This window comes from Candidatus Villigracilis sp., assembly GCF_057083605.1.
The window spans coordinates 1-57,671 of the sequence record NZ_JBXMTI010000014.1; the positions used below are offsets into that span (position 1 = coordinate 1).

At 48.1% G+C, this 57,671-nt stretch carries 55 protein-coding genes and 1 pseudogene (1 of these 56 running past the window's edge); 21 read left to right on the forward strand and 35 right to left on the reverse strand.

Annotated features, from left to right (window positions below; genetic code table 11):
* Nucleotides 1–384: 384 nt before the first annotated feature.
* The 22 genes from AC14M5_RS02410 to AC14M5_RS02515 all read right to left on the reverse strand — a co-directional run bounded on the left by AC14M5_RS02410 (nt 385) and on the right by AC14M5_RS02515 (nt 24,649).
* Nucleotides 385–1,497, reverse strand: a complete 1,113-nt coding sequence (locus tag AC14M5_RS02410) for a glycoside hydrolase family protein (protein WP_484028029.1) — start codon at nt 1,495–1,497, stop codon at nt 385–387.
* 33 nt (nt 1,498–1,530) lie between these two features.
* Nucleotides 1,531–2,373 carry a formylglycine-generating enzyme family protein gene (locus AC14M5_RS02415; RefSeq protein WP_484028030.1) on the reverse strand — a complete coding sequence of 281 codons (843 nt, stop codon included), beginning with the start codon at nt 2,371–2,373 and terminating at the stop codon, nt 1,531–1,533.
* Between the two features lie 4 nt (nt 2,374–2,377).
* Nucleotides 2,378–3,955 carry an alpha/beta hydrolase family protein gene (locus tag AC14M5_RS02420; protein ID WP_484028031.1) on the reverse strand — a complete coding sequence of 526 codons (1,578 nt, stop codon included), beginning with the start codon at nt 3,953–3,955 and terminating at the stop codon, nt 2,378–2,380.
* 79 nt (nt 3,956–4,034) lie between these two features.
* Complete coding sequence (locus tag AC14M5_RS02425; RefSeq protein WP_484028032.1) at nt 4,035–6,728, reverse strand: winged helix-turn-helix domain-containing protein; 2,694 nt, start codon at nt 6,726–6,728, stop codon at nt 4,035–4,037.
* A 310-nt stretch (nt 6,729–7,038) separates the two neighbouring features.
* Nucleotides 7,039–8,427 (reverse strand): NADP-dependent phosphogluconate dehydrogenase, encoded by a 1,389-nt coding sequence (gene gndA, locus AC14M5_RS02430; protein WP_484028033.1) that lies wholly within the window; start codon nt 8,425–8,427, stop codon nt 7,039–7,041.
* 159 nt (nt 8,428–8,586) lie between these two features.
* Nucleotides 8,587–9,081 (reverse strand): gluconokinase, encoded by a 495-nt coding sequence (locus tag AC14M5_RS02435; RefSeq protein ID WP_484028034.1) that lies wholly within the window; start codon nt 9,079–9,081, stop codon nt 8,587–8,589.
* Nucleotides 9,078–9,992 (reverse strand): hypothetical protein, encoded by a 915-nt coding sequence (locus AC14M5_RS02440; RefSeq protein WP_484028035.1) that lies wholly within the window; start codon nt 9,990–9,992, stop codon nt 9,078–9,080. The genes AC14M5_RS02435 and AC14M5_RS02440 overlap by 4 nt, the downstream gene beginning before the upstream one ends.
* Nucleotides 9,989–10,483 (reverse strand): hypothetical protein, encoded by a 495-nt coding sequence (locus tag AC14M5_RS02445; protein ID WP_484028036.1) that lies wholly within the window; start codon nt 10,481–10,483, stop codon nt 9,989–9,991. The genes AC14M5_RS02440 and AC14M5_RS02445 overlap by 4 nt, the downstream gene beginning before the upstream one ends.
* 7 nt (nt 10,484–10,490) lie before the next feature.
* Entirely contained in the window at nt 10,491–11,753 is a 1,263-nt protein-coding gene (locus AC14M5_RS02450; protein ID WP_484028037.1) for a lactate racemase domain-containing protein, read from the reverse strand.
* A gap of 43 nt (nt 11,754–11,796) precedes the next feature.
* Nucleotides 11,797–12,639, reverse strand: a complete 843-nt coding sequence (locus tag AC14M5_RS02455) for an SDR family oxidoreductase (RefSeq protein ID WP_484028038.1) — start codon at nt 12,637–12,639, stop codon at nt 11,797–11,799.
* A gap of 1 nt (nt 12,640) precedes the next feature.
* A complete protein-coding gene (locus AC14M5_RS02460) occupies nt 12,641–13,807 on the reverse strand; it encodes a tagaturonate epimerase family protein (RefSeq protein WP_484028039.1) in 1,167 nt (388 codons plus the stop codon).
* Between the two features lie 139 nt (nt 13,808–13,946).
* Nucleotides 13,947–14,498 carry a VOC family protein gene (locus tag AC14M5_RS02465; RefSeq protein ID WP_484028040.1) on the reverse strand — a complete coding sequence of 184 codons (552 nt, stop codon included), beginning with the start codon at nt 14,496–14,498 and terminating at the stop codon, nt 13,947–13,949.
* Nucleotides 14,405–15,583 (reverse strand): extracellular solute-binding protein, encoded by a 1,179-nt coding sequence (locus AC14M5_RS02470; protein WP_484028041.1) that lies wholly within the window; start codon nt 15,581–15,583, stop codon nt 14,405–14,407. The genes AC14M5_RS02465 and AC14M5_RS02470 overlap by 94 nt, the downstream gene beginning before the upstream one ends.
* Nucleotides 15,583–16,554, reverse strand: a complete 972-nt coding sequence (locus tag AC14M5_RS02475) for an alpha-ketoacid dehydrogenase subunit beta (RefSeq protein WP_484028042.1) — start codon at nt 16,552–16,554, stop codon at nt 15,583–15,585. Before AC14M5_RS02475 ends, AC14M5_RS02470 begins: the two co-directional genes overlap by 1 nt.
* 11 nt (nt 16,555–16,565) lie before the next feature.
* Nucleotides 16,566–17,522 carry a thiamine pyrophosphate-dependent dehydrogenase E1 component subunit alpha gene (locus tag AC14M5_RS02480; RefSeq protein WP_484028043.1) on the reverse strand — a complete coding sequence of 319 codons (957 nt, stop codon included), beginning with the start codon at nt 17,520–17,522 and terminating at the stop codon, nt 16,566–16,568.
* Between the two features lie 27 nt (nt 17,523–17,549).
* On the reverse strand, nt 17,550–18,644 hold the full coding sequence (locus tag AC14M5_RS02485) for a Gfo/Idh/MocA family protein (RefSeq protein ID WP_484028044.1): 1,095 nt from the start codon (nt 18,642–18,644) through the stop codon (nt 17,550–17,552).
* 8 nt (nt 18,645–18,652) lie between these two features.
* Complete coding sequence (locus AC14M5_RS02490; protein ID WP_484028045.1) at nt 18,653–19,681, reverse strand: carbohydrate ABC transporter permease; 1,029 nt, start codon at nt 19,679–19,681, stop codon at nt 18,653–18,655.
* A gap of 44 nt (nt 19,682–19,725) precedes the next feature.
* Complete coding sequence (locus tag AC14M5_RS02495) at nt 19,726–20,862, reverse strand: carbohydrate ABC transporter permease (RefSeq protein WP_484028046.1); 1,137 nt, start codon at nt 20,860–20,862, stop codon at nt 19,726–19,728.
* An 86-nt stretch (nt 20,863–20,948) separates the two neighbouring features.
* A complete protein-coding gene (locus AC14M5_RS02500; protein ID WP_484028047.1) occupies nt 20,949–22,511 on the reverse strand; it encodes an ABC transporter substrate-binding protein in 1,563 nt (520 codons plus the stop codon).
* A gap of 247 nt (nt 22,512–22,758) precedes the next feature.
* Entirely contained in the window at nt 22,759–23,106 is a 348-nt protein-coding gene (locus AC14M5_RS02505; RefSeq protein WP_484028048.1) for a cupin domain-containing protein, read from the reverse strand.
* The gene (locus tag AC14M5_RS02510; protein WP_484028049.1) at nt 23,106–23,882 is read right to left on the reverse strand and encodes an SDR family NAD(P)-dependent oxidoreductase; all 777 of its coding nucleotides are present in this window, start codon (nt 23,880–23,882) and stop codon (nt 23,106–23,108) included. The genes AC14M5_RS02505 and AC14M5_RS02510 overlap by 1 nt, the downstream gene beginning before the upstream one ends.
* A complete protein-coding gene (locus AC14M5_RS02515; protein ID WP_484028050.1) occupies nt 23,879–24,649 on the reverse strand; it encodes a FadR/GntR family transcriptional regulator in 771 nt (256 codons plus the stop codon). The genes AC14M5_RS02510 and AC14M5_RS02515 overlap by 4 nt, the downstream gene beginning before the upstream one ends.
* A gap of 123 nt (nt 24,650–24,772) precedes the next feature.
* Between AC14M5_RS02515 and AC14M5_RS02520 the strand changes: the two genes are divergently transcribed.
* Nucleotides 24,773–26,428 carry a fucose isomerase gene (locus AC14M5_RS02520; protein WP_484028051.1) on the forward strand — a complete coding sequence of 552 codons (1,656 nt, stop codon included), beginning with the start codon at nt 24,773–24,775 and terminating at the stop codon, nt 26,426–26,428.
* 16 nt (nt 26,429–26,444) lie between these two features.
* On the opposite strand, the pseudogene AC14M5_RS02525 reads toward AC14M5_RS02520, so the two are convergent.
* The 5 genes and pseudogenes from AC14M5_RS02525 to AC14M5_RS02545 form a co-directional block, all read right to left on the reverse strand.
* A pseudogene (locus AC14M5_RS02525) lies at nt 26,445–26,693 on the reverse strand (magnesium chelatase subunit ChlI family protein); the annotation flags it as partial.
* A gap of 18 nt (nt 26,694–26,711) precedes the next feature.
* Nucleotides 26,712–26,936, reverse strand: a complete 225-nt coding sequence (locus tag AC14M5_RS02530; protein ID WP_484028052.1) for an ATP-binding protein — start codon at nt 26,934–26,936, stop codon at nt 26,712–26,714.
* Nucleotides 26,933–27,361 (reverse strand): hypothetical protein, encoded by a 429-nt coding sequence (locus AC14M5_RS02535; protein ID WP_484028053.1) that lies wholly within the window; start codon nt 27,359–27,361, stop codon nt 26,933–26,935. The genes AC14M5_RS02530 and AC14M5_RS02535 overlap by 4 nt, the downstream gene beginning before the upstream one ends.
* Nucleotides 27,336–27,689, reverse strand: a complete 354-nt coding sequence (locus AC14M5_RS02540) for a hypothetical protein (RefSeq protein WP_484028054.1) — start codon at nt 27,687–27,689, stop codon at nt 27,336–27,338. The genes AC14M5_RS02535 and AC14M5_RS02540 overlap by 26 nt, the downstream gene beginning before the upstream one ends.
* 171 nt (nt 27,690–27,860) lie before the next feature.
* Nucleotides 27,861–28,271, reverse strand: coding sequence for a Zn-ribbon domain-containing OB-fold protein (locus AC14M5_RS02545; protein WP_484028055.1), 411 nt, complete (start codon nt 28,269–28,271; stop codon nt 27,861–27,863).
* A gap of 208 nt (nt 28,272–28,479) precedes the next feature.
* Between AC14M5_RS02545 and AC14M5_RS02550 the strand changes: the two genes are divergently transcribed.
* From AC14M5_RS02550 to AC14M5_RS02575, 6 genes are all read left to right on the forward strand, one after another.
* Nucleotides 28,480–29,700: a glycosyltransferase family 4 protein gene (locus AC14M5_RS02550; RefSeq protein ID WP_484028056.1), complete on the forward strand. Its 1,221-nt coding sequence runs from the start codon at nt 28,480–28,482 to the stop codon at nt 29,698–29,700.
* 90 nt (nt 29,701–29,790) lie between these two features.
* Complete coding sequence (locus tag AC14M5_RS02555) at nt 29,791–30,666, forward strand: SDR family oxidoreductase (protein ID WP_484028057.1); 876 nt, start codon at nt 29,791–29,793, stop codon at nt 30,664–30,666.
* A gap of 4 nt (nt 30,667–30,670) precedes the next feature.
* Nucleotides 30,671–31,393, forward strand: a complete 723-nt coding sequence (locus AC14M5_RS02560; RefSeq protein WP_484028058.1) for a hypothetical protein — start codon at nt 30,671–30,673, stop codon at nt 31,391–31,393.
* 261 nt (nt 31,394–31,654) lie between these two features.
* Nucleotides 31,655–32,368: a BAR domain-containing protein gene (locus AC14M5_RS02565; protein ID WP_484028059.1), complete on the forward strand. Its 714-nt coding sequence runs from the start codon at nt 31,655–31,657 to the stop codon at nt 32,366–32,368.
* 171 nt (nt 32,369–32,539) lie between these two features.
* The gene (locus AC14M5_RS02570) at nt 32,540–33,565 is read left to right on the forward strand and encodes a glycosyltransferase family 4 protein (RefSeq protein ID WP_484028060.1); all 1,026 of its coding nucleotides are present in this window, start codon (nt 32,540–32,542) and stop codon (nt 33,563–33,565) included.
* Nucleotides 33,566–33,608: 43 nt separating this feature from the next.
* Nucleotides 33,609–35,804: an alginate lyase family protein gene (locus AC14M5_RS02575; protein ID WP_484028061.1), complete on the forward strand. Its 2,196-nt coding sequence runs from the start codon at nt 33,609–33,611 to the stop codon at nt 35,802–35,804.
* A gap of 123 nt (nt 35,805–35,927) precedes the next feature.
* Here the strand turns inward: AC14M5_RS02575 and AC14M5_RS02580 are convergent, their stop codons facing one another.
* Both AC14M5_RS02580 and AC14M5_RS02585 read right to left on the reverse strand, forming a co-directional pair.
* The gene (locus tag AC14M5_RS02580) at nt 35,928–36,266 is read right to left on the reverse strand and encodes a DUF6249 domain-containing protein (protein ID WP_484028062.1); all 339 of its coding nucleotides are present in this window, start codon (nt 36,264–36,266) and stop codon (nt 35,928–35,930) included.
* Between the two features lie 53 nt (nt 36,267–36,319).
* Nucleotides 36,320–37,618: a DUF4097 family beta strand repeat-containing protein gene (locus AC14M5_RS02585; protein WP_484028063.1), complete on the reverse strand. Its 1,299-nt coding sequence runs from the start codon at nt 37,616–37,618 to the stop codon at nt 36,320–36,322.
* 249 nt (nt 37,619–37,867) lie between these two features.
* Here AC14M5_RS02585 and AC14M5_RS02590 point away from each other — a divergent pair, with 249 nt between their 5' ends.
* Both AC14M5_RS02590 and AC14M5_RS02595 read left to right on the forward strand, forming a co-directional pair.
* Nucleotides 37,868–38,440, forward strand: a complete 573-nt coding sequence (locus tag AC14M5_RS02590) for an RNA polymerase sigma factor (RefSeq protein ID WP_484028064.1) — start codon at nt 37,868–37,870, stop codon at nt 38,438–38,440.
* Nucleotides 38,425–38,808: a hypothetical protein gene (locus AC14M5_RS02595; RefSeq protein ID WP_484028065.1), complete on the forward strand. Its 384-nt coding sequence runs from the start codon at nt 38,425–38,427 to the stop codon at nt 38,806–38,808. The genes AC14M5_RS02590 and AC14M5_RS02595 overlap by 16 nt, the downstream gene beginning before the upstream one ends.
* A 43-nt stretch (nt 38,809–38,851) precedes the next feature.
* On the opposite strand, the gene AC14M5_RS02600 is transcribed toward AC14M5_RS02595, so the two are convergent.
* The 6 genes from AC14M5_RS02600 to AC14M5_RS02625 form a co-directional block, all read right to left on the reverse strand.
* Entirely contained in the window at nt 38,852–40,012 is a 1,161-nt protein-coding gene (locus AC14M5_RS02600) for a thiolase C-terminal domain-containing protein (protein ID WP_484028066.1), read from the reverse strand.
* A 163-nt stretch (nt 40,013–40,175) separates the two neighbouring features.
* Nucleotides 40,176–41,255 carry a hydroxymethylglutaryl-CoA synthase gene (locus tag AC14M5_RS02605; RefSeq protein ID WP_484028067.1) on the reverse strand — a complete coding sequence of 360 codons (1,080 nt, stop codon included), beginning with the start codon at nt 41,253–41,255 and terminating at the stop codon, nt 40,176–40,178.
* Between the two features lie 70 nt (nt 41,256–41,325).
* Nucleotides 41,326–42,891 carry a hypothetical protein gene (locus tag AC14M5_RS02610; protein WP_484028068.1) on the reverse strand — a complete coding sequence of 522 codons (1,566 nt, stop codon included), beginning with the start codon at nt 42,889–42,891 and terminating at the stop codon, nt 41,326–41,328.
* 306 nt (nt 42,892–43,197) lie between these two features.
* Nucleotides 43,198–43,422: a hypothetical protein gene (locus AC14M5_RS02615; RefSeq protein WP_484028069.1), complete on the reverse strand. Its 225-nt coding sequence runs from the start codon at nt 43,420–43,422 to the stop codon at nt 43,198–43,200.
* Nucleotides 43,423–43,428: 6 nt separating this feature from the next.
* Nucleotides 43,429–43,914 carry an organomercurial lyase gene (gene merB, locus AC14M5_RS02620; RefSeq protein ID WP_484028070.1) on the reverse strand — a complete coding sequence of 162 codons (486 nt, stop codon included), beginning with the start codon at nt 43,912–43,914 and terminating at the stop codon, nt 43,429–43,431.
* Nucleotides 43,915–43,986: 72 nt separating this feature from the next.
* Nucleotides 43,987–45,279 carry a hydroxymethylglutaryl-CoA reductase, degradative gene (locus AC14M5_RS02625; RefSeq protein WP_484028071.1) on the reverse strand — a complete coding sequence of 431 codons (1,293 nt, stop codon included), beginning with the start codon at nt 45,277–45,279 and terminating at the stop codon, nt 43,987–43,989.
* A gap of 259 nt (nt 45,280–45,538) precedes the next feature.
* Between AC14M5_RS02625 and AC14M5_RS02630 the strand changes: the two genes are divergently transcribed.
* The 12 genes from AC14M5_RS02630 to trpE all read left to right on the forward strand — a co-directional run.
* Complete coding sequence (locus tag AC14M5_RS02630) at nt 45,539–47,215, forward strand: sensor histidine kinase (RefSeq protein WP_484028072.1); 1,677 nt, start codon at nt 45,539–45,541, stop codon at nt 47,213–47,215.
* Between the two features lie 474 nt (nt 47,216–47,689).
* A complete protein-coding gene (gene dnaA / locus AC14M5_RS02635) occupies nt 47,690–49,027 on the forward strand; it encodes a chromosomal replication initiator protein DnaA (RefSeq protein WP_484028073.1) in 1,338 nt (445 codons plus the stop codon).
* 202 nt (nt 49,028–49,229) lie between these two features.
* Nucleotides 49,230–50,798: a P-loop ATPase, Sll1717 family gene (locus AC14M5_RS02640; protein WP_484028074.1), complete on the forward strand. Its 1,569-nt coding sequence runs from the start codon at nt 49,230–49,232 to the stop codon at nt 50,796–50,798.
* A gap of 94 nt (nt 50,799–50,892) precedes the next feature.
* Nucleotides 50,893–52,020: an acyltransferase family protein gene (locus tag AC14M5_RS02645; protein ID WP_484028075.1), complete on the forward strand. Its 1,128-nt coding sequence runs from the start codon at nt 50,893–50,895 to the stop codon at nt 52,018–52,020.
* 33 nt (nt 52,021–52,053) lie between these two features.
* Nucleotides 52,054–52,296, forward strand: a complete 243-nt coding sequence (locus tag AC14M5_RS02650; RefSeq protein WP_484028076.1) for a FitA-like ribbon-helix-helix domain-containing protein — start codon at nt 52,054–52,056, stop codon at nt 52,294–52,296.
* A 270-nt stretch (nt 52,297–52,566) separates the two neighbouring features.
* Entirely contained in the window at nt 52,567–53,193 is a 627-nt protein-coding gene (locus tag AC14M5_RS02655) for a hypothetical protein (protein WP_484028077.1), read from the forward strand.
* A gap of 172 nt (nt 53,194–53,365) precedes the next feature.
* Entirely contained in the window at nt 53,366–53,797 is a 432-nt protein-coding gene (locus AC14M5_RS02660; RefSeq protein WP_484028078.1) for a hypothetical protein, read from the forward strand.
* Between the two features lie 10 nt (nt 53,798–53,807).
* Complete coding sequence (locus AC14M5_RS02665) at nt 53,808–54,203, forward strand: heavy metal-responsive transcriptional regulator (RefSeq protein WP_484028079.1); 396 nt, start codon at nt 53,808–53,810, stop codon at nt 54,201–54,203.
* A 226-nt stretch (nt 54,204–54,429) separates the two neighbouring features.
* Nucleotides 54,430–55,287 carry a hypothetical protein gene (locus AC14M5_RS02670; protein WP_484028080.1) on the forward strand — a complete coding sequence of 286 codons (858 nt, stop codon included), beginning with the start codon at nt 54,430–54,432 and terminating at the stop codon, nt 55,285–55,287.
* The gene (locus AC14M5_RS02675; RefSeq protein WP_484028081.1) at nt 55,277–55,780 is read left to right on the forward strand and encodes an HNH endonuclease; all 504 of its coding nucleotides are present in this window, start codon (nt 55,277–55,279) and stop codon (nt 55,778–55,780) included. Before AC14M5_RS02670 ends, AC14M5_RS02675 begins: the two co-directional genes overlap by 11 nt.
* A gap of 15 nt (nt 55,781–55,795) precedes the next feature.
* A complete protein-coding gene (locus AC14M5_RS02680) occupies nt 55,796–56,368 on the forward strand; it encodes a PDDEXK family nuclease (RefSeq protein ID WP_484028082.1) in 573 nt (190 codons plus the stop codon).
* 586 nt (nt 56,369–56,954) lie between these two features.
* Nucleotides 56,955–57,671, forward strand: partial view of an anthranilate synthase component I gene (trpE, locus tag AC14M5_RS02685; protein ID WP_484028083.1) — the 5' portion only. Its footprint extends 735 nt past the window's final position; the window shows 717 of its 1,452 coding nt (coding positions 1–717); the start codon lies at nt 56,955–56,957; the stop codon falls past the right edge of the window.

Sequence of the window (57,671 nt, forward strand, 5' to 3'; positions counted from 1 at the left end):
GCCAAAGTGTTGTGCGGAACACCAAAAACCAGACGCCTTTCAGCGTTTCTGTCCCACTTTTCAAAAATTATTTTTGAAAAGTGACTTTTTCGACAGTCTCAACGGTTTGCCTTAGTTAGCGTCAGCCATGCTTACATTTGCAGAAGTTATTGCCAGGTCGGGGAGCGATGATGAGTTTGTGGATACAAATTCTGCACTTTGAACAGGCAAATTGACAAGACCATGCACGACAGCCAATGGAATCGAGTAAACCGCCGCCTATGATCGCAAACCTTTTATTTATAGGAATCCTCCTATCGAAATAGATTGGACACCCTTTAGCAGTAAGCAAACTTGCCATCCAAAAGAGATGAGGTGGTTTCATTATTTTATCCGCTTGTCTTGCTACGGTATTATTTCGCCTTCATGAGTGGCGAGATAAATTTGGGTGGTTTGACTGATATCTCCTTCTACAAACAAATAGATCGCATCATCTTTTAGAACCGCATTGGTGAACCAAAATTGATGGGCGCCCTTAATATCGCTGGGTTTGAAGATGGGATTACCAGCGTAACGTTCCCAGTGAATTCCATCCTGACTGGTGGCAAACCCAAGTTTCATATTTGAGCCGTTTCTATCGCTCGTGCCGCGATAGATCATCAGCCAGCCATCCGCTGTTTGAAAGACACGCGGTTGATGTGCCCATGCAGCATCCCATGCATCTTTCTCGCTAGGCTGAAACACAGGGTCACTATCAATAAACGGTTTATCAGTTGTAGCTGGATCGTTGTACTTCGCCCATGTAACGCCGTCAGTTGAAGTTGCCATGCCAATCATCTGAATCCCTGAATCACCGACGCCGCTGTAATACATGACATAACCATTATCTGTTTTCAAAACGTGCGGCGCAAGTACCTGCTTCTCATCCCACTCACCATCTGCGCCCGGTTCGAGAATAGGTTGCGGATCTGGCAGCCACTCTGTTAATGCCGGACCTGCCACGCACTGAGTGATTCGTCCGATCACGCTGGAGGATGGATAAGAACTCGAATCCCAGGTATAAAAAAACAATGCCCAACAGCCATCTGCCCAAAGCACACTGGATGCATACATGGCGATCTTGGCATACGGCACATCTTTCGTTTCGATGATTGGGTCATCGCCCTGCTTTGTCCAGGTGAAACCATCAGTCGAAGTGACATAACCTACCTCTGACTCAGCCGGAAAACCGCGAAAGCCATTGCGGAACATATGGAACATGCCATCGTGATAGATGACTGCGCCCGGATCCGTGAAGCGGTCATCCCAAGTTCCGGGCTGACCTTTGGAAACAATAGGTTTATCACCATACACGGTAAAGAATGGAACGGGTGTTGCTGTTATCTGAGGTGTGGAGGTCACCTGAGAAGTGGGTGTTATCGGAATTTCGGTGGGAATTATTGTTGGAACTGGTGTAACTGGCGCGGCACAAGCTGAAAGTAGCAGTAGAATAAGAACTAGAAATAATATTCGGCGCATGTTTATTGCTCCTTTGATGAAGATATATTTTCTTTACTGATTCGCATCCATGGCACATCGGAATCCAATACCCAGATTAGGCTCCGAAGGATGTGTACCGCGATAAGTGGAACGAACGAGGTCGTCATTGAGATTCCACGAACCACCTCGCAACACATGGGTCCGTCCAGTGGATGGACCAAGTGGGTTCGATTCTGGTGAATTTCTGTAATAGTCAGGGGAAAACCAATCATTAACCCATTCCCAAACATTGCCCGCCATATCCAAGGCACCATATGGACTGGCACCATTGGGGTATATCTCAACTTCTGTAGTATCTCCAATGACATCCTTGTGGTTCAACAAGTTCTTATCTGGCATGGCATTGCCCCAGGGATAGACAAGTCCATCTGTACCACGAGCTGCTTTTTCCCATTCAGCTTCAGTTGGCAATCTGCGACCTGCCCATTCACAATAGGTCTTTGCCCTATTCCAATCGACAAAAATTACTGGATAATCGTTGTATTTAGCTTCGCCGTAATAATTGGGTCGCGTTAAAGATTCTTTTGAACCCGGCACATCACATTTCCGATCATTTACACATAACGCATACATACCATTAGTGACTTCAGTCTGGTCGATCCAGAAAGCAGCAAGTGATACCGCGTGTATGGGGTTTTCATTATCATCGCCGTTTTCGCTCCCCATTGTAAATTTGCCAGCAGGAACATAGAGAAGCTTCATGCCATCTTTTTCACTAACCTTGACCGAATCAGTATCGGGGGTTGATGTTGCAGATATTCTCGTTGGAGCAATTGATGGAACCACTGTGACAGGTGCGGCACACGCAGATAGGACTAACAAGAAAGCCAAAGCTAACCATGAAATCTTTGGCATTTTGTTATTCCTTCGACATATTGGTTTCAAGCCATTTCGCCAACGCCGAATAGAATAACACCCGCGGCGAATAGGGAATCTCACTAAACAAGCCATGCGGTGACTCATTCAGATTGTGATCGCCATTCGGGAAAATCTCATAAGAAAAATTATTATTCCCTGAGTCGATCAGGGCTTGCAGGTTTTCCGCGCTAAATGTGACAGGCACATTCTTATCCACGCTTCCCCACAACCACAAGCCAGATTGCTTGAGTTCAGCGATCATCGGAATGGGGTCAAAGCCGCCTGGTTTTAAGTCACGGAGTTGTTGCGTGATTTTGGCGTCATCGTAACTGGTGGCTGTGTCGCCATCATTAGTGTAAGAACTGAACACGTCTTCTTGAAATGTCGATTCAACCGGACCTGAAAGAATCACGATGTGTGAGATCGTATCCGATTGCGACGCGGCAAGGGGGATGACCCAGCCCGCCTGACTGAATCCGATCAACCCAATGCGTTTCGCATCAATTTCGGGGCGCGAAGCCAGATACGTGACTCCGGCAATGGCATCCTTCGCATGTTTCTGCAAATTGGAAGTGTTTGCCGACTCCTGATACACACCCTCTGAATCGCCTACACCACGCTTGTCATAATTCAAAATGGCAAATCCTTGACTGATCATGTAATGTGCCATCACCTTGTTGCCAAAGTTATCGCGCATGCCTTGTTCGGAACCGTGCATCATCATAAACGCTGGCATTGGAGCATTTGATTCAGGCAAAGATAGACGTCCCATTAGTTTGATTCCATCGGCGCTCGTAAAGGGAACATCTTCGTATGTATATGGAACACGCCCGGCAAATTGACCTGACGTTGTGGATGGTGTGGTGCCATTGACATCGTCCCACCACATCAAACCGGTTGCATTGCCTTGAGCGTCGGTTATGAATTGAATACGCCCGGCAAAGGGAGCGCCAACCACACGCAATGAACCGACAGCAAATGTGTAATCGTCAAAAGGATAAAGTCCTCGCAGGGCGCCGCTGTCGAAATCTGTCAGCATTAACGTTTGACTGAAGAATTGCAGGCCGCCAGAGGAATACTTGGGACTGACGATAATGCTCAACGCTCGACCCGATTCAAAACGATACAAGCCCTCATATTTCGCTAGAATTGATTCGTCCACCGACACAATCGGCGTGAAAGTGATGGTGCCCATTGTTCCATCCCAGTTAAGGTCACCGGAGAAAACACCATTCACAAAGGTGCCTGTAAATTTGAGTTTCTGGAATGGGTCACGAGTCCCGCCTGTAACGGCAAATTCAATGATTTCATTATTTTGCATAACCGCCAACTCCCAGGACTGAGTTCGAGGTTCAATGCTCAATTTCGCTTCCGGGTCAGCGAAGGTGACTTGAATGGAGGCAGTGGTGCCATCGGGCATTGTGGCTGCGCCGAGCCAGTCGCCAGTCAAAGTGTCACGAGCGGCAAAGGTGGAGATGGTTGGTGTTGGAGGGGCAGTTGTGGGCGATGTGGAAGTCGCTGTCGGGGTGGCACAGGCTGATAATACACAGAGCAGGAGAAAGGTTGTAAGGATGCGCATGTCTGTCAATATAATCCAGCGCTTCCGAAAAATCCCCATCCAATTGGGGGGACATATAGAAGACCCCTCCGTAGAGGGGTCAGATGAGATTTAGTTTTTTTGCCTGTGTGGCGGCTTGAGTGCGATTATGCACTCCCAACTTGCGAAAAATTTGCTTGGCATACCAGCGCACTGTGCTTACTGCCAGCACGAGCTTGACTGCGATCTCAGGGTTGGTATGACCCTGCGCAATCAATTGCAAAATGTTGAGTTCCTGCCGACTCAATGGTTCAAACAATTGCGAGCTCATATGTGGGGTTGAAATGTATACAAGAATCTTTTGTGCGAAACCGCGTGCGGCATGTCTGGGTGGCACGCGTCGCAAATATGGAATCAATGGCTGACCTTCATCGAGAAACGGTCGTATGCAATTTTCTGGCATGGCAATCTCCAGCGCCTGTAACAGCGAAGCCATGGCAAAATTTGGTTGATTCTTTGTGTGATGCAAAAACGCCTGCATCAATCGAATTTTGAGAATAGCGCTATTACGTCGCTGCCGTTCCGAATCCGTCAACCGCCATTCGAGCAGAAGTTCGATCCGCTCCCATTCCGATGATTGACTGGAGGCAATCAAGACCTGGCAGTATGGGAAAAAGGATTCGTCACTTAATATCAAACCAGGCTTGGATGAACTGAACGATTCCCAGTCCGACGCTTTGACCCAGCGCGCCACCGCTTCATTTTCCCCAGCCGAAAACTGCAACTGCGCCCGAACCCCTCGCACCATTTCGGCAGACTCCAACTCCTGCCGATGCAACGCAAGCCTTTCAGCATGTTCAAGCGTCTGCAAGGCTTGCGGATATTGCCCTTCCGCGTTTTGAATACAGGCAAGCGTTATATACCCACGGACAGTGGGATTCGGATACGCCCCCACATCCGCGTGTTCGATGGCTGTAGTGACATACTGCTTCGCTTGAGCAAGTTGGTTCCAAAAATAATTAATGCGACCCAAACGAAATTGCGGCAAAAAAGCAAGTCGTTCCATTGACTCGGCTTGTGCCAATCGCAGAGCTTCTTCGTTCAAATCATGCGCTCGCTGAAGTTGTCCACGCATCACAGCCAGGGCTGATTCATTCAACAATAGCGTAAACGTGATGAATGGATTGTCCGTCCGATATGCGCGCTTCCTCGTCGAATGCAGGAGGTTTTCCGCCTGATCGAAGCGCCCAGCCTCCAGAACGGCAGAAGAAAGCAGCGCAGAAATAATGGTCTGCAAATTCAAATTATCCTCGGGGACGAGCCGCAACGCCTGTTCATCTAACGCTATTGCTGAGGCGAAATCCTTGTTCTGGCGTGCAGTGACCGAACGAATCGCCAATACCTGAACATAGGCATTTTGCAACTCTGATGGAATTGGTCCATTCTCTTTTAGAGTGGCATCTTGAATGAGCGGCGTGATCAATGTTTCCAAACGATTGGTCCAGCGTTCAGCATGACTCAAATCCCCGCTCACAGCATATGACCAACCATACCACAGGCACAAACTCCAATCATTCCACACTTTATCCCTGGGAAGTTGATTCAAATATTTGATAATCGTGGAGATCTCGCCACGTTGCATCCATTGCTGGGATTGTGGGGCGACCAGGCAGGCGGCATATTCATAATCTTTGGCGGCGAGGGCGTGCTCAATGGCTGAAGGAATATCAGCATGTTCCGCAAACCAGTGACTGGCGTGTTGATGCAATTCTTTAACTGTGTCCTCAGAATATTCAGCCAGCAGGCGTTTACGCAAGAATTCAGCAAAGAGGTGATGATAACGAAACCACTCACGGGCATCGTCCAATGCAAGGATAAAGAGGTTATCAGCCTCCAGCGCTTCCAACAGGGTCTGGCTGTTGTTGCCGCCAGTGATGGCATCGCAAAGCGTGGCGCTCAAACGGTCAACCAGGGACGTTTGCAAGAGAAATTCCTTGCGCTCCTGTGGCAGTTGTCCAACCACCTCAGATATCAAATAACTGGCGATGTCGCGGTGACTTCCAGCAATTGACCAAACGCCCGATTCGTTTTGATGATTCTGAATGGATAAAGCTGCCAATTGCAAGCCAGCCACCCATCCTTCCGTTCGTGCTCCGAGAAGATGAATATTTTGCTGCGAAAGTTCAAGCTTCATCACACGTTGTAGAAATTCAGTCGTCTCATCCAGCGTAAATTGCAGGTCAGTTGTATGAAGTTCTGTTAGCTGATTACGCACACGCCAACGCGCCAGTGAAAGCGGCGGATCTTTCCGCGTGGTGATTAGCACCCGCAGAGGTGGGTGAACCTGTTCAATGATCGTCTCTACAAAATCATGAACAGCCCGGGATTCCAGGCAGTGATAATCCTCCAACACAAGGATGATAGGCTCGGCAAAGTCTGATAGATCACGGATCAAACTTGAAATTATTCTGTCCGTTGGGAATATTTCAGTACTGAAACTTTCAAGAGTCCGTTGGGCAGTCCACCCAATCGCAGAGTCGATTTTTTGCAATGCCGCCAGAAGATAAGCAACAAAGCGCGGCAGGGAATCATCTTCGACATCCAGAGATAGCCAAGCGTAACGCTGATTGATGGTCCGCAGCCAACTGATCACAAGAGTCGTCTTCCCATAACCCGCAGGAGCGGAGATCAACATCAATGCCGATGGGCGTTCCAGCCCTTCATCCAGAATCTTCATTACGCGCGGACGCATGACCACGTCAATGCGGGCGCGGGGGATATTGATTTTTGTGGAAATGATGGATGGATTCGCCATGCAGTCGAGTCGCCATTTGGAATTATATCGGAACGGCATCAAAAATCATGGGCGGCGAAGGTTATTGAAAGAGCCAGCAGGGCTTCCCTGCTGGCTCTTATGAATGATACAGGTATGTCGGAAAAAACGAAAAGTTAGAGTGGATGAATCTCCGCTTCGCTTAATAGTAGCTTGATTTCTTGAATTAAGGTAGGAACAACATCACGTTTCAGCCGCCTACGTGCCGCCTACGCTTTTGCGAAATTTATACCCGTATACATGATATATGCCGCGCTGGATTGATTTTGATTGTGCTATAAGGAATTTTCCCCTACCCCCACTTCGTGTGAAACACGCCCTCTTTGTCCACGCGGCGATAAGTATGTGCGCCAAAGAAATCACGCTGGGCTTGAATTAGATTCGCTGGCAGTCGTTCCAACCGGTATGCATCAAAATAAGCCAATGAAGTGGACGTGGCCATCATGGGAATCCCCAGATCGATCGCGGTCTTCATCACCTCACGCCATGCGAATTGACTTATCAATAGGATTTCCAGAAACACATCATTAACCAGCAGATTCGGCGATTCGGGTTCCGTTTCAAATGCCGAGACAATATCACCCAACAACGAAGCACGGATGATGCAGCCGGCCCGCCAGATGCATGCGATATCAGCGTAATTAAATCCAAAACTATATTCCCTGGAAGCTGATCTCAGCAATCCAAAGCCTTGTGCATACGATGTGATCTTACTGGCATACAAAGCCTGCTCCGCAAAATCAATTAATTGTTCCTTGTTGCCAGAAAATTTCGATGGGGCACTGCCAAATACTTTACTCGCGATGACACGCTCCGACTTCAAGCTTGAAAGCAATCTCATTTCCACAGCCGCATGGATCGTCGGGACGAGCGCACCCACATCCATTGAACTCTGGCTTGTCCACCTGCCCGTGCCTTTTTGCGCGGCTTCGTCCAAAATCAAGTCTACAAGCGGCTCACCTGTCTCTTCGTCCAATCGCCACAAAATCTTTGAAGTAATTTCAATCAGATAGGATTGCAGGTCGCCCTCATTCCAATCGGCGAAAATTTCCGCCAACTCTCCATTTGAAATCCCCACGCCGTGATGAAGCAAATCATAAACCTCGGCGACCAATTGCATGTCACCGTATTCAATCCCGTTATGCACCATCTTGACGTAATGCCCCGCGCCGCCCTTGCCCATCCATGCCACACACGAAGCTCCATCATCGGCTTTGGCTGAGATGGATACCAGCATGGGCTTGACTTGCTCCCAGGCAGACTCCACACCACCAGACATGAGACTGGACCCCCACAGCGCGCCGCTTTCTCCGCCCGAAACGCCCATGCCAACGAAGTGAATTCCCTCCTCTGACAGATTTCTGATGCGCCGCTCAGTATCCACGAAAAAGGAATTGCCCCCATCGATAATAATGTCGTCTTTTTCGAGATGCGATTTAACAGACACAATGGCTTTATCAACAGGTTTCCCTGCTGGAACCATTATCAAAATACAACGCGGCTTGTCCAAAGCGTGGACAAGTTCTTCCAGTGAATCGAAAATTTTGATGCTTTTTTCTTTGAAGAGGGATTTGTCGAATTTTAGGTTTAAGTCAAAACCAGCTACTGAATATCCGTTGCGTTCAAAGTTCAACGCCAAACTCTGCCCCATTACACCCAGACCAAGAATTCCAATGTTCAATGTATTACTCCAATATGCATGTCGCGCTGAGCGGAGCGTCCTTCGACTTCGGGCTTCGCAACCATCGCTCAGCCCTCCGCTCAGGACGAAAGCAACTCTGGCAAAGAGCGCAGTCGAAGCGCAGATTCTGTCAAGTACTTGTTAATTTACAAAACTTTCTCAGAGTGACATAGTAGAAATTATTTCCTGCACAATGTCCTGCATGGACATTGATATATCTATCGTCAATGCATTCGCTGGCTCTTCAAGCACCGCGAATTGACTTTGCAGCATGTGTGGCTTCATATAATGTTCCTTACGAGCCAACATCCGCGACCAGATCAGATCATAACTGCCTTTGAGATAAACGAGTCTTACGTCATTGTTGCCGTCCATTAATTGCTGACGGTAGCGCTCCTTGAGTGCGGAGCAAGCCAGCACACCAGGACGATCCTTCGTCAGATTAGACGAAATTAAATCATGAAGGGCAACCAGCCAAGAGGCGCGATCTGAATCGTCGAGCGGAATCCCGTTCGCCATTTTTTTGATATTGGCTGGCGGATGAAAATCATCGGCGTCGTAAAAATCCCATCCCAATTTTTCTGCAAGCGCTTTACCCACGCTGGACTTGCCGCACCCCGAAACGCCCATCACGATAAAAAAGCGAATCTTCATATGCCCTGCCGTTTTTCAAATTGATAAATGGACCATGAGTTGTAGAGGTGATGATACAAAATGTAGAAAGTGGGACCCATCGCCACAAGCGGATTGATGAAGGTCAGCGCGATCCAGATGACAAAGGAAAGATTCTTTTGCCCAAGCGACTGGCTGGCTTCCTGCCAATGACTGCGCCCGCCAAGCAGAGCACCCAGGCCAAAGTTGACGACACAAATGACCAGAGGGACCAATGCAATGATGATCAACGTGGAAAAGGAATCGGTGTTTTCATTACGCAGAAAATTCGACGCGTTGGCACTGATGATTAAAAGGTTAAGCAACCAGATGGGAAAAGAAAAGCGCTTTCCCTTGCGAATGAATTCCTGAGACTTTGCAGGCAGACGCGAAACGAGTTGAGCAAGGATCAACGGCACGAACATGACGATCAAAACTGGCTGCAAAACTTCCCAGATCGAGATTTGAACTTCCGCGCCAATCAAAAATGGGAGAGCAATTGGGACGATCAACGCGGTGGCGACATTGGTCAGGATCACAGCAGTGACAACATATTCCACTTCGCCCTTGATAAAACCGATGATGACGGGTGCTGCAATCGCAGTGGGGGCAATGGCAGTCATAAAAGCGGCAAGCGCTAGCGTTGAGCCAAATGGAGCAAGCAGAACATAACCAATGAACGCCGCCACTACATTGGCAAACAACACCCAGATCACACTTTTTTGAAACGATTGCGGCTTGAATTGAATATCCAGAAAGGCAAAGAATAACATGCTCATCAACAGATATTGGATCAGAAATGAAAACGCGTGAAACTGCGGCAGCAACGCGCCGACCAGCATGGTCAACAACAGGGAGAGTCCCTTGCCTTGCGTCTTTAGAAATAATTTAAGTTGGGAAAGTTTTTCAGTCATAAAATAAATTTTCGCCAGACCACACGATAAGCAGGGCGATATGATCTTTCATATTCAAGGGAATGATGCACAGCGGGATAATTCTGTGCCTGCATGGATTCTATAAACCCATCCATTTCAGCAGATGGAAAATGCTGTGTGCCTCTTGCTGTCTTCCAACAATCTTTCAAAACCTGTATATCGCCGCGATGTTCATTTGCTGTGCGGAGGAAGGCATTCAGCAGGCTTTGGGGACTCCCGCCTTCCATAACGAATGGTCGCAAGTGTATACGGACGATCTGTCCATCATCGGAGATGGGGTCAATCACAGGCTCATCAGGTCCCGCGCCCATTTCAGCAAGCTCACGCTCCATCCATTTGCGTGCGCCTTCGGAGTTGGAGATGGCATGCTCGCTGCCCAACGCTGCCTGATGGATCAACTTATATACATCCTGAATTTGCATGACGGGATAACGCAAAAAGTGCGCGCGCAGAACAGCTTCGATTGTCATTGCGAGTTTACTTCATCCGATAGAGAATCTCACCCGCTTTAGGCACGTACAAAATACCCTCATCCTCTTTGTCTTTCCATTCTTCCATGTTGACCTTCGCAGGATCAAGATAACCCAGATTGAGTCGCGCGCAATCTTCGGCGGATATTTTACTCGCAAGCGTCACACGCACATTTGGTTTTTCGATCCCACGCTTTGCGTCCATCACGCCCGAACCGCGCAGATGCGTACTGTGCGCCAGCACTCCAAGTGGAATATTTTTGAAGCGTTCCCAATCGTTCAGGAAATACGGCAGGATGTGATACCCAACTTCGTAAATATATTTTCTATGCACGTGACTGACCATATCCAGATGCGGCGCGTAAATGACTACTTCCCCGCCCAACGCAACCGCAGGCTCAAGCTTATACATGGCTTTTGCACCCGTCCATAATTCATCGTACATCGGAGGCGCACAGGATAAGACTCGTTGAAACGGTTTTTCACACCAGCGGATATGACGTTGCGCGGACAGTTCCGCCGCCTCATTCCAAGCCGACAAATGGTCGCCAACGAATAGCCCGCTCAACCCGTGGCCTTCGACTACCAACGCGATCAACGTCAGCGGAGTCTGCAACCGTTTCGCCGCCGCATGGATCATCGCGCGGACAGGTGTCTCTTTAATTCCAATCGTCCCCACAACCCCCGCCAACGCGCCGAGCCAATGCGTGGCGTTGATCATGTTCGCGCCAGAGATGCCAGGGAAGAGATACTTTGCTCCGCCAGAGAACCCCACCACTTCATGCGGGAAGGTGGGTCCCAGAATAATGATATGGTCGTGCTCCAACACGGTTTTGTTGATGCGGATTTCCACTTCATTCGGCAGGGATGAATGCCAGTTGTTCCCAGCAATTTGCTTGATCTCATCCTGCTCGATCACGCCAAGTGATGTCAATGCTGTGGGCGTATCCCAGGCATGATTTAGTAAACCAACTGTAGCGTATTGCGTGTTCCGTTCTTCGGCAGTAATGCCAACCAGTTTATTGAGACTCTCTTCACTCAACGGCGGATGCGTCCCCAGTGCGACCATGAAATCAAGTTGTTTTGCATCGCGCAACATATCCACAAGTGCACGGAACAAAAATGGCAACGGCAATGACCGCGTGTGATCAGGAATCAACACTAGCACACGCTGATTGTTGAATTGACCTTCAAGTGTGCTGAGCGTATTACGTATTTCGTCATCCGTTAAAAGTTGACCGTTAAGGGTTGTTGCCTTAGCTTGTAGCATAATTGTCCGTTTTCATTCGTGAATCCGTTACAGAGTCCGTTTATCAAACTCCGCTAAATGCCGAGAACCCGCCGTCAATCGGAATCACAGCCCCTGTCACAAAAGCGGAGGCGGGGGAGATCAGCCACATCGTCGCACCGAACAGGTCTTCGGGAGTCCCGAAGCGGTTCATCGGGGTGTGAGTCAAAATGGATTGGCCGCGCGGAGTCAATTCCCCCGATTCTTTATCCGTGAGCAGAAATCGATTCTGTTCCGTGAGAAAAAATCCAGGCGCGATGGCGTTGACACGAATCCGCGGTGAATAATTCTGCGCCATGTGGACAGCCAGCCATTGCGTGAAGTTGTTGATGGCCGCCTTCGCCGCCGAATAGGCAGGGAGGCGCGTGAGCGGACGAAAGGCATTCATCGAAGAGACATTGAGGATCACGCCTTCGCCACGTTCTGCCATGTTACGACCAAAGATCTGACACGGCAAAATCGTGCCAAGCAGATTCAAATCACCGACATGACGAAGTGCATCGAGCGGTAGATCGAAGAAGGACAGATCGGGTTTGGTTGTCGCAGACGGATGATTACCACCTGCTGCATTAATGAGAACGTCTACCTCACCAAATTCAGTTATGATGGCTTCGTTTGCCTTATGCAAAGTTTCATCCGACAACACGTCACCTTGAACATAAAAAGCCCGCCCTTTGTCTGTTGAATTCGTATTGATTTCTTCAACAACTTTTGCGCCTTGTTTCTGATTACGACTTAATATAACAACATTCGCATTGCACCCAACAAGCGTGCGAACCATTTCAACCGCGAGCACACCTGCTCCACCAGTGACCAGCACTGTGCGGCCCGTAAAATCGTACAATGATCGAAGTTCTTCCAGATTCATTCTATACCTTTAGCAAATTTAAATGTTTATCGAAGTGTGCTTTCAATGTGTCAAAATATGCATCATCATGCTTAACGAGCGCAGCCTTCAAATCTGCGCCATATTGCGTCAGCGCCGAACCAAACGTGACATGCAGCACTTCGCGCGCGTGAAAATCTTCCAATAATGAAGGCAGGTCATCCGTGTTTGGTAACAGATTCAACTCAGCAGAAACGTGATAGGTCTTCTTGTCGGTTTCATAACGTTCACGTCCGAGCGAGTAAATTTTCAAGAACAGGTCAGGTTCATGCTTCGCCAAAACACGCAACGCTTCAAGGTAACTCGTCCCTGCTGTCTTCACGTGAATACGTTCGCCCCAATGTTTCGCCACCAACGGATAGACACTAAATTTGTCCGAACCCGAATGCAAACTTAATTTATATGTTCCAAAATGCGTGGTCACGGCAGCGTGTTTGGCTAATTCGGTATCTAACGCATTCAAGTCGCCGATGTAATCCACTCCTTTTTCAAAACGACCGATAAAGCGTGGTGCAAGCGATGTGAACTTTACACCTTTGCGAGTCAATTCATTGGCAATATAAAAATGTTCGAGCGGAGTAGTGGGTGAGTCTGTTTCATCTACGGAGACTTCAAAATCGAACGCATCTTTCAAATCAGATAAATGACTGAACATGGATATGGCATGTCCGATGGCTCTGCCATACTTGACCGTTGCCCGCATCAGAGACTCAGCTTCAAATCGACCCCAAACTTGATTGCCATTCTGATCCAGATACAACGCTGACAGTTCATCCCAGTAAAGATTTGCAACCTTTTGCTTCACCACGTCAATGGAATCTGAATCTGCATTGTTATCTACATGTTCGCCAGGGTCAACAGTGAAGAAAGTATATCCTGCCGCGATAAATGGAGGAATGTCATCCACCGTTTTCAAGTGATCGGCATCTGCGCCCCAGGCGGACTCCCATTTGGCGGCATCAACCGCGCGTTTGGCATCGTCCATGACTTGCTGGGGAGTTCGTCCCGTGCGCGTATTCTCACGCACGGATTGTTGTGCAAAAACCGGTGCAAACTTTGTACCTTTGACTGATGCGATATGACCAGGCGTGGCCAGTCCAAGGCGATCACCGAAGCCGAAGGATGGGGAAAGACCAAGAGGAGAAGGCATGTTGGGCTCCGTTTTCAAAAATTTATGTCATTGCAAAGACTTGTCGTGACCTTTGTAATGATATAGTTTCAGTTGACAAATTATGTGAAATCAGCAGGCAGCTTTTTGCATCTGGCAAAATTGCGGCTGACAGGTTGTATTAAGGAGGAGGCTGGACTAATTCAAGGGTGATACCGTCTGGATCTGTAAAGTAAATGGTATAGCCGCCTTTATTTACCCCGGCTTCAATGGCAATCGGATTATCCGCTTTGAATTTGACGCCCAGGTCCTTAAGTCGTTTAAACTCGGCGTGAATATCATCCACCATGAAAGCCCAATGTCCCACACCAGTGCGATTGGTGTCAAGAGGAATATCCTCTCCGCGCGGGTGAATATATTCCACCAGTTCGATATGATGCCGCGACATCGGGATCGTTTCACTGGGCACGCGCAACTGAGCCACTTTAAGATGTGCATCTTTAAAGGCCACCAGTTTGTCGGTATATTCATTTTTCTGAACCTGATCGCGCACAAACTCCAGACCCAATACCTCGGTATACCATTTCACCGATTCTTCAATGTTACTGACTGTGAATGAAACGTGCCAGAATCCCCGAATCATCTTAGAACCTCGCGTACTTTTTTCTCCATCAGAAGCAAGGTTGCTTTGGCAGTATGTTTGCCTGTCATTGCTTCCTGCACCCCTGACCATAAAATATCTTCGATCAGGGGATATTTGGCAAACTTTGGCGGCACCATGGCGTATTGCACAACGGTCTCTTCTAAAACTGCCATTCTTTTTGCATCCCGTCCATTTTGTGTCAACTTTATCTTTTCAAATATGGATTTGCGCACTGGCGTATGTCCGCCCACACTTGCTTCGTGCCATTGGATTTCCGGACTGGTGAGATATTTTGCCAATGCCAGTCCGCCTCGCGGATCGCGTGCTGCTTTGGGAATGGCAAAGGAATGTCCGCCCGCATAAGACTTCCGAATCCCTGCGGGACCTTCGGGATACACTGCCACATCGAATTGATCAAAGACTTTACAGGTTTCACGCTTTTGATACAAACCATAGAAGCCAGGAAAATCGCCGACCATCAATACATCGCCATCGCGAAAGCGACCTGAAATTTCATCGTAGTACCAATTTTCAAGCAGGTCAGGCGGTGTGACACGATCTACAGCATGGACACGATGTAGAAAATTTAATGCCCATTCACCTGCTTCGCTATTGAAGATAGGGTTGAGTTCTGCGTCAAATAAATCTCCACCTGCCATGCCAAGTAATTCATAGAATGTGCCGAACAAGCCAGAATGACGGCCAGGAAATGCAAAACCATAGAAACCATCACGTTTATGTTTGACCATTAAATCTTCAGCCTCATCCCAGGTTTGTGGGGCATCGATCAGGTCTGCGCGATAAAATAGTATTCGGGCGTCAAAGTTTCGGGGAAGCTGCATCAGCTTCTCGTGAGTCTGATCCGTTCCTGTTGCGAAACGACACAACTCCAGAACACGCGGTACAAAGTCGCTTAGCTCATCTGCATCGACTAGTTCATCCAACGGACGCAAATGCTCCGCCTGCGACGGACAATATTTGGTGTGTGTGGAGATCATGTCGTAATGACCGTTCTCCGTGCCGAGATCCTTTGCCATGCGTTCGTTCAATTCAACATGCGGCAGACGCACGTCCACATGCAAGTGATAGCCTGTTTGCTCTTCAAAAGTAGGCAATAATTCCAGCAAGCCATCATATTGAGGACCACTAATCAAAGCAAGATGTAATTCCTTCATTAGAACATCGCCTCCACAGCTTCCACAATATCAGCAGGTTGGGGCAGAACAGCATTTTCGAGCGATTCAGCAACGGGGATCGGCACATGCTTCGCTCCCAGCCGCCGCGGAGGCATGATCAATGTATCTGGGGTCTGTTCATACATGCGGGCAATGATCTCTGCGCCTAATCCGCAATTGCTATGAGCTTCATGTACGACGAGTAAGCGACCTGTTCCCTTAACCGATTCAAGAATGGTGGCCATATCAAGAGGCTCGATCGTTCGCAAGTCGATGACTTCAGCTTCAATTCCCTTTTGTGAAAGAGTCTCGGCTGCTTCAAGTGCAAACAATAAAGTTCTTGAGTATGAAACAATGGTGATGTCTCGTCCGTCGCGTTTGATTTCCGCTTTTCCAATGGGAATGGAATAATCACCTTCGGGTACCTCACCTTTGGTATTGTACAGAAGTTTATGTTCGATAAAGATGACTGGATTTCCAGCGCGGATACTGCTCTTGAGAAGGCCTTTTGCATCCGCAGGTGTGGAAGGCGCCACGATTATGAGACCCGGCACTTGTGCGAGCCATGTCTCAAACGATTGCGAATGCTGTGCGCCGTTTCCGCGCCCGCCGCCTTGCTGTGCGCGCACGACCATTGGGATGGACACCGTTCCACCGGACATATAACGTAACTTGGCTGCTTGATTTACGATCTGGTCCGCGGCCACCAATGCAAAATCCATAAATAATAATTCCACCACAGGCCGCATGCCAACCATTGCCGCGCCGATGCCAACCCCCACAAAACTTGATTCGCTGATCGGGGTATCGCGCACACGCTCTGCGCCGAACTCATCGATCAGATCTTTGGTCACGCGAAAGATACCGCCATGATGGCCGATATCTTCGCCCATCAGAAATACACGCGGATCAACTTTCATTTCTTCACGAAGTGCTTCGTTCAACGCCTGGGCATAGGTTATGTTTGGCATAAATGATTCACCTAAATAAATACATCTGTAAACGCATCCGCTGGTTGTGGGGCAGGGCTGGATTCTGCAAATTGAAGCGCATCTGTGATAATCGCTTTAGCTTTGCTATCAAGTTTGGCTAGATATGAATCGGTACAGCCTAATTTGAGAAGACGCTTCCCACAACGGATGATCGGCTCATTCTCTTTGGCCTTTGCTACTTCTTCTTTTGTGCGATAGATTTCCGGGTCGCCCATCATGTGTCCCCACAGACGATAGGTCATCGCCTCGATATAAGTGGGACCGCCGCCTCCCCGTGCCTTAGCTGCTGCACTTTCAACGGCGTTATATACCGCTTCAACATCGTTTCCATCTATTTGCACTGACTCAAAACCAAAACTTGCTGCCCGCTTGTGAGTCTCCACGACAGAAGTTGTTTCGTGCGAAGGAGTCATCTCGGAATATAAGTTGTTCTCGCAAATCAGAATCAACGGCAGTTTCCAAATCACTGCAAGATTTAAAGATTCAAGAAACACACCCTGATTAACTGCGCCTTCTCCAAAATAAGCCAGCGCAACATTATCTTTTTTCTGCAGCTGCGAAGCGAGTGCCGCCCCGGCAGCATGCGGGACTCCGCCCGCGACGATCGCGTTCGCTCCGAGCAATCCCACGGAAGGATCGGTGAAATGCATTGAACCGCCCTTGCCTTTGGAACAGCCGGTAACTTTGCCTAGCATCTCGGCCATTGCCGCGCGTACATTTAAGCCTTTCGCAAGCGCTTGTCCATGACCTCGATATGTACAGGTCATGTAATCATCTGTTCGGACTGCCCAACAGCCGCCTACTGCTGTCGCTTCCTGACCAACACACGGGTGGAATGAGCCGCGAATTTTTCCCTGTTGATATAAACTGCGGATCGCTTCTTCAAATTTTCGAATCACAAGCATTTGCCGATAGGCATCTTGTAATTGCTCCGAAGTCAAAGGCATGGGGCTATTTCCTCACTTCAATAATATTTATGCGACGATCTCTGATGGACGCACACTGCGTGCTTCGTTCATTGAACGATAGGCAGCTTCCACTACGCGTAAAGTGCCGAGATTATCTTCAGCAGAAGTTAACGGCTCGCCGTTGGTTTGAATTGCTTCCATCAACGATGCCATTGGCCCATAAAAAGCGTCCGGAATCCATTTACCGGGCAAGGTGGCTGAAAAATTTCGTTCAGGATGGCTTCGGCCTGTAAAAGCAAGTGTGTCACTGCGGCCATCGGGATAATCATAATTAGTGCCAATCGTTCCTTCGATCACACCCTCATTGCCGAGCACACGGAAGTTCGAATAAAGCGCAGGTGACCAATCATAATGACAGATCGCGATCAGGATTTGCAGATCATTTGAGTAATCCCATGTTGTGATTGTTTTAGTCTCGCCTCTGGCTTTTTGTGCAGGGTGCTTGCTGTGACGACTAGTCACCAAAGTTGGGTTGCCAAAGAGATATCGCAGGGAATCGAGATAGTGAATGGAGTGGAACAATATTTCAAGGCGTGGTTGGCTGGCGATCCACGGCCACATTTCCCATGGAGTGTGAATGCTTACCTGTACTTGCACATCCAGAATATCCCCGAGCCAGCCTTCGCTCATGATCGCGTGTGTTGCTTGAATAATAGAACTCCAACGAAACTGCTGATGCACAGCCATTTTGATGCCTGCTTTTTGCGCGAGTGATGTCATTTTTACTGCGTTGGAATAAAGGATAGAAAAGGGCTTTTGACAAAGCAGATGTTTTCCTGAGGCGATCACTTTGGTAACGACATTCCATTGCTCTTCCGGCACAACGGCGACATCCACGATCTGTACCATCGGATCTGACAATAGTTCATCCAATGATCGATACAATTTCTTCAACTGATGGGTTCGCACCGTCTTTTCGGCCGCTTCCTGGTTACGGTCATATCCACCGATCAAATTAAAACCGTTGGCTTGATAGGATGGAATGTGACCATAATTCACGATCCCACCACATCCCGCAAAGGCGATGCCGTAGTCGATTTTTGGAGGCAGCTTGCGTTTAAGTGCCGATTGGATAAGCTGGGGAATGGAATCCATCGTCATTTGAAGCATTAACCTTTGACTGCCCCAATCAACAAACCGCGGGTGATATATCTTTCCAGGACAATAGCAATCACGATCACAGGGACGATCATGATCAGGATCAATACAGACATATTCCACCACTGTGGGCCGCGTGTGGCATTTTGTGCCGCAATGGTCAGCGGCAAAGTTTGCACCTTTGCGCTCGAGAGGAATAGGGCTAACAGATACTCATTCCAGGTAAAGACCAGTACAAATAGAAAAGTGGCAACCAAGCCTGGGATTGCCAGAGGCAAAACAATGGACCAAAAGATCCGATAGCGCGAAGCGCCATCAATCGATGCACATTCTTCCAATTCAATAGGGATTGTGCTCATGTAATCGCGCATCAACCAAATCACGATCGGCAGGTTGCTGGTCACGTAGGTGATGATCAGTGCCGCGTATGTATCTAACAGGTGCAACTGCTGAAATAAAATATAGATTGGGATAACTACCGCCACCGGTGGCAGCATACGTTGGGAGATCATCCAGAAGGCAATATCGTTATTACCCAAAGCTCGTTTGAAGCGGCGGCCAATGGTTTGCAAGAGAATAATAAATACCACCGCAGAAACAGCAATTGCAATTTTCCAGGGCACACCCAAAGAGGCCGCAACAATACTTAATACAACGCAGCCAATGAAGGTAAGAATTGCGCCCACCCGCGGGCGGTAATCAAAACGCACGAGGGCATATGCTGCAGTGGCTCCGAGTGCCAGGGCTATCAAAGCACTAAGAGGGGCAACAATGACGGTATTGCTAAAATTTCGAAGCGTATCGTTGCTGAGATCCCCCACTAGAATGTACTTCCAGGCATCTAGGGAAGGTTTAAAGTCAACAAAAGGAATATAGAAGGGGCCCTCGGCAACCTGGCTGGAAACCTTAAAAGAAGTTATGACCAACCAGTAAAGAGGAAATATGATCAGAAACGCCCAAATTCCCAGCACCAGGTAGGATAATAGCGCACCGATCGGCGAGGGAGTATTAATTGTTTTACTTTGAAACCAGCGCTTCATGTTCCTGCTCCAAGATTTAATATAGATACGATAAACTTTCGCTGCTAGAGGGTTTCCACTGTACGTTGACGAATCAAATTAACGAAGATCATGGCAAAAAATGTTACAAGAAATAGAAGCATGTAGGCCACCGCGGCGGAAGCGCCTATATTAAGTGCCCGCCAGTTAATGTAGGCGTGGTATGTCAAAGATTGGGTAGCCGTACCCGGGCCGCCATTTGTCATTACATTGGGCAGGTCGACAATCTTAAAGGCCTCTATCAGGCGGATCAGGATCAAAGTCATACTCACAGGCAGGATTGCAGGCCAAGTGATATGGCGGAATATTTGCCATGAATTTGCCCCGTCTACAGTAGCGGCCTCAATGGGCTCAACAGGCTGACTCTCTAATGCAGCGACCAACACGATAAACATAAAGGGTGTCCACTGCCAAATATCCCCAATTAAAATGGCGGTTCGTGCCCCCCAGGCATTGTTTACCCAGGAAAAATCAATCAGACCAAGCCCCTGCCAAATGGGTGTAAAGGGTCCTTTACTTGTATCCGTAAGCATGCGGAACATGTAAGCAACGCCTACAGGTGTGATCATCATGGGGAGCAAAAATATCACTCGAAAGAAACGCCGGCCTGGCAGGTTCTGTACTGTCAGAAGGGCCAGGCCCAAACCTAAAATATATTGAAAGAAGATTCCTACGAAAACATAAACCAGTGTAATACTTGCAGTTCCCAATCGGCCGCCGTTCCACAAAGTGTGGACCAGCATCCAGGTTATCAACCCGCTGCCTATTGCTAACAACAGACGGCCGATCAAGCCGCCAATGGAAACCTTGGCATTCAACAAATAGCGGGCCAAAAAAATTGCCAATGCAATAACAACCACGCCAAACACGATCCATGTCATTGGTGTGCTGGATGCGAATTTCCCGAGGAAATGAGTTCCTTCAGATCCTGTAAACAACTTTTTGTAATTGTTTAACCCAACAAAGGTGAACTTATAGCCGCCCGGGGCAATATCAAATTTTGCCAGAGAGACGTACAATGATGCAAGCAGAGGGAAGATCGACAGGAATAACAAAGCTAGGACTGTCGGCAAAATAAATATCGACCCGGCCAGACGGTCGGCGGCACTCGAAATTACTGAATGGAAACGGGACGGTTGCGCTTCTTCGGGTTGAGTATTCATGATCACCAGTTTAATTAGCAGGCTCAAGGCCCAACCCAATCTGAGTTGGGCCTTGAGTAAATGCGTTCGATTATTGATTAAGGCAACTATTGCCCCAAGGTGCCCTTGTAGAACTCCAATTGTGCATCACGACCGGCTTCTTCAGTGATCGTTTCCCAGGAGTCATATAGTTGTTGTGCGGCTTCGTCCGTGGTCAGATCTCCGGCAATATATTCAGAAAGGATGCGATCCAGTTCGACTTGAATATATTCATGGCTCTTCGGAATGCGCAGATCTGCAGCCATGTTCGGACTGTCAAAGCTCTCTTTGATACCGTTGAGGTATTGTTCCGCAGCAGCCTCACTAAAGCCTGCATCAACCCAGGGTTGCAAGTCTTCGAACTGCGAGATGCGGAAGGGATTGTAGCCAGTTGCGCCAACGACAACATCTGCATTAGATTGCGCTGGTTGGGCCATATAGGAGAAGAATGCGTAAGTGGCGTCTTTCTGTTTTTGATCAACTGCCGCATTGACTGCGCCCGCCCATCCACCAAAGGAGGCAAACGGAGCATGATTCACACCATCGACTGCGTAAGGGCAGGTGGTGGCATCACAAGCAACAAGCTTGCCAGTCTCCCAATCCAGAACTTCGGTTGAACCAGGATTCGAGATTGCGCCTGTCTTGTTGGTTACCTTCGAATCAGGAGCAATGGCGAGTGGTCCAATATCGCCCCAGTCCATGGTGAGAGCACATCGGCCGGAGATGAACAAGCCGCGGGAATCGCCCACGCCTTGATTCGTTTCATCAGGCGGGCCGTACAGGCCAGTTTCCTTGTAAACTTCCAAGGCACGTTTGAAGGCGTCGTTGTTTACGAGCGGGGTCATATCCTTCGTGTTAAAGAAGGGCCCTTGGCTGGTTCCCTGGCTTTGAATGTAAGGCGCAGCAATCGACCAGATCCACCAGTAGGATTGTTGCGCTGGAGCCTTGGAAATACAAGAGCCATAATCAGCTTCGCCATCACCATTGAGGTCTGTGCCATTAAGGGCTTTTGCAACAGCTAGATAATCGTCCCATGTCTTCGGGGGCTCTAAACCAGCATCAGCCAGCGAGTCAATTCGATAATAGACCATGTGCATGTCGCCATCGAGCGGAATGCTGTACACTTTGCCAGCGTAGGAGTTGAAATCGCGGAAGAACGGTGCAACATCATCCCATTCCAGGGCTGCATCTTTCTCAACGTAGGGGGTTAAGTCTTCAACCAAACCGGCGGGAGCAAAATCCGTAATCCAGGAAGGCGCGAAGAGGTAACCATCATACGCATTTGTTCCGGATGCAGCATCTGTCAGAACCTTTTGGTATAACTCGCTGTTGGGTACTGTGATGATATTGACGGTAGCACCAGTGAGTTCTGTAAAATCCGGGCCGCGGCGCTGAAGCGGTTCAGCGACCTGCGGCCCCACAAAAGTGAGAATGTCGATGGTAACGCCATCATACATCTTGCCCGTGGGTGCTTCAGTCGCTGCTGGGGCTTCGGTTGCAGCGGGTGCTTCGGTTATAGCAGGAGCTTCAGTTGCTGGTACCACAGTTGCAGGAGTACCGCAGGCTGTGATCAGCACACTGATGACGATCATTAAACTCAATAGCTTGAAAAGCATATTCTTGCTGTTCATGAAATCTCTCCTTCTTCACTAGTTGTTCTAAATAGAGTTTGTTACTGCTGAAATAGTTTACAATTGGAAGGAAGCGGTACGTACCATCAAGTCAATAGGCTATTTCCTTTCTACTTACAGAGATGATCACCTGCGTGCAGCGGGTTCGTATCTGCGGCGAGGACCTAAGCTATGACTGGTGAATTGCTCGCCGCCAGGTTGTTTTTCTTAACTTGGCTAACAGCACTGGTGTGTGCCGCTTTTTTGTTCATATGAGTGGGGGAGTAAAAAAAGTTAGCAGCTCTACCAGATCCTGTTTTTCATTTCGCAACGCATGCTCAAGGCCAATGGGTATTGCGATTATTTGTCCATCTCTGATAGGGACCTCCGTCTGATCTAAAGTCAGGATCGCATTCCCCTTAATGACCCAGACCGTTTCAAGTTGCTGTGCATGCCGGTGACGACCAATATTGCCGCCCGGCGGGACTCTTACTACGTTGACACTGGCCAGCGGATTGTCTGCTGATGTCAGCAGGCCCTTCATATAAATACCCGGAAAACGGGCATGTTCCTGCCATTCTCCAACCACGAGATCGGCAATGCGAGGCAGGGCCATCAATTCATTTCCATGCCACCGTCCACGTTAAGCGATTGTCCGGTGATATAAGCTGCATCAGATGAGCATAAAAATGAAATGGCTCCAGCAACATCTTCAGTTTTTTCAAGACGACCCAGTGGGATTTTCGCAACCATGCGGGCTAGTGATTCTTCCGGTGTAATGCCAAGAGCAGACGCGCGAATTTCATGGATGCCGACCGTCATGGGTGTGTCTACTACACCTGGGCAGACCGCATTAACTGTAATACCCTGTGATGCAAAAGCGAGCGCCGCCGATTGTGTCAGGCTGATCACCGCACATTTAGCAGCGGCATAATGTGCCTGGTCTGAACGCCCTGATCGACCAGATATGGAAGAAAGATTGATGATACGCGCCCCTTGTTGCATATGTCTGGCTGCGAATTGCGTTGCAAAGAAAACAGTCTTAAGATTAAGCGTTAGGATGGCATCCCACTCCTGTTCGTTAATTTCGAGGAATGGAGTTATGAGTACACGACCGGCATTGTTAACAAGCACGGTCAACTGACCCCATTTAGCTGATTGCTCTATTACATTTTGAACATCTTCCAGTTTAGTTAGATCTGCAGTCAAGGCCAATGCCTGTGCTCCCAGATTGTCGATTTCTTTTTTGACTTTGTCCAGTGCATTTGCGTTTATATCGACTATTGCAACTGCAAAGCCATCCCTGGCCAGACGGTGCACAATCGCCCTGCCGATTCCTTGTGCTGCACCTGTAACAATCGCAACCTTTAGCATGGAAGAGCTGCTGTTCATGAATCATTTCCCTTCTGTGATTTAGATATATCTTCCAATACCTCGCGCGAAAATGCCAAATGCTTGATCATTGCCTGACGTGCGGCTTCTGCATCCCCGCTCTCCACAGCCGCCACAATCGCTTCATGCTGATCAAAGACTAAATTTACAGGACGTGGAAAATCTTCCCAGGTCAGGATTATATGATCGCGTAACTGGTCGATTAAAGGGGCAAGCAATATCTTGAACAGGTCGTTTTGGGTGGCTTCAGCCAAAGTGACATGCAGGCGAAAATCCAGCTCAGCCATCTGCTGGGCGGTCTTATCGCCGGTCCGCATCTGTTGGCAAATCTGACGAAGTTGTGACCGTTGTTCGGGTGTGGCCCGACCCGCAGCAAGCGCAACCAGCTCAACTTCCAATACCCGTCGCACTTCATTTAGGCGGATTTCGAAGTCGACTTGGTTGGTGAGTTGCATATAAGTTTGCAGGGAGCGGGACACCATATTAAAGTCGGCAAGTCGGACGGAAACCCCGCTGCCGGTTGTTGATTCGAGCACGCCACGTGCCTCCAAAGCCTTGACAGCCTCACGAACCACCGTACGGCTGACTCCAAAGGCCTCAGATAGTTCGCGCTCTGGCGGCAAGCGAAACCCAGGCTTCCACGCCCCGGATGAAATCAGTTCCAATACTTTTTCAACTACGCGCTCGTAAAGGCGTTGTTCACGTTCCAAAGGCTCGATGGATGCGCCTTCCAGAAGGGAGCTATTGTTGGAGAGTTCTTCAGACATACTAATTCCTTGTTTGTATGATGGAGTTCTGTAATATGGTATACTGTACTACCTTAAATTTTATTTGTCAATAGGAGTATTTAGGCAATATTCATCATGAAATATGTTTTTAAGGAAAAATCCATGAAGACCTACCAAAATCCTATAAAAGGCCCCCAGTTAACCGCAAATCCAAACGAAATATTTCTACTTGCCAGCGGTGACTTGCGTTTATCAGCCAATCAAACCTGCTGGCCCGCCCAATTGGAAATGGAACAACAAATCAACAAGGCATTTGTTACTGAAGGCTGGACCGTGAAACGGGCGCATCCCTACGATGAAGTATTGAAACACGGCTTCATTTGGAATCAACGCATGGGAATGGATGTTTTCAAAATGATCCCACCGCAAGCACCGTTGATTGTTGCCGTAGCGGTTTGGCAATACAGCTATCATGTCCTTGCCGGGCTGCGTGATCATCGCGGTCCGATTCTGACCATTGCCAATTGGAGCGGACAATGGCCTGGGCTGGTTGGTTTGTTAAATCTGAATGGTTCACTCACTAAAATGGGTGTTACATATAGCACGATCTGGAGTGAAGACTTCAGGGATGATTTTTTCCTGAAAGGGATTCGACAGTGGCTGCAAGAGGGGACAATCTCTCACGATGCGCGCCACGTTCGCAATCTCGACCTGACTCAACTACCTGCAGAGGAATCCCGGCTGGGAGTTGCGCTCGCTCAAGAGCTTAAGAATGACAAGGCCATCTTGGGAATCTTTGATGAGGGCTGCATGGGAATGTACAATGCCATCATCGATGATGAATTGCTGAATCCTTGTGGAGTATATAAGGAGCGATTCAGCCAGTCGGCTTTGCTGGCGGAGATGCGGCTTGTTTCAAACGAAGAAGCCAGGGCGGCACATACCTGGCTCGATGAAAAGGGTATGCGCTTCGCAGTTGGAAATGATGATACAACCGAGCTTACCGATGCGCAAATCCACGAACAACTAAAAATGTATATTGCCGCGATGCGGATTGCGTATGCCTTTGGTTGCGACGCGATTGGAATTCAATACCAGCAGGGACTAAAAGACATGACTCCTGCTTCTGATCTCGTGGAAGGATTGTTAAACAACGTTGAGCGTCCGCCTGTATATCATAAAGAAACAGGAAAAGAGCTTTTTCCTGGAAAAGCCTTGCCACATTTCAACGAGGTAGATGAAGGCGCCGGTTTGGATGCGCTTATCACAAACCGGGTATGGACAGCCATGGGCTTGGATCCAGCAACGACGTTGCACGATATTCGCTGGGGGCGGCATTATAAAGATGATCAAATTGATGAGTTCGTCTGGGTGTTTGAGATTTCCGGCGCGGTGCCCGCATCTCATTTTGTAGGCGGTTATGCTGGGGCAGTAAGCGAGCGTCAGCCCGCCATGTATTTCCCCAAAGGCGGCGGAACCATCAAGGGCGAGAGCAAGCCCGGTGAAATTGTGTGGAGCCGCGTTTACATTCAAGATGGGACACTACATGTAGATATGGGTCGTGGTTCAGTTGTAGCATTGTCGGCTGAAGAAATGAAATTCCGTTGGGAGTCCACCACCCCGCAATGGCCCATCATGAGCGCCGTTTTGCATGGCATAAGCCGCGATCAATTAATGGCTCGTCACAAAGCTAATCATATTCAGGTGGTTTATACTCCAACAGCAGAGTTGGCCGATAAAGCCTTGGCCGCAAAGGCAGTCATGTTCGCTGAAATGGGGATTGCCGTACATGTGTGCGGAGATGTGAAATTAGGCTAATATAACTTTGAGCTATTTACCCTATCATGATCTTTGGACGATACTGTAATGCCTCTGCCAAATGCACGGACTGGATTTCTTTGCTCCCCGCCAGATCCGCGATTGTGCGAGCAAGTTTCAGGATGCGATGATAGGCACGCGCGGAGAGTTGCAATTGGCTCATCGCCGCACGCATCAAACTTTGACCTTCAGCCTGCAACTGACAAAATTGCCTTACCTCCCCAACCCGCATATCCGCGTTGCAGACGATATCTCTTGCCTCCCCATTTGAAAAGCGTTTATTTTATATATCTCTGGCAGCCTGAACCCGCGCGCGAATCTTTTCGCTGGATTCACCCACCCGATCTCCGCTCAACTTTTCATAATCCACCCGCGGGACTTCGATGTGAATGTCAATGCGGTCCAGCAGGGGACCAGAGATGCGCTTTTGATATTTCGTCACCATGGCAGGTGCGCAGGTGCAGGGCTTGAGTGAGTCGCCATAATAGCCACACGGGCAGGGATTCATCGCGGTAACAAGTTGGACTCCGAATTTCTCCGATCCAAGAACTCATTTAATTTTTCAGCCTCAATGATGATCCCTAATCCTGGTAGGTTGAGTGCTTCAAGTTTGCCTTGACGAATCCATGCTCTGATCTGTTTTGAGGTGGCGTGGCAAACCTGTGCGGCCTGATAAACCGTGAAATAGTTGCCGCGTGGTATTGATATGGGGAGGGTTTTCGGTTCCCTGTTTTCGATCAGTTCTCTGGTTCCTTTTCTTTCTCGCACTTTTCTGCCGTAGTCAGCGATGAGCCGATAAACCTTGTTGAGGGCTTGTTTCGCATCTTCTTTGTCATAAACTGAAATACGCTTCAACAAGCTTTCCTGTGATGAGAGAAATTCAACAAGGGCTATTGCTTGGTCTGCGCTAAGTTCTATTTGGTTTTTCAGCATCCAATCTCCTCCAACTTTTGTTGTTTGTTGATGGAGAGTTTGCACTACTGTTTGAAAGTTGGAATGCCGGGGAGCCAACCACCAAACCTTTGGTCTTCCATACGCTATTGTCTTGCAGGTGTTCAAGGAGTTCGATCGCATATCCTGCATATAGATGAGTAACGATGCGATGATCTGCATCCCATAGGACAATTCCTCGCTGTTGCCAATCTTGCTGCTGAAGTTGAGTAAGCCAGGAGGGAGGGTTCGGCGGGGAGGCGAAGTACCCCTCGAAGTTGAGATGGATTCCCCATGTGGTTTGATCTAGAACGGTTGAAAGATTCTGCATAGGAACCTGCCTGTAGTGATGAATTGACTGGAACAGTATAAGGCAGGCAGGGTCTAGGATTGGATAAGTTGTCGATAGTTAGCAAAAAGTGGATTGATCGTTTATAGGAATGTTTTAAACGAAAACACCCCTATACGTGGGGGTGTTCATTCGTTTTTAGATTTTTGTTCTCTATTTGGTGGGTACAAAGTTTTGTGGCCTGAATTTATACCCATAAACGATCAGCCCTCGTTCATCGCCATCGTTTCGCATCTTGCGGGTGACCATTTCGACGGGCATGCCGATCTGGATTTCGCTGTTGTCTACATCAGTTAGCTGTGCGGTGAGCATGGGGCCTTCGTCCAGTTTGACGATGGCTACGGTGTAGGGAGCGTTCGCATCATAGCCTGCTGGGGCTTCATACACGGTGGTGTAGGAATACACTTCACCTTTTCCGCTAAAAGTAAATAATTCCTTGGCTTCATCGCCGCAGTTGGGGCAGACATCTCGAGGTGGGAAGATTTTATGATCACAGTGTGGGCAGACTTCGCCTACCAGACCATATCGTTGTTTTTTGAGACGCCAATGTCGTGGGATTTCCATTCTTAATTTCCTTTCTTCGATGATGCTAATTCTATCCTGCGGGACTCTCAAAGACTCTCAGGCTTGTTTCCTTACGCAAATGTTAATAGGAGAGGTTTGTCATAAAAACGCACCATAATCAGATGAGAAAATGACTCTCGAAACGGATCAAATATCGGCTTGGGGCGAGGCGGTTTGTCATCCTATAAATCATATATAATGACGGCTGATGAAAATCCTATTGATCAACCAGGCCTTCGTCTCACCTGATGAACCAGGGCATACACGCCATTTTGAGATGGCGAAATTTTTGCAAACTCGCGGACATGATCTGGTAATCGTGGCAAGTGACTTGAATTACCAAACTGGCAAACGAACGATTGAGCATCGCGGCATCTTCGCCGAGCAGAATTTTGAAGGCGTGCGCATACTGCGCTCGTACATTTACCCCACCCTGCATCGCAGTTATTTCTGGCGCATCATTTCCTTTTTTAGTTTCATGTTCAGCTCGGTGTGGACTGCTTTGCAAGTCAAAGATGCGGACTTGATCATGGGCACTACGCCCCCCATCTTTCAAGCAGTTTCTGCATGGTTCGTGGCTTTGATTCGGCGCAAGCCGTTTTTGCTCGAAGTGCGTGACCTGTGGCCTGAGTTTGGAGTGAGTATGGGCGTGTTGAAAAATCCGATCCTAATTGCACTCGCGCGCTGGCTTGAAAGATTTTTGTACGCACGTGCCACACATATTTTGGTGAATTCACCTGCCTACCGTGATTACATGATCGCAAAAGGTGTGCACGAAAGCAAGGTCACCTACATCGCCTATGGTACAGATGTGGACATGTTCAATCCATCAATCGATGGTTCATCCATTCGCAAGGAATTAAAACTGGAGGATAAATTTGTAGTGCTGTACGCAGGCGCGTTGGGTCAGGCCAATGACATCGACACCATTTTGCGGGCAGCAGAAAGATTGAAGCCGTACGACAAAATTCATTTTGTCCTTTTTGGTGATGGCAAGGAACGGGCGCGGCTCGAAGCTGAATCCGTGCGGCTGCAATTGACTAATATTATTTTTGCAGGCGTGCGGCCCAAAAAGGAGATGCCGCTCACCGTCGCATCCGCCGATGTCTGCCTTGCGATCCTGCAGGATATTCCCATGTTCCGCACCACCTATCCCAACAAGGTTTTTGATTACATGGCGGCGGGACACGCCACTGTATTGGTGATCGACGGCGTTTCGCGTGAGCTGATCGAGTCTTCAAATGGGGGAGTGTACGTGCAGCCGAATGACGATGAAGCCCTCGCGCAAAGCATCCTTGCGCTTTCCAACGACCCCGCCCGCGTCAAGCAGATGGGCGCAGATGCCCGCGTCTATTTGGTGAAGCATCTTAACCGTCGCGATAAATTAAATGAAACACTCGGCTTGCTTGAAACATTGGTCAAAAAATAGTGTCACCCTGAGCGCTAGCGAAGGGTCTCTGACATAATCATAGAGACCCTTCGCCGAAGAGCGGCTCAGCATGACACAGAATGGGAGTTTATGAAAGTACTCGTCACAGGTGCTACGGGATTTACAGGCTCATGCATCGTCCCCCTGCTTTTGGAACATGGATACGCAGCTCGCTGTTTGACTCGCGAGACTAGTGATCGCTCGCCTCTTTCTCCACTTCAGGTTGAGTGGGCTATCGGAGATCTATCCGACCCTGAATCCTTAATCTCTGCCATGCACGACGTGGACGCCCTCATCAACATTGCATCCCTTGGCTTCGGCCACGCGGATAATATCATCAGCGTCGCAAAAGCAGTGGGCATCAAACGCGCTATCTTCATCAGCACCACCGCCATCTTCACGCAGTTGAACGCGGGCAGCAAATCCGTCCGCCTCGCCGCAGAGGACGCCATCCAATCCAGCGGACTGGATTTCACCATCCTGCGCCCGACCATGATCTACGGCAGTCCACGTGACCGCAATATGTGGCGGTTGATCCGACTCCTGCGTTTTTTGCCCATCATGCCTATCTTCGGGGACGGCCAATCCCTGCAACGGCCCATCTTCGTGGACGATGTTGCCCAGGCCGTGCTCCGTGCCTTGCGAACGAACGTGACCATCGGAAAAAGTTACAACATCGCTGGCAAAGACCCGCTGACCTACAACCAGGTCATCGATACAGTCGCATCATCCATGGGCAAACGCGTCTGGAAACTTCACCTGCCTTACATGCCCATCGTCCGTGTGTTGCACTTCACCGAGCGAATGCGAATCCGTTTACCCATCAAAGCCGAGCAGGTGCTGAGATTGAACGAAAACAAAGACTTCTCCTACGCAGAAGCGCAAAGGGACTTTGGGTTTAGTCCACGCAGCTTTGGCGAGGGGATTGGGATAGAAGTGCAAAATTTGACGATGGATATCGTATAATTCTATGAATAGCATGAAAGCACTTAATTGTCCCAACTGTGGAGCATCTCTGTCTGTACATGCCATGAAAGCGGACCTCACCGTCTGTGAGTTCTGCGGTACGACCTTTCGCATGTCCAAGACCGATACCCCTGAACCAGATATGGGTGACCTTCTGCTCGGCGCCGATTTTGGTAGCGATACTCTGCCAGGTTGGGAATTGATCAAGGATGGGGAGATCACATTCCACAAAGGCAGTCCATCCGAATTGCGGGGTTTCTATAAACCTCGTACCAATTCATATTATGTGTTGATAAGCTCGGGTTTTTTGGATGATTTTGACGCCAGTATCACGATCAAGTTCACAGAGGGTGACGAGAATTTGATTGCGGCTGGATTTTTCCCCCGCCTGACAAATAACGGCGGGTATGCAGTATATATATCTCCGTTGGGGTCATACAACATTGGTTATTTTACAAAAGATACAACCAGCAATGACCTCAAATGGAACATATTGGTGGATTGGACGAATCACTCTTCATTGAGGAAAGGCCTGAATGTGACCAATCGCCTGCGCGTGATCTGTGATGGCGAACGATTTCGCGCCTACCTGAACGGAGTGTTGGCAACTTCCCTCAAAGACAGCCGCTACGCGATGGGCAAATTACATGTGATAGTTGAACCAAACGGGGACACAAATTTGGGCATTGCCTTCTCCGACCTTCAAGTAAGAGAGATTGCAAGATAACAGAAACCCAAAGGGATTTCGGTTTCGGCCATGCGGACATATCCGTCTGCCTATCAAAGCCGAGCAGATGCTAAGACTATAAATGAAAACAAGGCATTCTCCTATGAAGAAGCGCAAAGGGATTTTGGGTTTAGTCCACGCAGTTTTGAGGATGGGATAAAATTGGAATTAAAACAAGCATAAATTCAAGCTGCCATCCTCGGCGGTGGTTAATTCTGCAGTTGATGAAGAATTAAGATCAATATAAGGAGGTCAAAAAACATGGGCATTAATTTAGAAGGTTTTTTCATAAGTTACGAACTTGAACAAATGTCGAGATATCTAGATATGGTTACACGTTCGCTTGCGTCCGAATTTGAGAAAACCGAAGCAGAATATAAGCTTGCTATGGAAAGAGAGCTAGAAGATTATGAAGACACTGATAAAGTTATTGATGATTACCAAGACAAGTATTTTGAATTGGTGAAGGACTTTCCAAAATTGATATATGGTAGTTTTATTACTGCGTGGTATTCATTTGTTGAACAAACGATGTTGGATATTTGCGAAAAACGTAAGTTGCAAATATCTGTTGCTGCAAAAGAGAATGCGAATTTGGGTAAAGGAATTTGGCGCGCTAGGAAATTCCTTATGGAAGCAGCTAGTTGCAAAATAGATGAAAGGCATTGGCAAGAATTACTAAACATCAATCGTTTAAGGAATTTCATTGTTCATAGTGGCTATAAGTTAACACCTGTTTATCTTTATGAACCTGAAAAACCCTATGTTGTTTATAAGGCAGATAACGGGATACCCACTTATTTCAGAATAGAAGAGAACTTGGATAAATATTTGCAGAAATATTCTATGGCTGAATATTCGTGGACACAACTTGAAATTGTTCCAACACTAGAATACTGTGAACACCTTATCGACTTTGGAAAAAAACTTTTCAAAAGTATTTTTGACGATTTGGGGAAAAGTAAAAAAACATGAGTAGTATTACGTGTGTTGGCAATCGATTCTGAATGTAGTCCGCTTTAGTGGGCTTCGTAAGAATGGCTCGACGGTTCACCATCGAGCGGGGCGTGTCGGGGAAACGACTGCCCATCGAAACAGAATCAACTATCCGTTAAGCAAGAAGCGGATGGGTTAGAATCAGCTTCAATGACACCGACCCTCGCATATCCCCTCATCTTTATCCTCTCGTACCTCGGCGTGTGGGGAATCCGCCGTTACGCCGAAGGGCGACGTATTTTAGATCATCCAAACGAACGCAGTTCCCATTCCACGCCCACGCCGCGCGGCGGAGGGTTGATGATCGTGCTGCTCGTAACAGCCGCAGGCTTATGGTCAATTTATGAGGCGGGCTTCACTCGTGGATTGATCTACATCGTCTGCGGACTGGTCATCGCATGGTTGGGCTGGCGGGATGACCTGCACTCGCTTTCGCCGCGTTTACGTTTTGACGTGCAAAGCCTGGTTGCGCTGGCCTCAGTGCTGGGGCTGGGATATTTCAAATCCGTCACCATCCCGTTGTTTGGTGAATTGCAGCTTGGTGTGGTGGGCTTCGTCATCACCATTTTGTGGATCGTCGGCCTGACCAATGCCTACAACTTCATGGACGGCATCGACGGCCTGGCGGGCGGCGTGGCCTTTGCGGGCGGCATCGGCTGGATGCTGCTTTCCGTGAACATGGAAAACACATTTGCGTTTTGGGTTGCGTTGGCCGTTTCAGCCAGCAGCCTCGGCTTTCTTATTCATAACTGGTCGCCCGCGAAAATTTTCATGGGCGATGTTTCCAGTACCTTTCTTGGCTACACCTTTGCTGTTTTGCCATTGCTTGCTGCGGACGAAGGCGGCGACGCGCTCATGCTTGGCACGCTTTTGATGTGGACCATTATCATGGATGCGGGTGTCACTTTCATTCAACGCGTGATTCGGCGCGAGGATGTGCTAGCTGCGCATCGTACACATGTCTATCAGCGCCTCGTGACGGGCGGCTATTCTCACTCCACCATCAGCTTTATGTTTATGGTGCTAACCTTCCTTGCCGTCAGGCTTACGCTCGCATGGTCACAGGGCGCGGCCATCGCTCCCGTTCTCATCATCATCGGGTTACCTGGTCTTTGGGTTATCCTATATCGCCATGCTGAGCAATTAAATTCTTTAAACACGAAGGGCACAAAGTAATTCAATTGCCAATTACGAATTACGCATCAAGAAACACCTTCTCATGCTCAATCGGATAAAAATCCTCGCCTCCCTCTACCGAGAACTTGGTCTGCGTTGGTCGGCCTTTCGCCTCACCTACGCCTTTCGCCTCCGCAGCGGACTCATCCGCCTGCAAATGCCGCAATACAAATGGAGTGATCGTCCGCTGGCGACATGGCTGAAGAAAGATATCCCATCCGAATCAAATGCTTACGCCGATTGGCGCAAACAAAATGCGCCCAAATTTTTCTTTGAAAAAACGTACCACGAGATTCATCTCGCAGGTTGCGACATAAATGTCGCAGTACGAGAAGCCGACCGCATCATCAACGGCGAAATAAAATATTTTGCTCACGAGTTTCAACAAACAGGTTTCCCTCCAAACTGGCATACTAACCCCATCTCAAAAATAGAACTGAATTCAGAAAAACACTGGTCTCAAATCTCTGATGATTATGTCGCTGCGAGGCGCTCTTGGTTTTTGCCGAAGCAGTCTCCACCTAGTTGGGGGTTGCTTCGTCGGGAAGAGCAAGGGCCCTCCTCGCAACGACATACTGACATCAAATTCATCTGGGAACCGAATCGCTTTGCCTTTGTCTACACCCTCGTCCGTGCTTATGCCGCCACAAACAATGAAAAATATCCCGAAGCCTTCTGGAGATTGATCTCCGATTGGGCGGAATATAATCCCCCCAACACAGGCGCCAATTGGAAGGATGGACAGGAGATCTCCCTGCGTCTCATGGCATGGACCTTCGGCTTTTATGCATTTATCCATTCTCCATCAACCACACCTGAACGCATCTCCCACTTCACCCAACTCGTCGCTACCCAAGCCGAACGGATTTACAAAAACATCGACTACGCCATTTCCACGCGCAGCAATCACACCATCAGCGAGGCCTTCGGCTTGTGGATGGTCGGTCTGCTTTTCCCCGAACTCAAAGATGCAGAAAAATACTTTTCCCTTGGTAAAAAACTACTTGAAGAAGAAGCTGCTAAACAAATCTTCCCCGACGGCAGTTACTCGATGTACTCCCTTAACTATCATCGTTTCATTCTTCATCTTTATCTTTATGCCATGCGACTCGGCGACTTGAACAATTCTCCATTCTCTAATTCTCTTTACTCTTCTATTTCTCCCTCCATCACCTATCTCTCCCACCTCATCGACCCATCCACGGGCCAAATGCCCGTCTACGGCTCCAACGATGGCGCACTCATATTGCCATTGAACAACTGCGACTTCACTGATTACCGTCCGCTTTTGCAGTTGGGTTCGGTCATTACCAAAGGTGAGCGCATGTTTGAAGAAGGAGAATGGGATGAAGATGTGTTTTGGTTGTGCGGAGAGCAATTTACCGCTAAGCACGCGAAGAGCGCGAAGAAAGAATTAGATCTTAGCGACCTTCGCGCTCTTCGCGGTGAATCATTCTCTGATGGTGGGACGTACATCCTGCGTGGCACAAACAGCAAAGCCATCATCCGCTGCACAGACTTTCGTTCCCGTCCCTCCCACGCCGACCAACTCCACGTGGATTTGTGGATTCACGGTCACAACATCGCTTGCGACGCAGGGACTTATCTTTATAGCGGCGAAGGCGTCTGGCGCAACGGACTCGCGCGCACATCCGCTCACAACACGGTGACGGTGGATGGCAGAGATCAAATGTCCCTGGTCAGCCGCTTCACGTGGACGGATTGGGCGCGTGGCAAAGTTCTACAGCATGGTGAAAATATCTGGGTGGGGGAGCATGACGGCTACAAACCCATCACTCACAAGCGCACGGTCATGGCAATTGATGGTGACCGCTGGTTGGTGGTTGATAATCTTGACGCAAACGAGTCGCATCATTATTCACTTCATTGGTTGTTAAGTGATTCTCCCTCTGGAGTGCAGCAGCTTGCTGCTGCACATGAGGTATGGCTTATGCCATCAGACATCAAACTGTCTAAGTCCAGAGTCTTAATTCAAACAGGGTTGGTAAATGGAACTGGTAATTTCTCCACCGTCCGCGCTGACCCCAACTCCACCCGCGGATGGCGTTCGCGCTATTATGGTCACAAAGAGCCTGCCATTTCCCTTATGCTTGAGGCCCATCAATCTCATGCCTGCTTCTGGACACTCTTCGGTTTTGAAAATGATTCGGTTGAATTGGTTGGGGATATATTAAAAATCAACGATACAGAGATCAATTTAAATGAACTCGGTGGTTGAGTAGCCCTGAACGGTAGCGAAGGGCGTATCGAAACCACCAATTGATGGTGAGCTTTTCAATTACAAGTGGTTTCGATACGGGCGAGAAAAAGACTCGCCCTACTCAACCACCGCAGTTGATACTCACTCCTTCTCCGTCAAATAATGAAGCAGGATCAACCCAAGGCCAAGAAAAAGCGGGACGAAGCCACCCAGCATCCACGGTCCGAGGTGAAGCGGGTAGTTGTTGCCAGAGTCAAAGCCCAATGGATAGAGTCCAAGTGAGAGAGCCAATCCGAGCGCGGCGATGACAATCCCCCAGCGCAGCAGGCCTTTATTGCCAGGTTTACTTTCGGGGCGAGTCAATCCCTTTTCGGCGAGAGCAATGGTTTCCTTATAATTCATATAACGCAGGAAGGCGAGAAAGCCGAAGATAATGGCAAGGACACCAACAACACCGAAGCAGGGAATGAGATCGTTCATTTGAAATCCTTCTAAAAAAATTCAGGGCGTGGAATTTCCCACGCCCTGTTATTTTACTTGATAGCGGTGATGTCGATGCCGCCGCTGTTCGTTTGGACAGTGAGTTGCTCTCCACCGCCATTAATGCTGCCAACGATCTGATTTTTATCTGAACCCGAACTGCCGTTCACTGTGACCGTGATGGGAAGATCGGAGTCGATGCTGCCGAAATCGGTTTTGAGATTCACGTTCAGTTTTGTATCGGCAGGCAGGGTCAATGTGATTTCGCCGAAATCCGATTTGACTATGTGCGGACCTTTGCCAAGCGACCCGCTGAATTCGATGCCGCCACTGTTGGAGATGAGTTCGAGGGTGGCGTTCTGCGCGTTTTCGATGGTGATACTGCCGAACTCAGCGTGCGCTTTGATCTTATTCTTTGCACCGTCAATGACAATGCCACCGCTATTGGAGTCGAGATCATAGGAACCTGCCATTGCCTGGTTCAATTCGATCTCGCCGAAATCACTGGTGATGAGCAGCGCTCCGCGGATATTGACCTTGGTGATAGCCACCTTGCCGCTCTTGGATTCAATGGTGAGCGAAGCGGCAGAGCCATTCTCATAAGTGATACTGCCGAAGTCTGACTTTGAGGAAATGTCTCCTGTAGCGCGGACATTTGTAAAGGTGAGAGTGCCGCTGTTCGAGTTGATGGTCATATCCCTACCATTGACTTGCTGCAGCGTGATACTTCCGAAATCGGCGTCAACCTTCACATCCTGCGAGCCTGCATCCACATTGCTGATCTCGATCTTGCCGCTGGAGTTTTCCACTGACAAAGCGCCTTCGATATTTTTCACCGTGACATCGCCAAAGTCGCTAACAATGCCCACGTTCCCGTTCACATCTGCGACATCTATGATGCCAAAACCATTTTCGATTTTCACAATCGTTTCGGTCGGAACGGTCACGATGAAATCCACGGTGTCAACTTCATGAGTTTGGCGTCCACTCAGTTTGTAGATCAATGTAATGGTATTCCCATTCTGCTTGACCTCGGTCTTGATATTCTGCAAATGCTCTTCCGCGCCAGATTGGGTTGCAGCGTAGCCTGTCTTGACGATCTTGACTTCCACCGCCTCCACATCTCCGCCGACAATGGATACATCGCCCGCGTCATCATCCACGCTGAGAGTGACAGGCTTCTCTCCGTCGATTTTGAGGGCCTTGTTTACCTCCGCTGTGGCCGAGACGAGGGGCACATTGAAGAATGCAAAATCTGCCCTGCGCAGGGTAAAGAATGCCACCGCGCTAATTCCAGCCAGCACGAATAATAACGCTACAACTAATAATGTGATTACAACAGGTCTTTTCATTTTGGTTCTCCTTGGTTTATCATGTTTCTCACTACGTTTGACAGAAGTCTTGGCAAAAAGTTTCAAGGTAATTTATGTCATTGCGAGGAGAGTGATTTTCCCGACGAAGCAATCCCCCACAGAGTGGGGGATTGCTCACCGCACTAGCGCGCGGCGCAAGTGTCGGGCAGAAATGCACTGCCCTCACAATGACATGTAGTCAGTTTGAAACTTTTCCCCACTTTCCCTGTCTAACCCTCTAGAGAACCCATGCCAGACACTGAAACCGCCCTCATCCAGCGTGCGCAGAAAGGCGATCATGACGCTTTTGCTTCGCTCGTGGATCAACATCAACGCTATGTTTACAACCTAGCCCTGCGTGTCGTCAAAGATGAGAATGAGGCGCTTGATCTCGCGCAGGAAACTTTCGTGCGTGCGTGGACGGCTTTACCCAATTTCAAAGGCCAGTCTCAATTTCGCACCTGGCTGTATCGCATTGTCACCAATCTTTGCTACAACCGCCTGCCCAACCTGCGTCGTTCATTAAATGACCTGGGTGATGATGTCATGGAAAATATCCCCGAGATAAACTCAATTTTTGATAACCCCGCCAGTGAATTTGAATCCAACGAAACCAGAGTCCATTTGCAAAAAGCAATAGATGAACTCGACGCGAATTACAAATTACTGATTACTCTTCGCTATCAGGATGAACTCTCCTACGATGAGATCGCCTTGACTCTTAATCTGCCGCTTGGTACTGTCAAAACAGGCATTTTTCGCGCGAAAGCACAATTGCGAAACGCGCTCGCAAAGTTGGAGGACTCATGGATCACCATTTAACTCCCGAAAAAGAAAACGCGATCATTGAAGACGCGTTAAAAAACATTCCACTTGCACCCATGCCGCGCAGCATTACTGTCAATGTAATGGCTCGCATTCAAAAGGATGTGCGCCCTGCACTCGTCACCTGGAATGACTTTGTATTGAGTCTCGTCATTGCAATATGTATCGGCGCATTATTCTTTACCGCGCAAAATCTTCCGCCGATCATGCTGGCGAAGCTCCGCATTCAAGGTATTCTTTTGTATCAAGATATTCTTGTCAACATGCGTTGGCTTATCCCCGCAGTGTCGTTTGGCCTCGCGGCATTTTTGTCTGCGTTGGCTATTCCATCTTTGTTAAAAATGACAATGGACGATAGACGATAGACCATCCTTCACTCATCGTCCATCGTCGATGGTCTATCATCTTCTAATCCAACCTTTGCAGGATATGACTGACCGCCGTGGAGGCTGGCCCGCCAAGTGACTGGATTAACGCAGTCCTTGCGTCCGCGATCTGATTCGCTTCTGCCTGACCTCGAAGCTGGATGACTGCTTCGACGGCTTGATACACGCCCGCAGCCCCCCCAGGGAATCCGCGGGCTTTCATGCCGCCCATTGTGACGCATGGGATTTTTCCCTTAAGGCTTATCTCGCCGTCCTCGGCGAGTTTCCATCCACGACCTTTAATTGCAAATCCAACCGCTTCGAGCGACAATGCAGCATAGATGCTGAATGCATCATGATATTCAAAGAAGTTGATCTGTTCCAAAATGACCCCCGCCTGCTTCATAGCCTTGCCCGCTGAAATTTGGGCGGTGTCAAAATACAAAATATCCTTCCTATCATGCAATGCCAGAGTATCAGATGACGCTCCCGATCCAGCGATCTTCACGAGTGGATTCTTCCAATCGGACGGGAGCAGGTCACGGCGAGTCAGAACGAGCGCGGCAGCGCCATCCGCATTGGGGGCTACGTCAAACATGTTGATCGGGTCGCTGATCATTTCTGCTTTTGAATAGGTTTCAGGCTTGATTGCTTTTCTAAACATCGCATTTTTATTTGCAACGCCGTTTGCGTGAGCGGTAAGCGCGAAACCAGCGAACCCATTCGCGGGGACATCATTTTCGTGCATATAACGCTTCATCAAAAGTGCGGCTTGTGCAGTGGTGGTGAGTCCCTGTACGGCTTCGAAATCTGAATCACTGGTGGTGGATACAGCCTCTTCCACCTCCGCGCCGACTTTGTCTGTAAATTTCTCCACACCGACTACGAGAGCCACATCCACCATGCCGCTTGCAATGGCGAGATAGCCTTGGCGAAGCGCCGCTCCGCCTGATGCGCCCGCAGCTTCAACAGTCACGGCTTCAATGCCAGTGAGGCCCGCATAGTCCGCAATGAGCGCGCCGAGATGTGCCTGATTGGACAGATTTGGCGCGAGCATGTTGCCAACGAATAAGGCCTGCGGTTTCAACCCACCCGCATCTTTGAGCGCATCTTGAATGGCATCGAGAGCGAGATCGCGCAAGCCAATCTCCCAATGCTCACCGACTTCTGTTTGTCCGATACCTGCGATAACGATGTCTGTCATGTTTCCTCATAACACGGTGGTTGAGTAGGGGCGGCGTTCGTTCGCCCCATATCGAAACCACCAGTTTCATGTGTACTTTTTATTTTCTGTTTTTCAATTAATTGCTGGTTTCGATACGCCCCTCAAAGAGCATTCGGGGCTACTCAACCAGCGGGGTTTCTCTTTATTTCATCGCCAGCTTGCCGCGGAATCTCACATACGTTGCATAATCGATCTCTGTACGGCGTTTGATGTATTCCTGAGTCTTTGTAGCGAGGCCCGCGCGGGCGGACACTTTGTCAGTGACAGTAATGTCGAAGGCGTCTGACCCTGCTCCAGAGCCGAAAGAGACGATGAGAATTCTGTCGCCAGGTTGGGCGATATCTAGAGTCGCGGTCAAGCCGATCATCGCCGCGCCTGCGTAAGTGTTCCCGATCACAGGCACAAGCAGACCTGGCTCAATTTGTTCCATCGAAAACCCAAGTTGACCTGCGACCCTCTGCGGGAATTTTGTGTTTGGTTGATGAAAGACAGCCCACTTGTAATCTTTTGCGGTGGTGCCCATGGCTTCCATGAGATGGGTGGCGGCTTCGGTGATGTGCTTGAAGTAGGCGGGCTCGCCTGTGAAGCGCATGCCGTGCTCGGGATACTTTTGATATTCACGCCGCCAGAAATCAGGCGTGTCGGTGACGTAGGAATATGAGGCGTTGATAATCGCCAATGACTCTTCAGCTGGGCCGAGTATGTACGCGCCGCCGCCCGCGCCCGCGGTATATTCGAGCGCGTCACCGGGCTTGCCTTGGGCCGTGTCCATGCCGATGGCCATGGCATAGTGACCCATGCCCGAGCCGACCAGTCCCATTGCAGCGACCATGGCTTCGGTGCCCGCTTTACAGGCGAATTCCCAATCCGCGGCCTGCGTGTTGGGGACTGCGCCAATCGCTTCAGCAACCAGGGTGGAGGTTGGTTTGACCGCATAGGGATGCGACTCAGACCCGACCCAAACTGCCCGCAATTCGGTCGGGTCGATTTGAGCGCGCAGCATGGCATTACGCGCCGCTTCAATGGACATGGTGATAACGTCTTCATCCAGGCCAGGCACGGCTTTCTCTTTGATGGGAAGTCCGCCTGTCTTGCCAGTCCATACGCGCGCAACTTCCTTGGCGGGCAGACGATAACGCGGCACATACGCGCCGTAGCCGACAATGCCGACTGGCTTGATAGGTTTGAGGAGGGTGGGGGAGTGTGTGTGAGGGGTTGTCATTTATAGACCTTTTTGCTAATTTGTTGTTTGAAGAGATTTGTATAAGAGGACAGTTAAGGTATTGTCTTGTTTAAGGCAAATCAACATTATCGCCACTACAATAATCATCACCAGTAAGACCATCGTTGATTGAGCATATTCGTAGCCATTTTGGTGCATCATTTTCATAATTCATGTATTTTATTTTATATGTACCAGATCTGTCATCAAGCACATATAACTTCGAAGGATTAAGAAGATCAACCATAAAGAATGTGGTTTTCAAGGATCCTTGATCATCATAAATTGCCGAGAACAAGAGCTTATTGATGCTGAAGTTGAATTCTAACCCTCCAGCCATTGTATAGCGATCAGCAGATACATCTGGGCTTTCTATAGTTATTTTGAGTTCGTTATTTGTTGATAAATCTAATATCACCAATTCGAGCGGGTTTTGATTTTGTCTGATGTAAGCAAGTCTGCTACCAGTATTGGACAACTCGTATGAATAAAAATCATTAGCTTGCCCTTCGAAGAGATAGCGGGTTTTCCCAGTATTTGTATCAATTTGTTGTAATGCAATCGCTTCATGAAACGGCTGAATGTTCGTATTATCTGGATATAAAGTCAGATAAACATATTGATTATCTTTTGCCCATAAACGCGGAATAACTGTCAAGCTATCAGCGCCGAAAGATTTAGGGTCGTAAGTAAAGTATTGTTTACCTCCGTCAATTTTGTACACAGCAGAAAGAGCATTTGTCGAGTTTTGGTTTAGCACACCAACTGCTCTTCGTCCACTGCCAGAAAAGATAACATAGTTTGTTTCTTGTTCAACCGGTACAAATGGATAAATTCCATCACTTGCTTTACATGTGATTTGGTAATCGTCAGGTACGGTTCCAGGTTCTTTGAAATCGGTTTTTAGTTCGAAATCTATTGGGAGGTTGTTGTAAATCAGGTAATAAGTATTTGCTTCTGCAGCCGAAATAAAATTATGCTGGCTTGTTTTCGCACAATCTCCACAAAACAGCGAATCTCTTGCTCCTTCGCCATGTAGAGCATAAGTAAATAAATAACCTCCGCCAATTCGCTCGTGCCATGTATAAACACCAATGGTTTCTGACCATGTTCCTGCAAAAAGCGGATCATAGGCAAATCTATCCACGTTAAACCATCCGGCCTGAGAAATTGAATTGAACAATTTGCACATTTTGGTATCGCTTAATTGAGCCACTTTTACTGCGTCTCCAGCACCTTGAATAATTGTACCGTCCCAATAGAGTCGAATTAAGGGCCATTTTGAAAACCAAGGATTCCCGTCGTTGGCATGCTCACTTATTTCAAGCAGAACATCTTGCGGATGCCATGTAATCTCATTGTCGTAATTTCCTAATAAGGTGGCCACTGCTGTGATGGCTGAGACACTGGGAAGGGGTGTTATTCCTGAGGTCTGTAGCGCAACGACTGTTCCAACTCTTTCAGTTAAGTAGTCTGAGAAACCATTAGGTGTTAATGTCTGCGATGGTTGAATTGTCTCTGTTTGAGTTATTGCATTACTAAGAGAGGTGGGTGTCGTTTTTTCGCAAGCGACGAGAATGGCTATGATAAGCCATACAAAGAGAAAAACTTTGATTGAGTTCCTTATTTTCTTCATATATCAATACGAAACTTTGACTTCAACCCTGCCTGCGGTTTTCAACGGATTGCTTCGCGTAGCGGATGAGCGGATGTTGACAGCGGACTCTATCACGGACTCGCGGACGGAAACGGATGTGTTTACCTGTCTACTTGTTTCCGTGTCTACCGTTTACGTATACCAAAACTCCGAAGTCAATCCTGCCTGCTTGAAAACCTCCGCAGCCTGTTCGGTGAAAGACCTGACAGGTCTCCACAAAAGTCGGTTGATTATGACCTGAGTCCGCGCATGGGATATGGATTGCATCGGCGCTGATGAGACCTGTCAGGTCTGGTGTTGCACATACCAAAACGCTGATTTCAAACCAGCCTGCCTAAAAACCTCTGCAACCTGCTCAATGCTTCGTCCATGAAAATCCACGGACATTCGGTTGCCATACCAAAGTTTGGAAAGCTCCCAGACATGGTTAATTGTTAGAACTTCTCCACGTTCGAGATTATTTCGTTTGCACCACTTGTCGATCCATTCTTCCGACTGGAAGAGAAGCATGGTCGCTCAGGTGAAGACCAGGTCATCATACCAGCGGGCGAAGGGGAGAGGGAAGTGGACCAACAAGCTGCTCCTATCGCCGTCCTCGGCGGCGGGGACTCCGCCGAGGACAAAAATTCTTTCATCCCGAATTTCCAATTGAACTGCTTCGTTGCTTTCCGTGCAAACCGCATTGATGACCGCGTCGCAATGCAGCGCGGCAGGAATGCCGAGCATGTCCCAGGCGCAGTTGGCAAAATAAGTCTTGCCGTTCGCGTGGACTTTGAAGTCCGTGGGAATCCCTGAGAATGGGTTTGCCATACGGATGGTCAAAGTATTTGGCTCGAGGAAGAATGCGTGATGATTGTGTAATTCTTTGTAAAGCTCGCCAGCTTCTTCATTGTTGATATTAAAGTGCTGCGCGGTTACGTCCACGCTTGGTGGGAGGGTTGTGTCTGCGAAGTGGGAATAGACAAAATGACGTACTTGCCAGAGGAGGGTTTCGTTAGTCATGTTAATCCGTTGGGGCACAGCGGGACGAATCACGATTCTGACAGTTGATTGTCCCGCTGTGCCCCAACATTGTTATTTCATTTCCTTCAAAATTTCTTCCGCCCGATCAATTCTTACAACCTTTTCCACCACCATTTGACTTGCGACTTTTTCGATCAATTCTCCGCTTGCGCCTGCTGCAATGGCAACCTGCCTTGCGTGTAGCGACATGTGTCCACGTTGGATGCCTTCGGTGGCGAGGGCACGAAGTGCTGCCATATTTTGGGCGAGTCCAACCGAGACGATGATTTGCGCGAGCTCGCTGGCAGTTTTCACGCCCATTAACTTAACTGAGGCTTGTGCAGCAGGGTGGACCTTGGTCGCGCCGCCGACGATCCCCACCGCCATTGGCATTTCAAGTGTGCCAACCAAATTTCCATCTTTATCTTTGTTCCATGTTGATAATGAAGTGTATTTCCCTGAACGAGCGGCATAGGCATGTGCGCCCGCTTCGATGGCACGCCAGTCATTGCCTGTGGCGATGACAACTGCATCCACGCCGTTCATGATGCCTTTGTTGTGGGTGGCTGCGCGGTATGGGTCAGAGGCAGCGAAGGCATAGGCGGCAATGATTCCATCACGTACCTCTTCACCCGTGTGGGACAAGTTGCCATCTTGCCCTACTACTGCCAGCTCTTTCACAGGAATCGTGCATCTGACTCTTGCGATGCGGCGATCCGCTAAATTGGACAGAATTCGCAAATGGACTTTTCCGCCTGTGATGGCTTCGATTTGTGGTGCAAGTTTTTCGCAGGCCGTGTTAACCGCGTTTGCGCCCATCGCATCACGCACATCATAAATGAGATGAATGACGAGAAAAGCGCCGATAGGGGAGTCCTCGATGATACGAACCTCCAGGTCTCGTGCGCCGCCGCCGAATTTCTTGAGGACTGGGTCAATTTCATCGGCCATGGCAAGCAATTCGGCTTTATGCTCATATATTTTCAGCTTCGCTTCATCTACATTGACAAGGTTGATCAACTGCATTTGTCCGATCATTAATGGATCGGTAGTCGTGGCCGTGAATCCGCCGCCTGTACGGACCAGTTTCGCCATGAACGAAGCGCCCGCCACAACAGATGGTTCTTCAATTACAAAGGGCACCAGCACATCACGTCCATTCACCATGAAGTTAAGGCCAATGCCGAGCGGCAGGGAATACAGGCCGATTACGTTTTCGATCATGTGGTCGGCTGATTCGGCGGAGAGTCCGCCTGTAGTAAATGGGAGCAGGTCTTCGGGAGTCAGAAGCGCCGCTTCAGCCAGTTGAGCGCGGCGTTCAGCGAGAGTCATGTTGTAAAAACCAGAAATGCGCGAATTTGTCATCTAAGTTGTCTCAAGTAGGTCATAAGCTCAAATCGCCGTCCTCGGCGTTGTTATTAACATAATCTTGGGCCGAAGACGGTGCAAGGAGCAGTCATATAGGTTATTCCAAGTATAGTTTGGCTTTCTTTCAAATGCTATCAAAATTTCATTGCGAGATTGCTTTGGGCAATAGCAAGAACGCCCTCGCACATCGTCCCTGTGAGGAAATGACGGATATATGTTAGAGAATTGATTATAATGTCTGCGAGGTGTCCATGTTATGTTATTAACCCGCGAACAATTACAGGAGCGTTTATTTGCGCTCCATCGTGCCAGCCTGGAATTGGTAAAGGATGTTTCGCTCGAGCATTTGCTTGAGCGAATTGCCGCAGCAGCCTGTGAGCAGGCCAATGCCAATTATGCCGCGCTGGGTGTGCTGGATGATGAAGGCCGTTTACAGCAATTTATCACAGTGGGCATGTCGGATAAAGAAGTAAAGAAAATGGAGCACCCCCCAGTTGGGCGCGGTTTGCTGGGCGCGTTAATGGATACTGAGATTCCTCTGCGGGTTCCTGTTCTTCAAGATCATCCAAAATCTGTTGGGTTTCCAGCTCATCATCCAGTCATGGTCCCGTTTTTAGGTGTGCCGATCCGCGCAGGAGATCGTCAACTGGGGCAGATCTACCTTACCAATAAAGCTGGTGGGCCTGAATTCGACGAAAACGATGAAATGATCATTCAAATGCTGGCTGCCTATGCTGCCACGGCCATCACAAATGCACGACTTGTGGAAAAGATGCAAGAACGTGACCTGGCGTTGACTCGCCGCAACGTGGATATGTCCCTGCTTAATGGCATCGCTTCAACCTTAACCTCCAGCCTGGAACTCGACGAGATACTTAACAAGACCCTTGGGCTTGTAATGAACTACATGAAAGTGGAAGCGGGTGACATCTTCCTGCTCGAAGAGGATAAGACCACTTTGCGTATGGTGCTGCACCGCGGACAGGCCGCAGAAGCGTTCTGGCGGCGGAACCTATTCAATGTAGGTGATGGATACCTGGGCATGGCGGCCCAAACACGCCAGCCAATGATCGGCAGACAATTGGCGAGTGATGCAAATTTTCTGCGCGACGCAGTTGTAGAAGCTGGTTTTCAGCAAATTGCCTGTATTCCCCTGCTTTCTGGTGAAAATCTAATGGGCGTGATGAGCATTGCCACACGTGGAACTGATCCATTTGACGAGCGAAACATCCAAATGCTCACAGCAGTGGGCACCTGGGCAGGTCTTTCGATTGAAAATGCCCGCTTACACTCCAATGCACGCCGACTGGCTGTCTTGGAAGAGCGTGACCGCATCGGCATGGACTTGCATGATGGCATCATTCAATCCATTTATGGGGTAGGTTTGGCATTGGAAGGCGTGCGGCTTACCTTAAGTGAAGACCCTCAAGCTGCGAAAGAGCGCATCGACCATGCAATCAGCGGATTGAATCAGGCAATCCGAGATATTCGTGCTTATATCCTTGACCTAAGACCACGTCAACTTGGCTCGGAAGGCTTATTGAATGGCATAAAACGCCTGATCACCGAGTATCGTGCCAACACGTTCTCTGAAGTTAACTTCAGCGGGCCTGATTCAGACCTGAAAGACCTTCCACAAACACAAGCATTGGTCTTATTTCACATCTGCCAGGAGGCATTAGCCAATGCAGCCAAGCATGCCAAGGCAAAAAATGTGGGAATTTCCATCTGGACTACCGATGAACGGGCCTTGATGGAGATCCGTGATGATGGCAAAGGCTTCGATATTGATCAAATGCAATCATCCATCGGCCATGGACTCGCAAATATGCAGACGCGTGCACATGCAGTAGGTGGTGATATTGATATATCATCATCAATTGGTGAGGGAACGACCATACTTATATGGGTTCCTCGCGCAATAAAAAGATAAATCATACGATTCAATGATTCATTGCAAAATGAATCACAGGAACTCGAGTCTCATTAACGGTTTATTAAAAAAGTTTCACTTCACATTTTTTTAAGGTGCATATACCATCCATCACCCAAAAATGCGCTTGATGACCATATATGGGGGGTAAGATCGTGACGATAGGTGCTAGTGGCTGAAACGCCTGTTCTAAACCAAAACATAATAATGATTGAATGCGAGATGTTTCTTTAACATTGACCAACCTTAAAAAAGCAAATCTTTTTAACTTAACGTAGGTTGAACGACTGTTATCATTTCAAAGTATCTGCTAGAATGTATCCACGCTGATATAAAGGATGTTTGCCTCACACATCCGAATTCCGTAAGAAGTCTTACAAATAAACCTATTCACCCCTTTTTCATAGCCGCTATAAGGCGGGCTAGTTCAGTACACTTAAAATTACACGGTAAATCATACATTGAGGAATGCATATGAACGCAGAGCAGGCTTGGCAATCAGTACTCGCACAACTTCAAATGGAAATGCCCCGCGCATCCTTCGACACATGGGTGCGCGATACGCGTCCCATGGCTTACGAGAACGGCATTATCACGGTTGGTGTGCGCAACGCCTACGCACGTGACTGGCTCGAAAGCCGACTTACGACCAATGTTAGCCGCCTGCTGATCGAAATCCTCAACTCGAACGTCTCCGTCAACTTTGTTGTCTCTCAATCGGACGAAAACGCCTCGTTCTCCGACCCTGAACCTGATGCCTCTTCCATTGAGATAACGCCACCCGAGCCAAAATCGCGCCATGTGACCTTGAATCCGCGCTACACCTTCGATACTTATGTGGTTGGTTCAGGCAACCGACTGGCTCATGCGGCTTGTCAGGCCGTGGCAGAGAAGCCAGCCCGCGCGTACAACCCACTATTCCTCTATGGGGGTGTGGGACTTGGCAAAACGCACTTATTACATGCCATTGGCAACGCCTGTTACGCCAGCGGACTCAACGTTTTATATGTTTCCTCCGAAGAATTCACGAATGACATGATCACTGCTATTCGTACTCACACCACTCAGGCCTTCCGTGAAAAGTATCGCTCAGCCGACGTTTTGCTGGTGGATGATATCCAGTTCATCGCAGGCAAGGAATCCACGCAGGAGGAATTCTTCCACACCTTCAATACCCTGCATGGACAGGACAAGCAGATCATCGTTTCGTCCGATCGGCCCCCCAAGTCCCTTGTCACTCTGGAAGAACGCCTGCGCTCCCGCTTCGAGTGGGGACTAACTGCCGATATTCAAGCACCCGATTTTGAGACTCGGCTCGCCATTCTGCGCTCCAAAGCCGAGCGGACAGGTAGACATATTTCCGATGAAATACTTGAAAGCGTTGCCAAACAAGTGCAATCCAATATCCGTGAACTTGAAGGTGCGTTGAATCGGATCATTGCCTTCGCAGACCTAAGCGGTTCTGCGCTCACAACCAACCTTGTGGAAATAGCATTAGTGGATTTGTTACCTCAGAATCTCAATGTCCCTGCAAACAAAATTCTTGAGGCTGTTGCCGCCCAAGCAGAAATTGATATGGATGATTTGGTTGGGCAAAACCGTACTGCGAAGATTGCTATTCCTCGCCAATTGGCAATGTATATTTTGAGCGAATTCAATAAAGTTTCTTCGCCCCAAATTGGCGATTTGCTTGGCGGACGTGATCATAGCACAGTGTTGTATGGCATAAAGAAAATTGCCGGTGATGAAAAACTCAGGAGGCGGGCAGAAAATATTTGGCACAATTTGTCAAGCCAAGCCGTATCAGCCTAAAAACCTTTGGTTTTTGATTTCAGGCAGGCATATCTTTTTGGATATGCCTGTTTTTTTTATCCACTGATGTAGGTCGGATTGCCAATCCGACTTGCGCCGTGTTACATATATGGTGGTCTATCACGGTAACTGCCAGAGAGCTAATCCAGGGATTGTTGTATAATTTTCAAATCATTGCAAAGCCCAATGGAGGATTTATCACTTGTTAAACACAGTCCGCCCTTACATTACCAGAGATGAACCATTTGGTCCGATTGATTCGATTGATATCGATTCGAATGACTTGAGCGCTTTGAAGCTTTTATTTGAACAACATAACTGGACTTATAAAAATCTTCGTAACAGACCCTCCATTATCATTGGCCGCAGGGGTTCCGGAAAAACTTATTATTTGCGAAGCGTGTTCTTTGATAAGCAATATGATTTCTATACTGAGATCAGAACCGCGCGTGTGCTGGGAAACATGACCAGGGTCATTCAAAGGATGACCAGGGATGCGGTTTTTCCTGAGATGGTATCGGAACTTTGGGAAACCGTATTGTGGATCAGCGTATTTGCAGAGCTCGGAAAACATTCGATTTTGACAGATGATGACCGCTACATCATCAGTTCTTATCTGGAGAAGGTGAACGTTCGAGGCAGTGACGATGTTGATAGTGTGCTTCGGAGCCTGTCTACGATGCTGGATGAGGCGATGGACAAGGATGCGAACGGGGGAGCCTCTGGGATCCTTAGAGGTCTGGATGGGTTTAGTTTTGATTATGTGAAATCCATTGTTTTAAAAGCCCTTGAACGATCCAAAAAAACTTTTGTGATCCTGATGGATTCGCTCGATGATTTCCAGTTGGATATGGACTCTATGGGAAACTCGCTTCAGGGACTGCTCAAACTGGTTGGTTCAATGAACAAGCCGCGCGATATTGTAGACGTACGCTTTTGCCTGCCCGCAGAGATTTATCACAGGTTCATAAAGATATCATCCAACCCCAACAAGGATTTTCGGCGCGCGCTCAAACTCCAATGGACGGCGGGGGAACTGGTCCTGATTGGTGCACAACGTCTGATGTTTTACCTGGCTTTGTATTATCAGGATTTTCTGAAATCCATCTTTCCGCTTGACCTCACCAAACGCGCAGATGCGTTGAAGCTATTTCAGGCAGTGCTGCCCGAGAGGATAACGAATCAGGCCGGGTTTCAGGAAGAGACCATGTCCTACATCCTGCGGCATACCCAGCTTTTGCCCAGGCATTTCCTGATGTTGTTGAATTCGATCTTCAAGAACCCGGATGGGACTCAAAGGTTAACGCCCTTTCCTGTCAGCGAAGAGAGGATCATCAATGGCATCCGTCAGGTGGAGGAGTTCATGGTGGGGGAGATCTTTGTGGCTTTCAAACCCACTTATCCCACCGCCGAGGAAACTTGCCGTCGCTGCCTGCCGGAACTCGGACATAAATTCACCATGGGTGACCTGCACCGCGTTTTCACCCGTCATGGTAAGGCTGTCTTTGGCAGTGATAACCTGTTTGACTTTCAACGCATGTTGCTTGAGATCGGCGCAATTGGCAAGGTGATTCCCGGCAAGGAAAAGGATGTGTATATCAAGGGCAATTTTGAATACACGGTTTCCCATGAAATGGTGTTAAGCCAGGACGATGAGCTTTGCGTTCACCCGCTTTTCTCTGGCATTTTTCACGGCAATGGAGGGGAACGTCCCGTTTACCCATATGGAAGTGTGCTCGACGATGAAGATTACAGGCATAGCGAGGAGTGATCTCCATTAGAGATGAGACTCTTAAGAATTCCTTCGTGCCCTTCGTGTTAAGAAGTTTTTTCAGTAGACTCCTCCGTATTTTAGACTCATTGACATGATCCCTGGTCTGAATGGTTTACGCGCTATTGCTTTTTTGAGTATCTTCGGGCTGCATACCGGATACCTGCAATTCGGCTGGATGGGGGTGCAGTTGTTCTTTGTCCTGTCGGGATATCTGATAACCCTTATCCTTCTGCGAATGAAAGAAAGCCTGCCGATGAGGGGATATTTGTATAAATTCTATATCAGGCGGTTCTTGCGGATTTTTCCGCTCTATTATTTTTATCTGTTCCTGATGCTGGGAATTGCGATCTGGTTGGGTTCAGCTTCGTTTCGGCCAGGTCTCATGCAGGTTTATCGGGAGCAGGTCTTGTATGCATTTTTATACATTTATGATTTCTATTCTGCATTACGGGGGATTGAACCTTCCAACTTTCTGGTTCATTTATGGTCCCTCTCGGTGGAAGAGCAGTTTTATTTGATCTGGCCGATTTTGATTTTCATTACGCCTGAAAAATCTCTCAAAAAATTATTTCTGGCAGGGGTCATTGCAGGACCAGTGTTTCGGTTGTTATTCCATTTTCTCTATGATTTGGGTCTGTCTGAATTTTTCCACGAACCAGCCACTAGTGCCCTATACCTTCTCCCTTTCACCTATGTGGATGCCTTTGCATTTGGCGCATACATCTCCTGCTATTCGATCCGCAATGCCAGAAGACAGCTTTTCTACCTGGGAGGGTTTATTCTGCTTGCGGGGTTTGCTTCTCAATATCTTGCAACTGGAGAGGCGGGGACGCTTTCCTCGCTGGGATATCCCATCACCCTGCCGAATGCCTTTCAATACCTTTGGGCATATTCCCTGCTTAACTATTGGTTTGCCCTATTGATTTATTGCGTGGTAAATGAAAACCTGTTTATACGATTCCTTGAAATGCCGCCCATAAAATATCTGGGTAGGATCTCTTATGGCTTATATGTTTATCATATCCCGATCATCTGGACCCTTGAGCGCCTGCGGGTCGTGCAAGGTTTTTCGGAGCTTTCTCCGCTCGAGAATAAACTCGCCGCCCTCGCAGGGACAGTGGCCATCGCTTTCATAAGTTACTTCCTGCTCGAGCGTCCGCTTATTAGATTGAAAGATACCCTCGCCGCTTATTCTTCGACTCATCAAGAAATTACATAATCATTTATTTTCCTGACTTTGAAAGGAAAGCTCATGAGAACCCTTCACATTCACGATGTGCCTGATGATTTATACAAACAACTTCGGCAATTGGCTCGCGCCAATCATCGTTCGTTGAACTCGCAGGTGGTTGTTATGCTTTCCAGGTCAGTTGGGGATGAAGAACGTTCTAATCAACAAGCCATTATTCTAAATTCGATTCAAAGCAGACGATTCAAGATTCCCGAGAATGTACCTTCCACTCTTGATTTGTTGCGAGAGGATCGTGGACGATAAACCTCCCGCGCGGACATATGACTCGCAACGTAAGCCTTTAGCTGTCTAATTATTTCGGCGGACTAAAGTCCTGCCTCAGTTCGTGGAAGTCCGCTTCAGCGGACTCATCCATTAGCCCGAAGGGCTTCCATGTACTGAGCTAGGGATTTATCCCGCAGTGATCCATCTCGCGGACATGTGTCTCGCAACACAAGCCTTTCGCGATGGCACGTCAGGTATTATGTGACATTTCTGTTTTGTTGTATACTCACATTGGATGGGATTTTGAGCATGGATTACCTACCCTTTGAAGATTTCGAAATACACACTGCCTTATCTTCGGATGAGGTTTTCTATAAGCTTCGCGCTGCTGTAGAGACGAAAAAAACTTGGTGGAGACCATTGTTTACAATCAGCAAATCCTATTATGGGGAAGTGAATAGAAATTCTTTTCGAATGGTACGAATTACTTTGTGGAATCGGAACTTTACTCCTGAAGTGTTTGGTACTGTTGAACAAGAAAATTCTGGAAGCAAGGTCCGAGTTAAGATGCGAATGCATTCATTTTCTTTTGTATTCTGGGCTTTTTGGCTTGGGGCGGTAGTCTATATGATTTTGAATGGAGTAACTAGCTTGGTAATACAGATGGCCCAGTCGGGAGTTTGGTTGATTGATCCATATTGGGGGATATTTCCATTGCTCGGGTTTTTTGCTTTTGGATATTTACTGGTGATGATTAGCTTCAAATTAGAGACAGATCGCGTAAAGGAATTTCTAGCAAAGCTGACACAAGCAAAGGCAGAAAGTATCCAATACAAAGATAGGATTTTTGGATTAACAGAATTCCAAATCATCAAATGGCTATTTCTTTTGACATTTCTTGCCATGTTCGCGTGGATTGTGTACAGCCTTCTTTGATTTGCCCAGACCTGACATGTGACTTGCAACGCATCCCTCGCGCGGACTTGTGCCCGTTAAGGTAGAGATGTCAGATCTTGTTTTGCATCTGTTATTCTTGATGAACATGAAATAGAATTGCCCATCGCAAACCCTTGACTCGGCACCATGGTGCAGACTGTAGAATTCGGCCATGGAAACTACACTCTCTCAAATCCCTTCCCTTTCAAAGCGCATTATTTTCTGGGGCGCCGCCTATGACGTTCTCGTAACCGCTGCCTTCGCCACCCCGTGGACGGCCGCGCCTGTTTTCCGAATCCTTTCACAACTGCACGAGCAGTTTGGTCTTGCAGGGGCAGCCCTTCCCGCCGTTGACCCTGTCAGCATGATCTTTGTCAACTTCAGTGGGACACTGGTCTTGACGTGGGGCGGGCTGCGCCTCTTTCGCCCGACTCTGCTCAACGGCGCAATCGATTCTACGGGACGGCTGGCCGTTGCACTATGGATTTTTCTCGCCGTTCAAGCGGGTGCCACGACCATTTCCCTGCCCTTGTTGGTGGGCGAGTTGATCTGGTTCGCGCTTCAAACAGGTGCGATTGTATATGCATTGAAAAAACCAAAGTAAAAGGTGTCCTATGAAAACTGCCGAAGCCGCTCGCGCCGCTGGAATCAAAATATCGACCATCCGCTTCTACGAGCGGCAAGGCATTATCACAGCACAATCTCGTTCCGCTTCGGGCTACCGCGAATTCACGGACGAAGAAGTCCGCCGCTTGAAGTTTATTCGACGCGCTCAGGAACTTGGCTTTTCACTCGCGGAAATTCGCAACTTCATGGCATTCTCCGCTGAACGTAAGACGCTCAATCGCGATGTTCTTCAAGCGGGGAAGGAGAAACTCATCGACTTGGACCGCCGCATCCAGGATTTGACCCGCATGCGCGCCGCGTTGGATGGATTGCTCTCGAACGTCTGTGATATTTCGGAGTCGGTGGAATGCCCCATTATTCGGTCGCTGTCCGATTTTGCGTAGAAGCTCTTTGAACTGATCTTTCCTTTCCCTTGTTTCGGCGCGGACTTGTTTAACCAGACCTGACATGTCTCATCGTGACGCTCACCAACCATCACCCTCGCGCGGATACGAATCCCCGAACGCCAGCCTTCTATTGAGACATGTCAGGTCTTTCTCGGACGTACCCATGTGATGCACCTGTTTTATTGTATACTGACGAAAGTTTACGATATGCGTGGAGGATAATATGGCTAAATCTAAAGTGAAATCTATTCCGCAAGGAGAGATGGACGAAAATAATAAAAAATGGTTTGATGAGTATATAGAACATCGTCATCCCGAAGGATATAATCGGCTCGTAAAAAGATTCTTGCGTTTTAATGAATTCCAAAACAAACCCTTTAATAAATTCTTGTCTGATGATCTTAATAGATATAAAAAAATATTGGAATCTAGTGGGATTAAACAGAGTAATGATTTCCATGCTATTAAGAGCTTCAAGAAATTTCTTGATGAGAAATACCCAATGCTGCTTGGAGAAACATTTCTCTCTAATTTATCGGAATTTATACCTCGTACACAAAAAGGTAAAACAAATGGAACGGTCTTAAGCCTGCCTCAGATAAGTTACATAAGAGAATACAATAAGGGTGATGTTTATGATGAGTATGTGTTTGAAGTGCTTTTTCAGTTAGGTGTTCAAAAAGAATACTTGAAGTTTTGTTTGCCTGTTTATGCTGATTCTGCTAATAAGCTTTTCGTTTTGAGAGGAAAGAAAGAGCCTATAGAATACAATCATAAGATTGAAGCTCTTTTATCTAAGGTGAAAGATGTAAAAAAACTTGAAGACAGAATCAAGAATATTAATCACCAATATTTTGATAAGGTTACAGATTACCTAGGGGATGCAAAAGTTTTTCCTGAAAACCGCAAATTAAACTCGTCCGATGTTTTGGTTAGCCACCAGGCGTATTTCTTTGTTTGTCCCAATTGCGGAGATGAAGTTGAGAACATTGGAGAGAATTGGGTTTTAGCAAAAACGGAATTTGATGATGAATATCGTTTATTTTGCGCTCAATGTAAAGGAGTGCCAAATGGAAATTGAGATTATTGAAAATGTAGTAAGTGAATTGCCGCTATATGTGACACAAGGTCATAGTGCAATTCACGTTCCAAATACTGAAAAGAAAAAAATAATTAGAAAAGCGGTTGGAACAGGAGTAGAAACGAAAACTGAGGAAATAATAAGGCAAGATAGTTTTCAGGAAGGCGGAGTCGATGAAGTATCTGCTGAGATTAAGAGACAAAAGCGCAATCCTAAATTGCGTGAAGAAGCAATAAGAACACATGGCTACAATTGTGTAGTTTGTAATTTCAATTTTGAGGATACATATGGTGATTTGGGGACGGGATATATCGAGGTTCATCATTTAGAGTTGTTGTCTGCAAATAAAAAAGAACATACTTTAACTGCAAACGATGTAACAGTTGTTTGTGCGAATTGTCATCGTGTTTTACATCGAAACGGTAAGGATCTTATGTCAATAGAGAAATTGAAAAAGGTATACAAAGAAAGAAAAGAGAAATCATCTAAATAGTTTTTAGGAGGATTTATGTTGACGCTTGGTGATGAATATGAGCAATTTATTGCGACAATATTGGAAGGTATTAAATCCAGCAGAAGAAAATTATCCTCAATTGGATATGGCAGAAATAATAAAATTCCAGGTGTAAGCGGGGTAAATCATCAAATTGATGTGTCATTCGTGGATTACAGCTTTGATGCTCCAACTTTGTTGTTAATTGAGTGTAAACGATACGATGAACAAAAGAATCCCATTGAGTTGGATAAGGTGAAAGTTTTGAAGGCGACACTTGATGACATAGCTCAAGACTTTGATAAGGCTACAAAATTTAAAGCCATGTTGGTCACAACTGCCAAGATAAGACGTGGAGCAAGCAAATATGCAAATTATTACGGAATAATTATCGAACAGGTACCGCATAACAGGCGTTTTACATTTAAGTATGAGGATATTATTTCGGTTGGGATGGTAATATCGTCAGGGCATATGCCTTTGGGCTTTCAAGCAAAACTTATCAGAAGGTGTGAAAACTGTAGTGAGAAGTTTGAGCAAGTTGGTAAAGAAACGATGTGCCCTACTTGTGAGTCTGTTAACGCCTAAGTTGTCCTCTTGACACATCCCCTTCTCCGTCATAGAATACCGCCCAACAACATACATAAAACGCTGACGAGGACGAGTACACTTCAAAGCGATTACCAGAGAGCCGAGCTGGTGGTTGAGTAGGACGAAGTCCGTATCGAAACCACAATGGTGAAAGCAAGGCAAAAGCGCAGAAGTCGAATGGCCCTCCGAGTTGCAAAGGCAAAAGCAGTCTGATAGTTTGTTAGTCAGATAGTCGAGTAGCCTGAGACGGGAACTGCATCCGTTACCATAGCAGAGTTTCTTAGAAGGATGTTCTACCAAGCGACCACAAGACCATCCGACTAGCAGACTACAAAGTGAAGCTGGCCTCTTTTCCCTGTTGCATCACGACAGGGATTTTTTGTTAAGTGAGGAAGAGCTTTAAGCCTGGGTGGCACCACGGGAGTCCTCTCTCGTCCCTTATGGACGGAGAGGATTCTGTTTTAATCTATATTGTGTCGCTCTGAGGGAGCGTTCGTTGCGACCGAAGAGTCTCGCTCAATGCCGTAGAGATTCTTCGCCGCAAAGCGGCTCAGAATGACACGAACTTAACAAGGAGTCAACCATGCTACTTGAATCAACCCAAGTCCAAACCATCATCCGCGAGGTATCCGCGGACCTTGAAACCCCCGTCAGTTTGTATCTCAAACTGCGCGGCGACGGCGCGTCCTTTTTATTGGAATCCGTCGAAGGCGGCGAACGCATCGCGCGCTATTCGTTTATCGGTGTCCAACCCAGAGCGGAATATATTTTGCGCGATGGTCAGGTTGAAATTAAAGAAAATGGTGAAACGCGAACCATTGAACTCGATGACGCTGACCCGACCCTGTTTTTGCAAAATGAAATGAACCGCTTTCCCGCCGTCCGCTTGCCGAACGCGCCGCGCTTCACGGGTGGGTTGGTGGGCTATCTAGGGTATGAATCTGTCAGATTTTTTGAACCAACTCTCAGGTCCAGCATGAGCCGTGCTGAGCGCAGTCGAAGCATCCCCGATGGAATGTATCTTCTCGCCGATACCATCGTCGCATTTGATCATGCGCGCCGCACCATCTTCCTCATCGCAAATGTTTTGGATGGTGATACACAAGCTGCTGAACAAAAACTTGATTCGATTGCCGAGCGCATTCATCAGCCTTTGCCCGCCGCGCAAAAAATAAATGTCACGCCGTCAAAGGTCAAGGCCAGCCATACGCAGGGAACGTATGAAGATATGGTGCGCACCGCCAAGGAACACATTGCCGCAGGCGACATTTTTCAAGTGGTGCTTTCGCAGCGTTTCAGT

Coding starts and splice junctions, on each gene's coding strand:
- AC14M5_RS02410 (WP_484028029.1), bottom strand. CDS start 1,497: ATGCGCCGAATATTATTTCTAGTTCTTATTCTACTGCTACTTTCAGCT.
- AC14M5_RS02415 (WP_484028030.1), bottom strand. CDS start 2,373: ATGCCAAAGATTTCATGGTTAGCTTTGGCTTTCTTGTTAGTCCTATCT.
- AC14M5_RS02420 (WP_484028031.1), bottom strand. CDS start 3,955: ATGCGCATCCTTACAACCTTTCTCCTGCTCTGTGTATTATCAGCCTGT.
- AC14M5_RS02425 (WP_484028032.1), bottom strand. CDS start 6,728: ATGGCGAATCCATCCATCATTTCCACAAAAATCAATATCCCCCGCGCC.
- AC14M5_RS02435 (WP_484028034.1), bottom strand. CDS start 9,081: ATGAAGATTCGCTTTTTTATCGTGATGGGCGTTTCGGGGTGCGGCAAG.
- AC14M5_RS02440 (WP_484028035.1), bottom strand. CDS start 9,992: ATGACTGAAAAACTTTCCCAACTTAAATTATTTCTAAAGACGCAAGGC.
- AC14M5_RS02445 (WP_484028036.1), bottom strand. CDS start 10,483: ATGACAATCGAAGCTGTTCTGCGCGCGCACTTTTTGCGTTATCCCGTC.
- AC14M5_RS02450 (WP_484028037.1), bottom strand. CDS start 11,753: ATGCTACAAGCTAAGGCAACAACCCTTAACGGTCAACTTTTAACGGAT.
- AC14M5_RS02455 (WP_484028038.1), bottom strand. CDS start 12,639: ATGAATCTGGAAGAACTTCGATCATTGTACGATTTTACGGGCCGCACA.
- AC14M5_RS02460 (WP_484028039.1), bottom strand. CDS start 13,807: ATGCCTTCTCCTCTTGGTCTTTCCCCATCCTTCGGCTTCGGTGATCGC.
- AC14M5_RS02465 (WP_484028040.1), bottom strand. CDS start 14,498: ATGGTCAGGGGTGCAGGAAGCAATGACAGGCAAACATACTGCCAAAGC.
- AC14M5_RS02470 (WP_484028041.1), bottom strand. CDS start 15,583: ATGAAGGAATTACATCTTGCTTTGATTAGTGGTCCTCAATATGATGGC.
- AC14M5_RS02475 (WP_484028042.1), bottom strand. CDS start 16,554: ATGCCAAACATAACCTATGCCCAGGCGTTGAACGAAGCACTTCGTGAA.
- AC14M5_RS02480 (WP_484028043.1), bottom strand. CDS start 17,522: ATGCCTTTGACTTCGGAGCAATTACAAGATGCCTATCGGCAAATGCTT.
- AC14M5_RS02485 (WP_484028044.1), bottom strand. CDS start 18,644: ATGACGATGGATTCCATTCCCCAGCTTATCCAATCGGCACTTAAACGC.
- AC14M5_RS02490 (WP_484028045.1), bottom strand. CDS start 19,681: ATGAAGCGCTGGTTTCAAAGTAAAACAATTAATACTCCCTCGCCGATC.
- AC14M5_RS02495 (WP_484028046.1), bottom strand. CDS start 20,862: ATGAATACTCAACCCGAAGAAGCGCAACCGTCCCGTTTCCATTCAGTA.
- AC14M5_RS02500 (WP_484028047.1), bottom strand. CDS start 22,511: ATGAACAGCAAGAATATGCTTTTCAAGCTATTGAGTTTAATGATCGTC.
- AC14M5_RS02505 (WP_484028048.1), bottom strand. CDS start 23,106: ATGGCCCTGCCTCGCATTGCCGATCTCGTGGTTGGAGAATGGCAGGAA.
- AC14M5_RS02510 (WP_484028049.1), bottom strand. CDS start 23,882: ATGAACAGCAGCTCTTCCATGCTAAAGGTTGCGATTGTTACAGGTGCA.
- AC14M5_RS02515 (WP_484028050.1), bottom strand. CDS start 24,649: ATGTCTGAAGAACTCTCCAACAATAGCTCCCTTCTGGAAGGCGCATCC.
- AC14M5_RS02520 (WP_484028051.1), top strand. CDS start 24,773: ATGAAGACCTACCAAAATCCTATAAAAGGCCCCCAGTTAACCGCAAAT.
- AC14M5_RS02530 (WP_484028052.1), bottom strand. CDS start 26,936: ATGAATCCCTGCCCGTGTGGCTATTATGGCGACTCACTCAAGCCCTGC.
- AC14M5_RS02535 (WP_484028053.1), bottom strand. CDS start 27,361: ATGCTGAAAAACCAAATAGAACTTAGCGCAGACCAAGCAATAGCCCTT.
- AC14M5_RS02540 (WP_484028054.1), bottom strand. CDS start 27,689: ATGCAGAATCTTTCAACCGTTCTAGATCAAACCACATGGGGAATCCAT.
- AC14M5_RS02545 (WP_484028055.1), bottom strand. CDS start 28,271: ATGGAAATCCCACGACATTGGCGTCTCAAAAAACAACGATATGGTCTG.
- AC14M5_RS02550 (WP_484028056.1), top strand. CDS start 28,480: ATGAAAATCCTATTGATCAACCAGGCCTTCGTCTCACCTGATGAACCA.
- AC14M5_RS02555 (WP_484028057.1), top strand. CDS start 29,791: ATGAAAGTACTCGTCACAGGTGCTACGGGATTTACAGGCTCATGCATC.
- AC14M5_RS02560 (WP_484028058.1), top strand. CDS start 30,671: ATGAATAGCATGAAAGCACTTAATTGTCCCAACTGTGGAGCATCTCTG.
- AC14M5_RS02565 (WP_484028059.1), top strand. CDS start 31,655: ATGGGCATTAATTTAGAAGGTTTTTTCATAAGTTACGAACTTGAACAA.
- AC14M5_RS02570 (WP_484028060.1), top strand. CDS start 32,540: ATGACACCGACCCTCGCATATCCCCTCATCTTTATCCTCTCGTACCTC.
- AC14M5_RS02575 (WP_484028061.1), top strand. CDS start 33,609: ATGCTCAATCGGATAAAAATCCTCGCCTCCCTCTACCGAGAACTTGGT.
- AC14M5_RS02580 (WP_484028062.1), bottom strand. CDS start 36,266: ATGAACGATCTCATTCCCTGCTTCGGTGTTGTTGGTGTCCTTGCCATT.
- AC14M5_RS02585 (WP_484028063.1), bottom strand. CDS start 37,618: ATGAAAAGACCTGTTGTAATCACATTATTAGTTGTAGCGTTATTATTC.
- AC14M5_RS02590 (WP_484028064.1), top strand. CDS start 37,868: ATGCCAGACACTGAAACCGCCCTCATCCAGCGTGCGCAGAAAGGCGAT.
- AC14M5_RS02595 (WP_484028065.1), top strand. CDS start 38,425: ATGGATCACCATTTAACTCCCGAAAAAGAAAACGCGATCATTGAAGAC.
- AC14M5_RS02600 (WP_484028066.1), bottom strand. CDS start 40,012: ATGACAGACATCGTTATCGCAGGTATCGGACAAACAGAAGTCGGTGAG.
- AC14M5_RS02605 (WP_484028067.1), bottom strand. CDS start 41,255: ATGACAACCCCTCACACACACTCCCCCACCCTCCTCAAACCTATCAAG.
- AC14M5_RS02610 (WP_484028068.1), bottom strand. CDS start 42,891: ATGAAGAAAATAAGGAACTCAATCAAAGTTTTTCTCTTTGTATGGCTT.
- AC14M5_RS02615 (WP_484028069.1), bottom strand. CDS start 43,422: ATGCTTCTCTTCCAGTCGGAAGAATGGATCGACAAGTGGTGCAAACGA.
- merB (WP_484028070.1), bottom strand. CDS start 43,914: ATGACTAACGAAACCCTCCTCTGGCAAGTACGTCATTTTGTCTATTCC.
- AC14M5_RS02625 (WP_484028071.1), bottom strand. CDS start 45,279: ATGACAAATTCGCGCATTTCTGGTTTTTACAACATGACTCTCGCTGAA.
- AC14M5_RS02630 (WP_484028072.1), top strand. CDS start 45,539: ATGTTATTAACCCGCGAACAATTACAGGAGCGTTTATTTGCGCTCCAT.
- dnaA (WP_484028073.1), top strand. CDS start 47,690: ATGAACGCAGAGCAGGCTTGGCAATCAGTACTCGCACAACTTCAAATG.
- AC14M5_RS02645 (WP_484028075.1), top strand. CDS start 50,893: ATGATCCCTGGTCTGAATGGTTTACGCGCTATTGCTTTTTTGAGTATC.
- AC14M5_RS02650 (WP_484028076.1), top strand. CDS start 52,054: ATGAGAACCCTTCACATTCACGATGTGCCTGATGATTTATACAAACAA.
- AC14M5_RS02655 (WP_484028077.1), top strand. CDS start 52,567: ATGGATTACCTACCCTTTGAAGATTTCGAAATACACACTGCCTTATCT.
- AC14M5_RS02660 (WP_484028078.1), top strand. CDS start 53,366: ATGGAAACTACACTCTCTCAAATCCCTTCCCTTTCAAAGCGCATTATT.
- AC14M5_RS02665 (WP_484028079.1), top strand. CDS start 53,808: ATGAAAACTGCCGAAGCCGCTCGCGCCGCTGGAATCAAAATATCGACC.
- AC14M5_RS02670 (WP_484028080.1), top strand. CDS start 54,430: ATGGCTAAATCTAAAGTGAAATCTATTCCGCAAGGAGAGATGGACGAA.
- AC14M5_RS02675 (WP_484028081.1), top strand. CDS start 55,277: ATGGAAATTGAGATTATTGAAAATGTAGTAAGTGAATTGCCGCTATAT.
- AC14M5_RS02680 (WP_484028082.1), top strand. CDS start 55,796: ATGTTGACGCTTGGTGATGAATATGAGCAATTTATTGCGACAATATTG.